Source organism: Streptomyces muensis (assembly GCF_021474425.1).
GTDB lineage: Bacteria > Actinomycetota > Actinomycetes > Streptomycetales > Streptomycetaceae > Streptomyces > Streptomyces muensis.
Map to the genome: position 1 here is coordinate 1 of NZ_JAKEIP010000006.1, position 57,671 is coordinate 57,671.

General features: G+C 67.6%; 49 protein-coding genes and 4 pseudogenes. 20 read left to right on the forward strand and 33 right to left on the reverse strand.

What is annotated here, in order from left to right; translation table 11 throughout:
• Positions 1–41: 41 nt before the first annotated feature.
• The 15 genes and pseudogenes from L0P92_RS02860 to L0P92_RS02925 all read right to left on the reverse strand — a co-directional run bounded on the left by L0P92_RS02860 (position 42) and on the right by L0P92_RS02925 (position 13,247).
• A complete protein-coding gene (locus L0P92_RS02860) occupies positions 42–395 on the reverse strand; it encodes an integrase core domain-containing protein (RefSeq protein ID WP_234760815.1) in 354 nt (117 codons plus the stop codon).
• The gene (locus L0P92_RS02865) at positions 377–1,003 is read right to left on the reverse strand and encodes an IS3 family transposase (RefSeq protein ID WP_234760816.1); all 627 of its coding nucleotides are present in this window, start codon (positions 1,001–1,003) and stop codon (positions 377–379) included. The genes L0P92_RS02860 and L0P92_RS02865 overlap by 19 nt, the downstream gene beginning before the upstream one ends.
• Before the next feature lie 66 nt (positions 1,004–1,069).
• Positions 1,070–1,171: pseudogene (locus tag L0P92_RS02870) on the reverse strand (IS481 family transposase); the annotation flags it as partial.
• The gene (locus L0P92_RS02875; protein ID WP_234760817.1) at positions 1,168–1,677 is read right to left on the reverse strand and encodes a hypothetical protein; all 510 of its coding nucleotides are present in this window, start codon (positions 1,675–1,677) and stop codon (positions 1,168–1,170) included. The gene L0P92_RS02875 and the pseudogene L0P92_RS02870, both read right to left, overlap by 4 nt.
• Positions 1,678–1,698: 21 nt before the next feature.
• Complete coding sequence (locus tag L0P92_RS02880; protein WP_372497193.1) at positions 1,699–2,769, reverse strand: DNA polymerase III subunit beta family protein; 1,071 nt, start codon at positions 2,767–2,769, stop codon at positions 1,699–1,701.
• 473 nt (positions 2,770–3,242) lie between these two features.
• Complete coding sequence (locus L0P92_RS02885; RefSeq protein WP_234760818.1) at positions 3,243–6,101, reverse strand: SpoIIE family protein phosphatase; 2,859 nt, start codon at positions 6,099–6,101, stop codon at positions 3,243–3,245.
• 234 nt (positions 6,102–6,335) lie between these two features.
• A pseudogene (locus tag L0P92_RS45855) lies at positions 6,336–6,949 on the reverse strand (transposase); the annotation flags it as partial.
• A gap of 27 nt (positions 6,950–6,976) precedes the next feature.
• Complete coding sequence (locus L0P92_RS02890) at positions 6,977–7,117, reverse strand: hypothetical protein (RefSeq protein WP_234760819.1); 141 nt, start codon at positions 7,115–7,117, stop codon at positions 6,977–6,979.
• A 155-nt stretch (positions 7,118–7,272) separates the two neighbouring features.
• Positions 7,273–7,485, reverse strand: coding sequence for a hypothetical protein (locus L0P92_RS02895; protein ID WP_234760820.1), 213 nt, complete (start codon positions 7,483–7,485; stop codon positions 7,273–7,275).
• Positions 7,486–7,550: 65 nt separating this feature from the next.
• Positions 7,551–8,300: an SDR family NAD(P)-dependent oxidoreductase gene (locus L0P92_RS02900; protein WP_234760821.1), complete on the reverse strand. Its 750-nt coding sequence runs from the start codon at positions 8,298–8,300 to the stop codon at positions 7,551–7,553.
• A 28-nt stretch (positions 8,301–8,328) separates the two neighbouring features.
• A complete protein-coding gene (locus L0P92_RS02905) occupies positions 8,329–8,631 on the reverse strand; it encodes a DUF1330 domain-containing protein (protein ID WP_234760822.1) in 303 nt (100 codons plus the stop codon).
• A 26-nt stretch (positions 8,632–8,657) separates the two neighbouring features.
• Positions 8,658–9,956: a cytochrome P450 gene (locus tag L0P92_RS02910; protein WP_234760824.1), complete on the reverse strand. Its 1,299-nt coding sequence runs from the start codon at positions 9,954–9,956 to the stop codon at positions 8,658–8,660.
• 55 nt (positions 9,957–10,011) lie between these two features.
• The gene (locus L0P92_RS02915; RefSeq protein WP_234760825.1) at positions 10,012–10,329 is read right to left on the reverse strand and encodes a 2Fe-2S iron-sulfur cluster-binding protein; all 318 of its coding nucleotides are present in this window, start codon (positions 10,327–10,329) and stop codon (positions 10,012–10,014) included.
• 14 nt (positions 10,330–10,343) lie between these two features.
• Positions 10,344–11,561 carry an NAD(P)/FAD-dependent oxidoreductase gene (locus tag L0P92_RS02920; protein WP_234760826.1) on the reverse strand — a complete coding sequence of 406 codons (1,218 nt, stop codon included), beginning with the start codon at positions 11,559–11,561 and terminating at the stop codon, positions 10,344–10,346.
• An 866-nt stretch (positions 11,562–12,427) separates the two neighbouring features.
• Positions 12,428–13,247: pseudogene (locus tag L0P92_RS02925) on the reverse strand (IS5 family transposase).
• Between L0P92_RS02925 and L0P92_RS45155 the strand changes: the two are divergent.
• Entirely contained in the window at positions 13,246–13,380 is a 135-nt protein-coding gene (locus L0P92_RS45155) for a hypothetical protein (protein WP_273633985.1), read from the forward strand. The pseudogene L0P92_RS02925 and the gene L0P92_RS45155 sit on opposite strands and share 2 nt — an antisense overlap.
• A 1-nt stretch (position 13,381) precedes the next feature.
• Here L0P92_RS45155 and L0P92_RS02930 read toward each other — a convergent pair whose 3' ends face one another.
• The 3 genes from L0P92_RS02930 to L0P92_RS02940 all read right to left on the reverse strand — a co-directional run bounded on the left by L0P92_RS02930 (position 13,382) and on the right by L0P92_RS02940 (position 16,450).
• Positions 13,382–14,008, reverse strand: a complete 627-nt coding sequence (locus L0P92_RS02930) for a TetR/AcrR family transcriptional regulator (protein ID WP_234760827.1) — start codon at positions 14,006–14,008, stop codon at positions 13,382–13,384.
• A 231-nt stretch (positions 14,009–14,239) separates the two neighbouring features.
• On the reverse strand, positions 14,240–14,566 hold the full coding sequence (locus tag L0P92_RS45000; protein WP_234760828.1) for a cupin domain-containing protein: 327 nt from the start codon (positions 14,564–14,566) through the stop codon (positions 14,240–14,242).
• Positions 14,567–14,821: 255 nt separating this feature from the next.
• Positions 14,822–16,450 carry an FAD-dependent oxidoreductase gene (locus L0P92_RS02940; protein ID WP_234760829.1) on the reverse strand — a complete coding sequence of 543 codons (1,629 nt, stop codon included), beginning with the start codon at positions 16,448–16,450 and terminating at the stop codon, positions 14,822–14,824.
• Between the two features lie 569 nt (positions 16,451–17,019).
• On the opposite strand from L0P92_RS02940, the gene L0P92_RS02945 reads away from it, so the two are divergent.
• Entirely contained in the window at positions 17,020–19,422 is a 2,403-nt protein-coding gene (locus tag L0P92_RS02945) for an ATP-binding SpoIIE family protein phosphatase (RefSeq protein ID WP_234760830.1), read from the forward strand.
• A gap of 173 nt (positions 19,423–19,595) precedes the next feature.
• Here the strand turns inward: L0P92_RS02945 and L0P92_RS02950 are convergent, their stop codons facing one another.
• Genes L0P92_RS02950 through L0P92_RS02970 form a run of 5 tightly spaced genes read right to left on the reverse strand, consistent with a single transcriptional unit; the run spans position 19,596 to position 25,185 of the window.
• Positions 19,596–20,282 (reverse strand): FadR/GntR family transcriptional regulator, encoded by a 687-nt coding sequence (locus L0P92_RS02950; protein WP_234760831.1) that lies wholly within the window; start codon positions 20,280–20,282, stop codon positions 19,596–19,598.
• A 47-nt stretch (positions 20,283–20,329) separates the two neighbouring features.
• Positions 20,330–21,076: an SDR family NAD(P)-dependent oxidoreductase gene (locus L0P92_RS02955; protein WP_234760832.1), complete on the reverse strand. Its 747-nt coding sequence runs from the start codon at positions 21,074–21,076 to the stop codon at positions 20,330–20,332.
• Positions 21,073–22,068, reverse strand: coding sequence for an ABC transporter substrate-binding protein (locus L0P92_RS02960; RefSeq protein ID WP_234760834.1), 996 nt, complete (start codon positions 22,066–22,068; stop codon positions 21,073–21,075). The genes L0P92_RS02955 and L0P92_RS02960 overlap by 4 nt, the downstream gene beginning before the upstream one ends.
• On the reverse strand, positions 22,065–23,672 hold the full coding sequence (locus tag L0P92_RS02965) for a phytoene desaturase family protein (protein ID WP_234760835.1): 1,608 nt from the start codon (positions 23,670–23,672) through the stop codon (positions 22,065–22,067). Before L0P92_RS02965 ends, L0P92_RS02960 begins: the two co-directional genes overlap by 4 nt.
• A gap of 34 nt (positions 23,673–23,706) precedes the next feature.
• A complete protein-coding gene (locus tag L0P92_RS02970) occupies positions 23,707–25,185 on the reverse strand; it encodes an aldehyde dehydrogenase family protein (RefSeq protein WP_234760837.1) in 1,479 nt (492 codons plus the stop codon).
• Positions 25,186–25,304: 119 nt separating this feature from the next.
• Between L0P92_RS02970 and L0P92_RS02975 the strand changes: the two genes are divergently transcribed.
• From L0P92_RS02975 to L0P92_RS03020, 10 genes are all read left to right on the forward strand, one after another.
• A complete protein-coding gene (locus L0P92_RS02975) occupies positions 25,305–26,126 on the forward strand; it encodes an enoyl-CoA hydratase/isomerase family protein (RefSeq protein ID WP_234760838.1) in 822 nt (273 codons plus the stop codon).
• The gene (locus L0P92_RS02980) at positions 26,123–27,298 is read left to right on the forward strand and encodes a thiolase family protein (protein ID WP_273633986.1); all 1,176 of its coding nucleotides are present in this window, start codon (positions 26,123–26,125) and stop codon (positions 27,296–27,298) included. The genes L0P92_RS02975 and L0P92_RS02980 overlap by 4 nt, the downstream gene beginning before the upstream one ends.
• Positions 27,295–28,941 (forward strand): class I adenylate-forming enzyme family protein, encoded by a 1,647-nt coding sequence (locus L0P92_RS02985; RefSeq protein ID WP_234760841.1) that lies wholly within the window; start codon positions 27,295–27,297, stop codon positions 28,939–28,941. Before L0P92_RS02980 ends, L0P92_RS02985 begins: the two co-directional genes overlap by 4 nt.
• A 38-nt stretch (positions 28,942–28,979) precedes the next feature.
• Positions 28,980–29,675, forward strand: coding sequence for an alpha/beta fold hydrolase (locus tag L0P92_RS02990; RefSeq protein WP_308289609.1), 696 nt, complete (start codon positions 28,980–28,982; stop codon positions 29,673–29,675).
• Entirely contained in the window at positions 29,672–30,415 is a 744-nt protein-coding gene (locus L0P92_RS02995; RefSeq protein WP_234760844.1) for an enoyl-CoA hydratase/isomerase family protein, read from the forward strand. The genes L0P92_RS02990 and L0P92_RS02995 overlap by 4 nt, the downstream gene beginning before the upstream one ends.
• Positions 30,412–30,831 (forward strand): acyl-CoA thioesterase, encoded by a 420-nt coding sequence (locus L0P92_RS03000; protein WP_234760845.1) that lies wholly within the window; start codon positions 30,412–30,414, stop codon positions 30,829–30,831. Before L0P92_RS02995 ends, L0P92_RS03000 begins: the two co-directional genes overlap by 4 nt.
• Positions 30,828–31,748, forward strand: coding sequence for a 3-hydroxyacyl-CoA dehydrogenase family protein (locus tag L0P92_RS03005; protein ID WP_234760846.1), 921 nt, complete (start codon positions 30,828–30,830; stop codon positions 31,746–31,748). The genes L0P92_RS03000 and L0P92_RS03005 overlap by 4 nt, the downstream gene beginning before the upstream one ends.
• A gap of 153 nt (positions 31,749–31,901) precedes the next feature.
• Positions 31,902–33,503, forward strand: coding sequence for a bifunctional 3-(3-hydroxy-phenyl)propionate/3-hydroxycinnamic acid hydroxylase (locus L0P92_RS03010; RefSeq protein WP_234760847.1), 1,602 nt, complete (start codon positions 31,902–31,904; stop codon positions 33,501–33,503).
• Positions 33,504–33,652: 149 nt separating this feature from the next.
• A complete protein-coding gene (locus tag L0P92_RS03015; RefSeq protein WP_234760848.1) occupies positions 33,653–34,852 on the forward strand; it encodes a thiolase family protein in 1,200 nt (399 codons plus the stop codon).
• A gap of 945 nt (positions 34,853–35,797) precedes the next feature.
• Complete coding sequence (locus tag L0P92_RS03020; protein WP_234760849.1) at positions 35,798–36,916, forward strand: Gfo/Idh/MocA family protein; 1,119 nt, start codon at positions 35,798–35,800, stop codon at positions 36,914–36,916.
• Positions 36,917–37,154: 238 nt separating this feature from the next.
• Here L0P92_RS03020 and L0P92_RS03025 read toward each other — a convergent pair whose 3' ends face one another.
• The 4 genes from L0P92_RS03025 to L0P92_RS03040 all read right to left on the reverse strand — a co-directional run bounded on the left by L0P92_RS03025 (position 37,155) and on the right by L0P92_RS03040 (position 40,567).
• Entirely contained in the window at positions 37,155–38,018 is an 864-nt protein-coding gene (locus L0P92_RS03025) for an aldo/keto reductase (protein ID WP_234760851.1), read from the reverse strand.
• Positions 38,019–38,057: 39 nt separating this feature from the next.
• Positions 38,058–38,648, reverse strand: coding sequence for a cupin domain-containing protein (locus L0P92_RS03030; RefSeq protein WP_234760852.1), 591 nt, complete (start codon positions 38,646–38,648; stop codon positions 38,058–38,060).
• A 369-nt stretch (positions 38,649–39,017) separates the two neighbouring features.
• Positions 39,018–39,743 carry an FCD domain-containing protein gene (locus L0P92_RS03035; protein WP_234760854.1) on the reverse strand — a complete coding sequence of 242 codons (726 nt, stop codon included), beginning with the start codon at positions 39,741–39,743 and terminating at the stop codon, positions 39,018–39,020.
• A 614-nt stretch (positions 39,744–40,357) separates the two neighbouring features.
• Positions 40,358–40,567: a hypothetical protein gene (locus L0P92_RS03040; RefSeq protein ID WP_234760855.1), complete on the reverse strand. Its 210-nt coding sequence runs from the start codon at positions 40,565–40,567 to the stop codon at positions 40,358–40,360.
• Positions 40,568–40,822: 255 nt separating this feature from the next.
• Here L0P92_RS03040 and L0P92_RS03045 point away from each other — a divergent pair, with 255 nt between their 5' ends.
• The 3 genes from L0P92_RS03045 to L0P92_RS03055 all read left to right on the forward strand — a co-directional run bounded on the left by L0P92_RS03045 (position 40,823) and on the right by L0P92_RS03055 (position 42,851).
• Positions 40,823–41,050 (forward strand): hypothetical protein, encoded by a 228-nt coding sequence (locus L0P92_RS03045; protein ID WP_234760856.1) that lies wholly within the window; start codon positions 40,823–40,825, stop codon positions 41,048–41,050.
• A gap of 157 nt (positions 41,051–41,207) precedes the next feature.
• The gene (locus tag L0P92_RS03050) at positions 41,208–41,966 is read left to right on the forward strand and encodes a DUF899 family protein (RefSeq protein WP_234760857.1); all 759 of its coding nucleotides are present in this window, start codon (positions 41,208–41,210) and stop codon (positions 41,964–41,966) included.
• 186 nt (positions 41,967–42,152) lie between these two features.
• The gene (locus L0P92_RS03055) at positions 42,153–42,851 is read left to right on the forward strand and encodes a transposase family protein (protein WP_234760858.1); all 699 of its coding nucleotides are present in this window, start codon (positions 42,153–42,155) and stop codon (positions 42,849–42,851) included.
• 1,085 nt (positions 42,852–43,936) lie between these two features.
• Here the strand turns inward: L0P92_RS03055 and istB are convergent.
• Both istB and istA read right to left on the reverse strand, forming a co-directional pair.
• Positions 43,937–44,725, reverse strand: coding sequence for an IS21-like element helper ATPase IstB (gene istB / locus L0P92_RS03060; protein ID WP_234760859.1), 789 nt, complete (start codon positions 44,723–44,725; stop codon positions 43,937–43,939).
• A gap of 5 nt (positions 44,726–44,730) precedes the next feature.
• A pseudogene (istA, locus tag L0P92_RS03065) lies at positions 44,731–45,962 on the reverse strand (IS21 family transposase).
• A 184-nt stretch (positions 45,963–46,146) separates the two neighbouring features.
• On the opposite strand from istA, the gene L0P92_RS03070 reads away from it, so the two are divergent.
• Positions 46,147–49,911 (forward strand): nSTAND1 domain-containing NTPase, encoded by a 3,765-nt coding sequence (locus tag L0P92_RS03070; protein WP_234760860.1) that lies wholly within the window; start codon positions 46,147–46,149, stop codon positions 49,909–49,911.
• A 442-nt stretch (positions 49,912–50,353) separates the two neighbouring features.
• Here L0P92_RS03070 and L0P92_RS03075 read toward each other — a convergent pair whose 3' ends face one another.
• From L0P92_RS03075 to L0P92_RS03085, 3 genes are all read right to left on the reverse strand, one after another.
• On the reverse strand, positions 50,354–51,355 hold the full coding sequence (locus L0P92_RS03075; RefSeq protein WP_234760861.1) for a LacI family DNA-binding transcriptional regulator: 1,002 nt from the start codon (positions 51,353–51,355) through the stop codon (positions 50,354–50,356).
• A 223-nt stretch (positions 51,356–51,578) separates the two neighbouring features.
• Positions 51,579–52,487, reverse strand: coding sequence for an SDR family oxidoreductase (locus L0P92_RS03080; RefSeq protein WP_234760862.1), 909 nt, complete (start codon positions 52,485–52,487; stop codon positions 51,579–51,581).
• A 141-nt stretch (positions 52,488–52,628) separates the two neighbouring features.
• Entirely contained in the window at positions 52,629–53,405 is a 777-nt protein-coding gene (locus L0P92_RS03085) for an SDR family oxidoreductase (RefSeq protein WP_234760863.1), read from the reverse strand.
• 78 nt (positions 53,406–53,483) lie between these two features.
• On the opposite strand from L0P92_RS03085, the gene L0P92_RS03090 reads away from it, so the two are divergent.
• From L0P92_RS03090 to L0P92_RS03105, 4 genes are read left to right on the forward strand one after another with little or no spacing between them, the layout of a single operon-like run.
• Positions 53,484–54,254 (forward strand): enoyl-CoA hydratase family protein, encoded by a 771-nt coding sequence (locus tag L0P92_RS03090; protein ID WP_234760864.1) that lies wholly within the window; start codon positions 53,484–53,486, stop codon positions 54,252–54,254.
• 14 nt (positions 54,255–54,268) lie between these two features.
• Positions 54,269–55,120, forward strand: coding sequence for a CoA transferase subunit A (locus L0P92_RS03095; RefSeq protein WP_234760920.1), 852 nt, complete (start codon positions 54,269–54,271; stop codon positions 55,118–55,120).
• Positions 55,117–55,878 (forward strand): CoA-transferase subunit beta, encoded by a 762-nt coding sequence (locus tag L0P92_RS03100; protein WP_234760865.1) that lies wholly within the window; start codon positions 55,117–55,119, stop codon positions 55,876–55,878. The genes L0P92_RS03095 and L0P92_RS03100 overlap by 4 nt, the downstream gene beginning before the upstream one ends.
• Positions 55,875–56,936, forward strand: a complete 1,062-nt coding sequence (locus L0P92_RS03105; RefSeq protein WP_234760866.1) for an NAD(P)H-dependent flavin oxidoreductase — start codon at positions 55,875–55,877, stop codon at positions 56,934–56,936. Before L0P92_RS03100 ends, L0P92_RS03105 begins: the two co-directional genes overlap by 4 nt.
• Before the next feature lie 167 nt (positions 56,937–57,103).
• Here the strand turns inward: L0P92_RS03105 and L0P92_RS03110 are convergent, their stop codons facing one another.
• Positions 57,104–57,601 carry a GbsR/MarR family transcriptional regulator gene (locus tag L0P92_RS03110; RefSeq protein ID WP_234760867.1) on the reverse strand — a complete coding sequence of 166 codons (498 nt, stop codon included), beginning with the start codon at positions 57,599–57,601 and terminating at the stop codon, positions 57,104–57,106.
• Positions 57,602–57,671 lie beyond the last annotated feature (70 nt).

A 57,671-nucleotide genomic window follows, 5' to 3' on the forward strand; every position in this document is an offset into this window, starting at 1 on the left:
CTGAGCTTGTTCCGCTTTGGCGGAGACCATCGGTGTGGTGGTCAGGCTGTGAGTGCGGTCTCGTATGCGGCGGGACTGCGATAGCCGAGGCTGCTGTGTAGACGGTGCAAGTTGTACCAGCCTTCGACGAAATCGAAGATCGCGGTGCGGACAGCGGCCCGGCTGGGCCAGGCGACAGTGCCGAGCAACTCGCGCTTGATGGTGGCGAAGAACGATTCGGCGAGCGCGTTGTCCCAGCACTGACCGGTCCGACCGACGGACAGACGGACCCCGAACTCCCTTGCCGGGGTGGCGAATTGCTGGCTGGTGTACTGACAGCCGCGATCGGAGTGGAAGATCACCGCAAGGGCGGGGCGACGCCGGCGGCAGGCGTCCGTCAGGGCGTCGGCGACCATTCGGTCCGCAAATGATCGGCCGTCGCCCAGCCGGCCACCCGGCGGGAGGCGATGTCGATGACCGTGGCCAGGCAGAGCCGGCCCTCCTCGGTCGGGATATGGGTGATGTCACCGCACCAGCGGGTGTTCAAGGCCGTGACATCAGGCTGGAAGTCCCGGTCAACGAGGTCGGGCCTGACGGCAGCGCGTGGATCAGGGATCGTTGTCGGGTGCCGCCGCCTGCGGTGTCGGCCCTGCAGGCCGGCGGTCCGCATCAGCCGGGCGACGCGGCGGCGGCCGCATCCGGAGCCCTCCCGTTTGAGTACCGCATGCATGCGCGGGGCGCCGTAGGTGCCACGGGAGCGTTCGTGCACGGCCGTGATCAGTTGGGTCAGCTCGGTGTCACGGACCGCCCGCGGACCGGGCGTTCCGGTGCGGCGGGCACAGAAGGCGGTCCGGGAGACCTGCAACAGTTCACACACGCGCTTCACGCTGTGACCTGCACGCTTCTCCGCCCCGATGAACGGGTGGACCGTCACCGGGTCTCCTTCGAGCTCGACGATCTCGGCCTTGAACTCCGGCGTGAACGAACGGCGAGGCCGAGGCTTCTTCTTCCCCATGCTCTCCATGATGGACATCCTCCCGGGGCTGAACCCCTGATCTCGGATGTCCGTCAAAGCGGATCAAGCCCAGCAGATCCCCATCTCGGCTGCGACATGGGCGATGGGCCTCGTGCGGCACCGCTCGACGAGACGACGCCGTCCCTCCACGGTGAGGGGTGCATTCTTGTGCGTCACATAGCGGAACCAGGCGCAGAGGCTCGCCGTGACCGGTCGCGCCCGGCGATGGCCTCGGCGACCTCTTGGATGGCGCCACGAAGAAGGTCACCGTAGGGATTCTGAGGAAGGCTGGGGGCGTGCGTTTTGGCCGCGTTGATGTGCTCGGTGGCGGCTTCGAAGGAGCCGAGTCGGCGGTAGTTGTCGGCGAGGTTGAGGTGCAGGGAGGGGTAGAAGCCGGCGATGTGGAGGCCGGCGTGGTGCTCCTGGACGCGCTGCGCGGTCACGGCGTCGGCGGCGTCCAGGGCCCGGATGTCCCAGGCGAGGGCCTGGGCGGGATCTTGGTAGAGATCTGCCAGGTAGTGAGCGAGGGAGCAGCGGTACAGCGGGTCGCCGGTGACACCGATCGCGGACCACAGGCCCATCAGTTTCTGGCGGGCCGAGGCGCTGTCACCGGCTCGTCCCTCGGCGACGGCATGGCCGATGGCTTCCATGGTCGGGTCGGGGCTGACGGGTGCGGTGGTCATGGGCTGTTCCTCGTCGTTTTCTCAGGCGGAGTGGTGGGGCTTGATGGGCATGGCCAGGGTGGTGAGATCGCCGCGGTCGGCGGAGCGGATCGTGACGGGCTGGTCGTGTCCCCGTAGGTCGAGCATTACGTCGGGGCCGATCGCGGTGCTCACTGCGGGATAGAGCGTGGTCACCTCGAACCAGATCTGGAGGGCCTGGCCCGTCGCGGTGGCCGAGAGTGAGACGTTGGGGTGTTCGTCGTCCGCTGACACGACGTTCACTCCGTTCTCGGCAACGTGCAGCGCGATGCGCTCGCCGGGGTGTTCTTCCAGGGCTCGCAGGAGCAGATCCTTCGAGACCGTCGCGCGGGTGGTGACCTCGCCCAGCGACGCGAGCATCAGCCGGTAGTCGGGGAACTCCTCGGGCAGCAGCCGGCAGTGCCGGTCCTCCCGGTCGGCCACGCGGAACCAGATCCCGTTCGATACCGCTTCCAGCCGCACCAGCGGACTGCGGCGGCTGACGGCGACCGCGGCCCGCAGCTCGTCGCCGTTGACCGTGCCAGCCCACGTCTGCCTCGGTGGTTCAGCTGGCACCAGGGTTCGAGTGGCAAGCCGGTATCGGTCGGTCGCGGTCAGGGTGACTGCTTCCTGACGTGCCTCGATGCGGAGGCCGGCGAGTGCCGGCATCCCGGGGTCATGTGCGGTCGCGGTCAGGACCTGCTCGACCGCATCCGCCAGCACGGGACCCTTCATCACTGCGATGGGAAGGCCTGGCTCGTTGCCGAGCGCAGACTTGATGACTGCAGCCGTCTGCTGCACGGCCGCCGCATCCCCAACCACCTTTGCAACATGCTCATCGAGTAGCCGGGATGCCTCGTCAGGCCCGGAACCGAGTACCGCCTCGACAGCAGCGAGGGGCATAGTGAGCTCGCGGAGCTGACGCAGCACGGTCGCCTGCGCCACCTGGTCGGCGCTGTAGTAGCGGTAGCCCGAGACCGGGTCGACTTCGGCAGGGAGCAGCAGCCCGGAGTCGGCATAGAACCGCAACGCGCTGGAGGTCAGACCACTGCGTTGGGCGAAGGCCCCGATCGGCATCAGCTCATCATTCGGCACCACGTCATCATCGAGCTTCAACCAACTCGAAGGTCAACACCGACGAGCAGCGACACCAACCTCATGGCCGGCAACAATTGGATCCTTCACGACCTCGGCGACGGCCTTGCCGGTCTCGGTCACGATTCGTGCGGCCACCCTCGCGGAACTCGGCATCGAGCTTCGTCGCTTCCCTGCCATGGTTCCCGACTTCCTCTGCCGTCACCGTCTCTGCGCTACGAGGGAAGGGACCCATGGTGCAGGCATGAGTCCTGCCGGAAGTCCGCTCTCGCAGTACGTAGGTCTCGGCTCCGAATCCCGGAGGCGAGACCTACGTATCCGACCTTCGGCGCACCGCTGAAGGTGAGCGGCGCGTGTCCTGTTCATTCGACGGATGAGGACGGCGCTCGAGGACTGGACCAAGACACGGGAACGAGCGAGCTCGGTCCTGAAGCGCAACAGAACCGCTGACGGGATCAGCGCCGCGTCTGCGGCTAGCGCGCCAGGCTGTGCGCATCAGGTGACGGGGGCACGGCAGGCAGCGCCTGCTCGGTCCAGATACTTTTCCCCGTCGCTGTGTAGCGGGTGCCCCAACGCTGGGAGAGCGCGGCGACCAGCTGCAGCCCACGCCCACCCTCGTCGGTCTCCGAGGCCCGGCGGATCCGCGGGGTGGTCAGGCTGCCGTCGGAGACCTCGCAGATCAGGTTGGCGCTCCGCAGCAGGCGGAGCTGTATGGGGCCCTTGGCGTGCCGTACGACGTTGCCGACGAGCTCGCTCGCGAGCAGCTCGGTGCTCATTGCCAGATCGTCCAGCTTCCACGCAGACAGCTGCTCGCGCACATGCGCTCGGGCTTCGCCCGCCGCCCGCGGGTCCTCGGGGAGAGCCCAGGAGACGATCTGGTCGGCAGACAGGGTGCGGACGCGGGTGACGAGCAGAGTGGCGTCGTCGTCGATGCCCTGCTGGTCGGCGGGTAGCAGGCCGGCGATGAGGGTGTCGCAGATCCTGTCGACGCCGCCGCTGTGGGCGGTGCTCAAGAGCTCGGTGAGGAGAGTCAGGCCGTCGTCGATGTCACGCTGGGAGGACTCGATGAGGCCGTCGGTGTACAGCACGAAAAGGCTGCCCTCGGGCAGCTGCAGCTGCGACGTCTCGAATGGGGGCTCGGCCACGCCAAGCGGGGGATCGGGGACCGTCTCGGGGAGATACACGCTCCCGTCCGGGTGAACCACGGCCGGCGGCGGGTGCCCGGCGCGGGCGAAGGTGCAGATCCGGGTGGTGGGGTCATAGATCGCGTACAGGCAGGTGGCGTAGGAGTCTTCTCCCAGGTCACTGACGATTTCGTTGAGACGGCTCAGGATTTCGTCGGGGGGTAGTTCGAGGTCTGCGAGGGTATGCACGGCCGTGCGTAGCCGTCCCATGGTGGCCGCCTCGGACAGTCCGTGCCCCATCACGTCTCCGACGACCAGCGCGACCTGGTCGGCGGACAGCGGAATGACGTCGTACCAGTCGCCGCCGACCTCCATGCCGTGCCCGGCGGGCAGGTAGCGCGCGGCGGCCGTGCAGGCGGGCAGAGCGGGCAGAGCGCGGGGCAGCAGACCGCGCTGAAGTTCCTGGGCCCGTCTGTGCTCTGAGTCGTACAGTCGGGCCCGGTCGAAGGCCTGCGCGACCAGGCCGCTGATCGCGGTCAACAGGGTGCGTTCCTCGCCGGTCAATCGGCGCGGATGGTTGAAACTGATCACGCAGGTACCAAGCAGACGACCGGAGGCGGTCAGCGGCAGGAAGGCCCACGACTGCTTGCCGGCCTTGTGGGGCAGATCGCCCCCGCTCGGGTAGCGGGCCGCGTACTCCTCCGCCGAGGAGATGAACACCGGCGCGCCTGAGAGCAGCGAGTCCCAGACCGGTGTGGCCTCCTGGAAGCGGGAGCCCTCCAGCCGGTCCAGGAACTCCTGGGGGTATCCGACGGCTCCGACGTTGTACGCCCGGTCGCCCTCGATGGTCTGCATGACCAGGCCGACGGCGCCGAACGGCGGCAGCACCCACCGGGCGACCGCGTCCACCACGTCCCGTGAGCTCGTCGCCTTGGCGAGAGCTGTCGTCAGCTCCGCAATACGGTCGGACCGCTCGGCGGCAGCCTGTTCGGCGGCCTTGCGCTCGGCGTCGCGTTTCCGCTGCTCGGTGACATCGGTGAAATAGCAGATGGTGCCGTCCGGCACCGGGACCAGCCGCAGGTGGTAGGAGCGGCCGGTGCTGGGGATGCGAATATCGAAGCCGACCGGGACGGACGCGGCGGCGGCGTTCCGACAGCGTTCCTCCAGGCCGCGTACCTGCCGTACGCGAGGCAGCTCCCACAGAACTCGGCCAAGCAGCTCTTCCTCGGAGGAGCCGAGGGCGCGCTCCGCCTCCAGGTTGGCGAAGACGACCCGCCAGTCGTCGTCCACCGACAGGAAGCTGTCACTCATGTGCCGCAGAGCACGGGCGAGCGCGTTTCGGGCGAAAGACGGCTCGTCGACCCCCCAGGCGCCGCCGATCATCCGGAGAGGTTCACCCTCGTCGTCGAGGACCACCTTGGCGCGGGAGTGGACCCAGCGGAACGTGCCGTCCGGCAGGCGGATCCGGAACTCGGCGTCGTACAGCGTCCGATCGTTGATCGACTTCTCGGCTGCGGCCAGCGTGGATGCCACGTCATCGGGGTGGATGGCCATCAAGAAGGTCTCGATCCGGGGAACGAACTGGGACGGTTCCATTTCGTACAGAGCCAGAATGGCCTCGTCCCAGTGCATCTCGCCGGTCTGGATATTCCAGTCCCACGAGCCGATCTGGACCTCCTTCAGGGCCTCCCGGACCTTGGCGCTCCCCCAGTGCCCCTGGAGCGGTCGGGCGGCCGGCGGTGCCAGGCCCATCCGCTCCTCGACCCAAGCAACCACGGCCTGCAGGAAGCCCCACTGCTCGCCGGTCGGCTCGCCGCCGTGTCCTGTCAGGACGGTGAGAACTCCGACGGTCCGCTCCCCCGCGAAGACAGGCACGGCGGCCATGCCGGTATCGGGCCAGGCGTTCGCCGAGGACCCGTTCGCGGAAGACTGGAGGGGGGTGGTGGGTGCCCACGCAGGGCTTCCTTGGCGCACCGCGCGGGCCGGGGCGGCAGTCCCTTCCGGGCCGATGATCTCCCAAGCCTGCATGAGGATCGGGGGCAGCCCACTGGCCGACACCAGACGCAGTGCGGACATGGGGCCACTGAGGTGAACCATTCCGCCCAGGGCTCCGAGCTCCGACACCACGTGTAGGAGGGCGAGCCGGAAGACTTCGTTCTCGGCCGCTCCCTCATCCAGGGCGCTGAGCAGTTTGAGCCGTTCCTTCATACGCCCCACATTACGTAATTCATCACGAAAGGGACGCAGGTCTCCCTGGCGGGGCACGTTCCCCAAGGTGGGAGGCCGGGCAGGTGGTCGAGCAGTCCGACGGGGCGATCACCCCGAATGTCGTCCTCGTGTGCACGCGAACGTTTGAGACAGTCGATGGCGGGGCGGCCTCGGCCGAGACTGGAACGATGCCTGCAACGATCGCCCGGCCGATGCCGTCCCGAACGGTCTCGGTGAGTTCACGAGACGGGGTGACAGGGCCTGGACCGTAGTGAACCAGTGCGTCGCGGACCTCTCGGCTCCGTGGTCACCGGGCAGGTGCAGGAACAGCACGAACGGGTGGGGCGCGCTCGACCACGGTGCCGATGGCCGACTTCCCGTCCTTGCCCATGATGAGGTCGCCTTCCAGGGGCCAGGCACGGTCCGGGCTTCAACCTCGACGGGCCGGTCGCTGATCATGACCATGGGGGTGGAGAACCGCGGCCGACGCCGCTGTGCCCGGCTACGAGGTTTGCGCCGGGTGCGGCCGGTACGCAGGGGCTTGCGCGAGCTCTCTGCGCAGCTCTCCGCGTCCCGCATACAGAGGGGTCGACAGACCTTCTTGTGGACCATGTAGCGGAGCCTGGCAGATCCGCTCCGGACTCCACCGTAGGTGCAGACGGCCCTCGATGAAGTCCACAGCTCGGAGTTGCGGCCGATCCTTCCTGTCCTGGGACGGGGACGACGGGCATCGGCGCCGCCCTGGGCGGCGTGCGGCCGACACCGGCCGTTGCCCGAACGCCGGCCTTCTCCCGCAGCCGGTCGGCGTGGATCCCGCCGTCCTTGCACAGGTATCCGGACGAACCGGATTGTTCCCCCTTCGGTGGTGTAGCCGATCATCCGGCGGTCGTGTCGGTGGTGTTGGGTAGCCCGGGGGCGGTTTCGGGGCGCTCGGAGGGGCAGAGCTGATCCATGCTTCCCTTGGGCAGGTAGCGGCGCGTAAAGACGATCCATTCGTCGTGCAGTTCGAAGAGCACGTCGGTGATACCAGCCGCGGGAGTGCCGTCGTCGGGGAACTTGGACGGCGTCGGTGCGACGCCTGACCTCGCGGTTGATCCGCTCCAGCGGGTTCATGGACGAAGGCGGTCAGGTCGCCCTTCGCCTCCAGCGGCATGTCTTTGACCTTGGGTGACTACTTTCCGACCGTGTCGGCGACGGTGTCGAGCCGGGCGCAGACCGTATCCGCGTGGGCTGGGCGAAGATCGTGCGTCCCTTTTGACGGCCTGCCCAGATGACCGGCCGAGCCCAGCAGGTGGCCGGTCATCTGGTCGGCGCTGTCCACTGCGGGGAACACCACCGCATCGGCGATGTGCGAGCAGTCGATACGCCGTTTCTCGCCGGGCATGCCGCCCTGGGGCTGGACACTCGAATGCGCGTCGAGGGTACCGGCTGCTTCGGCCTGACGACCGGTCAGCCGGTCGTCATCCCTCCATCCACTGGAATTGCGGCGCCCGTCACGAAAGATGCCGCGTCGGACGCGAGGAAGGCGATCATGGCCGCGATCTCGGCCGGGTGGCCCAGCCTTCCGATGGGGTGCTGCGCGATCAGGAGCTGACGGATCGCGTCGTCCTGCGGCACAAGCGGCGTGTCCACCACACCAGGACAGACGGCATTCACGCGCACACCCTGTGGGGCGTAGTCAAGCGCGGCCGCCTTCGTCAACCCGATCACTCCGTGCTTCGCGGTGATGTAGGGCGATTGTCCCGCCCTCGCAATGAGCCCCAGAGCGGAGGCGGTGTTCACGACGGCGCCGCCGCCGTTCTCGGCGATCGCGGGAAGCTGTAGCTGCAGGCAGGTGTTGACGGCGTCGAGGTCGATCGACATGATGCGTCGCCACTCTTCGGGCGTCACCTTGTCGATCGGGTCGAGGCCGGTGCCGACGCCCGCGTTATTGACGGCGACGCGCAGGGGCGCCAGCCGACCTGCCTCAACGATGGCCCGCTCCACCGTGTCCCGGTCACGAACGTCTCCGACGACCGGAAGCACGGCTCCTCCCGCCTGGGACACCTCCTCAGCAACGGCCTTGGCGCCCGCTTCGTCGTAGTCGACGACGACAACGGCACACCCGGAACCTGCCAGGAGCAGCGCGACCTCGCGCCCGATCCCCGAAGCGGCGCCGGTCACGATGGCGGAACGGTCGGATACTCGGAACTCGTTCACTCTTTCACCCTTTCGCATGGCCTCGGCCTCAGACTGGCGCGTCGTGATCGATGACCACCAGGAACGGCGTGTCCGCACTCGCCTGCCGAATGGGGATCGCCTCCTTCTGGTACACGTCGTTCCTGTACCAGTTCAACGCCGTGTCACGATCGGGGAATTCGAGCAGGATGAACCGCCCCGGCGCATCCTCACCCTCGAGCACGCTGGGGTTGTTGCACAGCGCGAGGATCTTGACATCGAAGCCTTCGAATGTCGGAGCAGCCTTGGCGATGTACTGCTGGTAAACTTCGGGATCACGCATGCGGACCCCGGCCAACAGGTATGCGGGCATGAACTCTCTCCTTATTACTGGTTGGTTCAGTCCTTGGCGGTGAAGACCACGGGAAGGCTCTCGATACCCCGCGTGATGTATCCCGCGTCATAAGCCGGCTCGAAATCCTGGTCGGCGAGCCGAATTTCCTCAAAACGACTGAAAATGACCTCGAAGGCGATCCGCGCCTCCACTCTGGCCAGTGGTGCGCCCAGGCAGGCATGAATGCCCTTGCCCAGGGCCAGATGAGATCTCAGCTCCGGTCGAGTCGAGTCGAACTGATCGGGGTTGGTGAAGACCTCGTCATCTCGGTTCGCCGCCCCATAGACGAGCCACACATAGGCCCCGGCGGGAATCTTGACCCCGTGCAGCTCTGTGTCGGATGTGGCGATACGGAAGAGCCCTTGGATCGGCGACTCCAGGCGCAAGGCCTCTTCTATGGCGTCCGGCAGTAGGGCCTGATCAGCGCGGAGGAGTCTCATCAGCTCTGGGTCCCTCAGGAGCATGAGGGCGAACGAGCTGATCAGCTTGGTCGTCGTATCAGCCCCCGCTGCGACCAGCTGCGCACAGAATCCGACCATCTCGTTGAGGGTCAGCGGTTCTTCGCCTTCGTTGCGCGCCTGGACCACCGCCGTCAGCAGGTCGTCCCGAGGGCTCTCCTTGCGATCGGCCAGCGCCTGCTCGAAATACGCCCAGAATTCGACCTGGTCTTCCAGGGTGGCCATCAGCTCCGCACGCCTGACGTCGGCACCGACGTGCGAGTTGATGGCATGCGCCCACCTGGCGAAGTCACGGTGCATCTCAACCGGGACGCCGAGCATGGTGGACAGCACCTGGATCGGGAAGGGCGCGATGAACGCCGGCACGAGATCCGCCTCACCGTCCGCGATGAACGCGTCGACAAGGTCGTTGCACAGTCGCCGGATGACCGGCTCGAGTCGTGCCACGGAGGACGGCGTGATGGACTTGCCGAGCACACGCCTGTGCCGGCCATGGACAGGCGGATCCTGAGTGAAGAGGACGTCGCCATGGCTCATCGCGACGCGGACACGCTCGATGAAGTCCGGGCTCGCACCCTCAAGGGCTGACTGGACCACCCCGAACGCCTTCTCGACAGACGGGCCCATCGGGTTCCGGTTGGAGAACAGATCGGGCCGCTTCAGCACCGAGACGATGTCGTCGTGCCGCGTAACCACATAGACATCGTGCTCGGCATCGTGGGCGACAGGAGCAGTTCTCCGCTGCTCCGCGTAGTGCCCGAAGGGGCACTGGAGTGCCTGAGGATCCTGACCCAGGACAGCTGAGATGGGTCCAGGATCGTTTCCCAGCGAATTGACCGTTGCCATTTCCGAACCACCTTTCCTCTACAATGGGGAATGATCGGTGAACGCTGACCTGTCGTCAGCCCATGCCGGGAATGACAACACGTACCTCAGTGCACTCATCCGACAGGAAGAGCTGGCATGACAGCCTCGAGTTGGATTGCATCGCATCCGAGCACTGAAGCAGGTCGGATTCCTCGGGGAGTGGCGCGTCGAAGAGGCCTCGACAGGATTCATCCACATAGACATGGCAGGTCCCGCAGGAGGCGCTGCCACCACAATCCGCGTCGATGCCGGGTACGTTGTTGCCCACCGCTCCTTCCATGACGCTCGAACCGTTGGCGACTTCCAGGATGCGAGTGCTTCCATCCCGAAGCACATAGGTCACGATCGGCATTGCCCATTTCCTTCTCACTTGGGTTCCGCGGGGTGCAGCGGCACATCAGGGTTGGCTAGTTGCGCTGGATCGACGGGGAGACGAGTCGCGATCAGCTTTCTTGCCGCCGCGAATTCCGCTGGAGCGTTGACGGACTCGACGGCAGTCAAGGACGTCCCATCGTGATGCAGGACCGAGAAGCTCTCCTGCGATGCGTGCCTTCTGACAATGGGGGTGCCCGCAGGGTCGACCAGCCCTGCGATCTTGAGCTTCAACTCGTGCTGGTCCGACCAGAACCACGGCACCTCCGGCACGGGAGGTTCGTTGCCGAGGATCACCGCACAGGCCTGCCGCGCCTGTTCGATCGCACTCGGAATGCTTTCGAGTCGGCGCGTTCCGCTCACCGTGGGTAGTGGTCGTCGCGTGACGTCGCCGATGGCCAGGATCGACGGATCACTGGTTTGCGCGGAGTCGTCGACCACGATCCCGTCTTCACAGTGGAGACCCGCCTCCACGGCGATCTCGTCCCTCGGCACGGCCCCGACTCCGGCAAGTACGAGATCGCATGCGACGACTCGCCCGTCGTTGAGCTGCACACCCGTGGCGCGACCGTCGCGCTCCGTGATGGCGGCGACGCCGGCCCGCGTGATGAGCGTCGTGCCCAGCCGCTCGTGGTATGAAGCGAGGCCCGCCGCGAGGGGCTCGCTCGCGACCCTGGCGAGCAACCTCTCCTCGCGTTCGATGACGGTCACCTGCGCACCGCCCGCCCGCACCGCGGCAGCGGCCTCCAGACCGATGAAGCCACCTCCTACGATCGCCAGGCTCCCCGACTCACGCAACTGCCGCTGAAGGTTCTGGGCCTCGGACAGGGTCCTGAGTCGGTGTACGCCGTCGAGGTCTCCGCCGGGAATCGTGAGCCGACGGGCTCGCGCGCCGGTGGCAAGCACCAGGATGTCGTAGTCGATCTCCCTCAGCCCGGACATCCGGACGACCCTGCGTACGCGGTCGATTGAGAGCACGTCCTGACCGGTGTGCAGCGAGATGTCCTGCTCGTCGAAGAATTGAGCGGGCCGCAGGGGCAACTCGAAGTCCGGCTGGGTCAGCTTCTTCGACAGCGGAGGTCGCTGATAGGGAAGCCCACGCTCACGGCTGATCAGTACGATCTCTCCGCTGTGCCGCCATTGCCGAAGCAGCCCGGCAAGCGTCGTTCCGGCGTGGCCGGCGCCCACGATGACAACCTTCGGCGCGGTCATGACCAGGCCTGCCAACGTTCTGCCGCAGAGGCACGGTAGGCAATTTTCATGACATGTCTCCTGTCGACTTGTCGATCCGTGCTGTCTGAGCAACAAGAATTTTACGACTGTGTAAGGATTTACGTCACCGTAAAGGTCTCGTCGAGCGCTGTCAATACCACGGACGCAAGGTTTGACCTCACTCGAAGTCCTGGACGGAATGAGTCCCTTCACCCTGAAATCGACCATCCAGGGCGACCGGGGATCTGCTGTTGTCCCGCCCGCGCAGGACGGGACGAGTTCGCCCGTAGGGAACGGCGCCGGTTCGTCCGAGCGCGCAGGCCAGGAACGGAGGCAGGAGGCTGTGAACTCCGGCCGTCGGACAAGTCGCGGGCCAGGCGACGCCGCTGGTGGCGCTCCGGGAGAAGGGCGTGGATGCGAGAAGGGACTGCCCGAAATGAGCTGGGAGACCCCCGATACCGATCACCGTCCCCTTCGTGCCCGACACGAGACCTGATGCCCCTGTCGTAATGGGAGTGCCCCGGGCGGGATCGGGCTCATGTCTGCAAGGACCTGAAATCCGCCGGGGCACCAAGGTCACCGTCACCGAAGTCAGCGCCTTCTACAGCCACCGTCTCCGTATTCACCCGGTTGATCCGCGTCCGCCTCAAGAAGACCGAGTCGCGGTCGCGAAGGCTGCCCCCGTCCGTCGAATCGCGGTCATCATGCCGGCCTGCCTCCGCCGCGACCGGCGGTCTTGCGGCATGGCTGACGGCGACAGCATGTCCGCAAGCACAGCGCACCGCCAGGTCTGAGTGGCGACCGGTCCGCTGACCGCCCACGCCGGAGGTCTCGACCGAGAGTGACGACCGGGTCTACTTGGAGATCTAACAAAGGCGTTGGTGGTGGGGGTAGGCGATCAGGCAGGTGGCGAGGCCGAGGAAGGCCTCATGGATGTCGTCGGTCGTTCCCAGCGGATGCACAGGCGACGGAAGCCGTGCAGCAAGGCGATCGTCTTCTCCACGACGTACCGGAAAACGCCCAGGCCGCAGAGCCGTGAGGCTGGTCCCGTTCGGCGATGACGGGGCGGATCCCGCGCTCCCGCAGCAGCCGCCGGTACTTGTCGGGGTCGTAGCCGCGGTCCGCGAACACCTTGGCCGGCCGTCGCCTTGGCCGGCCGACCACGCCAGCCGCGGCGGGGACCTTGTCCAGCAGCGGCAGCAACTGGGGGACGTCGTTGCGGCTGCCGCCGGTCAGCGACACGGCGAGGAGAACGCCCTGGGCGTCGGTGAGGACGTGGTGCTTACTGCCCGGCCGTGCGCGGTCGACCAGGCTGGGGCCGCTTTTGGGCCCCGGCCGAGCCGCCCGCACATGCGAGGAATCGATCACCGCCCGCGACCAGTCCAGCTTCCTCGCCGACCGCAGCTTCGTCAGCAGCACCAGGTGCAGTTGCTCCCACACGCCGGCCTCGTTCCACGCGGCCAGTCGACGCCAGCACGTCATCCCCGAACCGAAGCCCAGATCCTGCGCCAGGTACTCCCACTGGATGCCCGTATGCAGCACGGACAGGATCCCGCACGGCGCCTGCCGGTCCGGCACCCGGTGCCGTCCCTCCACCGGCTTCGGCTCCGGCTCGGGCAGCAACGGCTCGATCAGCGACCACAGTTCATCCGACACGATCCACGGCCGCGACTGACGTTCCCCCATGACCAGTCACATGATCGACAAATTCTGTCAGGACCCGCAGCCGGCCGATCCGGGGCTGCGCGGCCCGCCCCGACGGTCCTCCGGGATCACCACCGCCCGCCACAACGGCGCCATCCGAACCGCGACGGCGTGAGTCACGAGGAAGACGGAGGCCGGCGAAGGCTGCCGAGCGCCATCTCTGCGGCGATCTCGGTCAGCTCATCCTTGCTCAGCCTGCCCTCGGGCGAGTACCAGCGCAATGCGGAGTTGAGAAGACCGATCGCGAGCAGCGCGAGAATGCGCGGAGGGCCCTGGCGGATGCTCTGGTCGGCCTGGCCGGCGGCCACGGTCTCGGTCAGGAGCGCGAGATACTCGTCTTCTCCGGCGCCGCCGGAGGGAACCGCCGTACTGGCACGGTCGCGTTCCGCGAAATAGACGCGGAAGGCGTCAGAGTTGTCGAACAGAAGGTTCGCGTGAATGCGAAGGGCGGCTCCCAGGCGCGCCATTGGCGGTGCACCCGAGTTTAAGATCGGCCGATTGCGCTCGAGCATCGCGTCGCCGAGGTGACCGATCAGCGCCTGGAGGAGCTCTTCCTTCGAACCGAAGTAGTAATAGAAGAGCGGGCGCGTGATCCCGAGACTGGTCGCGAGGTCTTGAAGGCTGGTTTCTTGATAGCCTTCTTTGCTGAATTTCGTCAGGGCCAGCTCCAGCAGCTGAGCCTTGCGAGCTTGGCCGGCACGGTTCCGCTTTCGCTCGACGTGGTCCGCCTCTGACGCGGTCAACTGCAACTCCTTCTCCGGCCGTCGGGGGACCTCTCTGCGCCTCGCATGCCGAAGCAGCTGACGCCTCCCGTAGGCCGGCGCCCCCTGTGGCAGGCAATCCTAACCGCGAGTGCGAGCACGCTTCCTCGCGCCCGCTGCTTCACGAGGGTGCAGGGAGTGGGGTCATGCCCCGCACCCAAGGATCGACGTGCCCCGCAGGATCGCGGGTCTGCGGCGGCACTGGCAGGCATGTCAGGCACCTGCGTCGCGTTCCGCACCGAAGACGGCGAAGCCGACGACACAGGGCTCGGCAGAACGGTTACGCCAGGCGTGCACCGTACCCATCTGCACGACCACGTCCCCTGGCCGCAGCACCTCCTCGTCGCCGCCATCGAGGGCGAGGCACACTTCCCCGCTGATGACGAAACAGATGTCCGCGGTGTCCGTCGCGTGCATGCCGGGGTCGACGTCCATCATTTCGCCGGGCTCACCCGTGACCAGTCGCTCGCGCGCTGCGGTGGTGCGACCGTCCTCCTGCTGGTCGACGCCCATGCCTGGCGGGAACTCCGCGACGTTCACACGAACGCCCCCAGTCGCGGGGAAAACGCTCGTCGGGTTGTACTGCGCCGATGAGGAGCAGGGGAGAGTCGGTGCCGCGTCCCATCCCCAGATGTTGTACAGAAGCGCGCCTGCTTGCATCGGCTCGACGTGCTGCCTCGTCGCGAAGCGGCCGGTACCGTCCTCCGCCTGCCCTGTCACGATGCGCCTGATAGTTGCCATAACACGTACTCCCTACGGTTGCTGTCCGGCCGTTGTCATTTGGATCAGTGGGGATCAGGACGTGGTGCGCGATGCCGCCCTCGCCGCCGAACCGCCCGCGACGAAACCCATGGTGACCGCCGGACCCAACGTTCCGCCGCCGCCCGGGTAGGAGTTGGCGAAGATCGACGAGACGGCGTTGCCCGCGCCATAGAGGCCACCGATGGGAGCGCCGTCCATGGAGACGATCTGGGCGTTCGCGTCGATGACCGGCCCGCCGAGCGTCCCGAACACACCTGCGCGAACGCGGTAACCGACGAACGGCGGCTGACTGATCGGGGCCAGCGGCACAGGTGCCGTTTGAGTCATGTAGCGGTCCCAGGACATCGTCTGTCGCCCGAAGGCCGCATCGACGCCGCGCTCCACGCCGTCGTTCCACTCCGAGACCTGTGCTTGGAGGCCCGCAGGGTCGATGCCCAGTTTCCCGGCCAGCTCAGCGAGGGTGTCCGCGACGACGATCAGGTCGCCGTCATCATGGATGTCATCGATCCGAGCGGTGTCCACTGCCCGAAGCGCATCAAGGCGTCGTGCATCGGTGATGGCGAAGCACGGGTGGTTCGGACGCTCGTACGTCGTCGGGTCGAACTGCATCATCGGGCCGTGGATGTCGTGGTAATTGAGGCCCTCGTTGACGAAACGCCGCCCCGTACGGTTCACCAGGATCTCGCCAGCCGCCGAACCGAAGTAGCCGATCCGCATGAGCCGCTCGCCCTCGTACTGCTCCCCGAGGTATCGCTCGGGGACGCCCCACACCTTGTCGAGTCGGGCGAGCCGCGCGCCGGCACGGGCGGACATCCTGAGGGCATCGCCCTCGTTGAACGGAGGGCTCGACGGGCCTTCCCACGGTTCACCGACGAGCGCGTCCCACAGCGCCCGGTCCCATTCGAAGCCGCCGGACGCCAGAACGACACCCCGGTCGGCGTCGAATCGCACACGTTCCCCGTGGAGAACGCCGAAGACGCCGACCGCGCGGCCCGCCTCGAAGCAGAGGTCGACGACGCGGACCTCGGTCAGCACGCGCACGCCGCGATCGAGGCAGCCCTCAAGCAGGCCACCGATCAGCGCCGCGCCGCGCCCCACGATCCCCTTCTCCAGACGTTCCTGGACGGCCCTGATCCAGCTCGACGGGTCGTCAGACGTCAGCGACTCCGCGACCTCGGTCGCATTGACCGGTGGCACTCCCCCAGGCCACAGTGGGCGTCGCAGCACCGAAGCCATGCACCCGAGCCGGTTGGCGTCGTACACATCCGGGAACACGGTGCGGCTGGACTCCACCCCACCCTCGAACTCCGCGTGGTAGTCAGGTCTTCCCACTTCGCAACTGAAGGTCAACGGTGTTGCGGCCGCGAAACGTGAGGGTATCGATCCTGCTTCCTCGATGAACCGGTCGAGGACCGTCTCATCGATCAGGCCTTCGGTCAGGCGGGCCAGATACGTACGTGCGCGTGACGCATCGTCTTCCAGCTGTGGGTCGAGGTTGTGACCGGGAAGCCACATCCCGCCCCCGGAGACGGCGGTGGTACCGCCGATCTTGGAGCTGCGCTCGAGAACAGTCACTGACGCGCCCTCCAGAGCCGCCGCCAGAGCCGCCGAAAGCGCTGCCCCTCCAGATCCCACGACAACGACGTCGCTTGTCCGGCCCACTTCATGCTCCTTCCGGATCAGCCGACCTGCCCGGTGTATCGCCATGTGGCCGTGTCACACCTCTCACACCATGGCGGGCCACGGTGCGGCGTCGACTCCGATATCCGCGTTGCGTCATTTACGCTACTGTAAAATTCTAGGAGGTATTTTACGAAGGTGTCAACGACTGTTCGCGAGGATGCGCCGCCTTCCGGTGGAGACACTCGTAACCACGGACGACCCCACGCCGTGGAGCCGCAGGACGGCGTCTACGCATCCCGCACCGAATGGGCGGACCTCGCGCTCTCGGAGCGATCTCGGGAACCGGGCACGGCAACGCGACAGCGAGCCTGCGGAGGGCCGGCCGGGCCGATGCCACCGACGCCGGGCGACGTCGTCGCGCCAGTCATCGGCCGGTCGGAGACGGTACGCCACACCCCACCCGAAACCCCGGGACCCCATTGGAAGATCATTTCGGTGGTTTCATCGCCCGCGCCCACTGCCTCGCCTTATCGAGAGCGACCTAAGTTACACATATCTTGCGATAATGGACGCGTTCTTGAACGCTCCATCACAGTCGAGGAGCAGCGATGAATGCCTCCGGCGACCCCGACGAGAGCTTTTCGCTCGGCGCCATGGCGACCGCGCTGATCGACAGCGACGGCATCGTGCTGCGATGGTCCCGCGGGGCCAAGGAACTACTGGGCCACACTTCCGCCGAGATCTGCGGTCAACCGGTCGGACGGCTCCTCGCCGTCGAACAGGACCGGCACGTGACGCGCTGCGAGTCAGGTGTCCCTGAGCGGGGCCGGGTGGTCCTGCGGCACCGCTCGGGCGGGACCGTCGAGGTCAGTTTCCACACACTGCCGCTGGAGGACTGCACCGATGTGTTGCTCGTGGCAGCGCCCGCCCGGGATGTGACCCACTGGGAACAGGGCGCGTCCTTTCTGCACTCGCTGCTCGCCCAGGACCAGATAAGCGTCCGAATACACGACACGGATCTCTCGGTCGTACGGACCAACCTCGCCTCGGACAACCCGGGGGGTCCTTTTCGGACCGCGGGTGGCCGACCGCACGAGGACCTCGCCGCCGAGTACGCCCGAGACGCTGAGGAAGCACTGCGCCAGGTCCTGCGGACGGGTGAACCGGTACTGAACCGAGAGCAGTTGCTCCGCCCGCCCTACATATCCGGACGCACATCGTCCGTGCCGCTGACTGCCTTTCGGCTTGAGGACGCGCTGGGCCACCCGACAGGTGTCGCCGTCGTCTTCACAAACGCGACGGAGCCCCAGCGGGCCCGAGCGCGCCTGGACCTCAGACAGGCGGCAGCCCTCCGGATCGGCGGCTCCCTGGATGTCACACGTACCGCGCAAGACCTGGTGGACGTACTCGTGCCCGGCCTCGGCGACATGGCGTGGGTCGATATCGCTGAGGCCGTACTCGAGGGAGAGGAGGCAACAAAGCTCCTCGGCGGTGGACAGATGCACATGCGCCGGGCGGCCGTGGCCTCCGCTGTCGGGCCCTGGCCCGACAGCATGCTCCAGCCGGGTGAGGCGATGCCCCCGTGGGAGGACTCACCCGAACTGCGGCAATTCCAGAAAGGCCAGACCTTTCTCGCCGCCGACCGGGCGACCGTGCTCACCGCGGACAAGAGGTTTGGCCACCCTCTGGCCTACCCGGAGGGGCTGCATTCGGTCGTGGCGGCTCCGCTGATCGCCCGCAGAGCACTGCTCGGCCTGGTCGGGGTCTGGCGCACCGAGCAGCCCGATCCCTTCGAGCCCGAGGACGCGGATCTTCTGGCTGAGATCGCCTCCCGGGCGGCGCTGAGCCTGGACAACGCCCGGCGCTACACTCGCGAGCACCGCGCGGCCGTCGCTCTCCAGCAGCGTCTTCTGCCCAGGGCCACCTCGGACACCGCGACCGCGGAGACAGCGGGCTTCTACCGGCCCGCCGGTGGCGGCGCGGAGATCAGCGGCGACTGGTACGACGTGCTTCCTCTGCCCTCGCTACGGGTCGCCTTGGTGGTGGGCGACGTGTTCGGCCACGGCCTGGCCGCGACCGCCACCATGGGCCGTCTGCGCACCGCCGTCCACACGCTCGCGGATCTGGAACTCGACCCCACCGAACTGGTCACCCACCTTGACGACCTCATGCAGCAGCTGGCCGACGAGGTACCTCCCGCGCAACGGGACGCCGTGGGCGCCACCTGTCTCTACACCGTCTACGACCCGGTCACTCGCCGCTGCTCCCTGGCCAGCGCCGGCCACTGTCCACCGGTGGTGGTGCAGCCCCACGGCCCCGCCCGAGCGATCGGCATCTCTCCCGGCCCACCTCTCGGCGTCGGCGGCATGCCGTTCGAAACCACCACGATCGATCTTCCTCCCGGCAGTGTGCTGGCTCTCTACACGGACGGTTTGATCACACGCGACGACCAGGATCTTGAAGCAACCACTCATCACCTCGCGTACCGCCTCTCCGAGCTCTGCCGGAACCACGGCGATCTGATCGACATCGGCCGCGCACTTATGGCCGACCTCGGCGAGGCTCCACCTTCCGACGACGTGGCCCTGCTACTCGTCCGTACCCGTGCGATCCCGCCGGAGCACACCGCGACCTGGGAATTCGCCGCGGATCCGGCCGTGGTCAGCAACGCCCGCAAGGCCGCCACCCGACAGTTGACCGTCTGGGGACTGGAGCAACTCGCCTTCACCACCGAACTGATCGTCAGCGAACTCGTCACCAATGCGATCCGCCATGCCGGAGGCCCCGTCGGGCTGAGGCTCATCCGCGACCATGTACTCGTGTGCGAGGTCACCGATCCGAGCAACACCCAACCGCGTCTGCGCCGGGCTCGGACCACCGACGAAGGGGGACGGGGCCTGTTTCTCATCGCCCAGCTCAGTGCCCGCTGGGGCAGCCGCTACGGACTGAGCGGCAAGACAATCTGGACAGAACAGTCCCTGACCGCGCCAACCACCTCACCGGACACCTGAGACCGTGCTGGACGGACGGCCGCGGCCTCGGTGAGCCACACCGCCCAGTGGGCTCCAGGCTTCGCGCACCATTCGGTCCTCGGGCGGCACATCGAGGCCACTCCGCGCCGTCGGCGGCGGGCCCGAGCCGACATGGACCCGCCGCCCGAATCCGGGTTTGACGGACCACCGGCCTACGGCCCGGTGGTGTCGCCGTGTTTCGTGCGGAGTACGCGAGCAGCATGCAGGTGGTCGCTCCACAGCCTTCGCGCGTGTTCCGGCTCCCTGGCCTCGATCAGGTCGACGACAAGCCGGTGGTGCTCCAGGGCGTCGGCGGCGGCGATCCCCACGGGTTCCCGACCGCCGATGGCGAGGAGGACATCGCTGATGACCTCGGACATGAGGCTGAGGGTTTGGTTGCCACTCAGCTGAATCAAGGTCGTATGGAAGCTCACCCGGTCGGCGAGTTCCTGCTCGGACCCGAGCGTGGATGCCTCCTCATCCAGTGCCTGGCGCAACTTGCGGACGATCTCCTGCGACGAGGACTCGGCCAGCAGGGCCACACACGCCGGTTCGATGATCGCCTGCGCCGCGTAGAGATCATCGAGGCCGGTTCCGCGTGACTCCAGAAACAGCGCGGCGTAGCGGGATACGATCTCGCTCCTCATGCCGTGCACGACGGCACCCCCGCGTGCTCCCCGGCGCACAGTGATGAGCCGCTCCTGTTCGAGGACCCGGATTGCCTCGCGCAACGTCGGCCGGGACACGTTGAACCGCTGCATCAACTGCGCTTCCGAAGGCAGCACGTCTCCGTCGGCGAAGGATCCGTCGATGATGTTCTTGCGGAGGGCATCGGCGACGAGTTCGGCCGCCTTGGGCACACGCACCTCGGTGAGCGAGCGTATGGCCCGGTTGGTGCCGTCGCGATTCAGTGGAATACCAACCCTCCGTCTACCACCAGCGTCTGCCCGGTCATGAAGTCGCTGTCCGGGCTGAGTGTGAACTGCAAGGCGCCGACCAGGTCGCCCGGCAATTGTATCCGGCGCAGTGCCGTGGCATTGGCCATGGCTGCCCGGTCGCCCGCGCTGATCGTCGCCCGTTCGACCTCGGTCTCGGTCGACCCGGGCGCGATGGCGTTGACCGTGATTCCATCGGGGCCCAGCTCGCCGGCGAGCGCTCGCGTCATGCCCACGAGCGCGGCCTTGCTGGTGACGTAGTGGAGATACCCGGGCCTGCCGGCGAACACGGTCGCCGAGGTGATGTTCACGACCTTGCCGTAGCCGTTCGCACGCATGTCCGGCACGAAGGCACGTGTCATGAGGAAGGCGCCGGCGACGTTGACACGCATCACGCGTTCCCATGTGTCCAGACCGATGTCCTCGAACGGCCCCATGGTGAGGGTCGAGAACAACGCGGCGTTGTTGACCAGTCCCGTGACCGCGCCCAGCCGCTCCCTGACCGCCTCGTACGCGGAAGCGACGCTGGGCTCCGAGGCCACGTCGACCTCGACGCCGACGGCCACTCCGCCCGCGTCGACGATCTCGGCGGCGACACGGTCCGCGTTCGCGTGGTCTATGTCCGCGACGGCGACCTGCCACCCGGTTTCGGCCAGCGCGAGCGCGAACGCGCGCCCGAGCCCCTGCCCGCCGCCGCTCACCACGACTGTGCGTGTCATATCCGCGACACCTCCAGGGTCTGTGGGGCGAAGAGCTGTTCGGGGGCCAGGGGTGCCGGAATGAGGGCCTGCTCGTGCGAGTAGCGCAGGAAGGTCTCCAGCACCGACCGGTTGGCTTCGAGCCCGTAGGCGAACGGATCGGGACCGAGGATGGCCCTGGACTCCTCCACCGCGTCGGCCAGCCAGGGAAGCATGTACTTCAGCGCGGTCGTCTCGGAGAGCGGTGCCAGGGCGGTCTGCTTCGCCTGCTCGAACGCCTTGACCATCGATTGCGCGACCCACGGGTGCGCTTCGAGGACGTCCTGCCTGATGACGATGACGTGCATGATCGGGAAGATCCCCGTCCTGCGGAAGTAGTCGATCTCCGCCGACTTGTGGTCCTCCCACAGACGGCGCACACGGCCGGAGCCATCGGCGAAGGACGACGGAGCGTGGGCGGTGTAGAGGGCGTCGATCTCGCCGGTGCGCAGCGCCTCCGACAGGGTGGTGTCCGCACGCACCGGCTCGACGCGGATCGATGCGGGCAGAGTCATGGGCGACTCGGTCCGGCCGGGCTGTTCAAGCCCTCCGGTCACATAGGTCACGCTGTCGACCGGCACCTTGTGGTGCTCCGCCATGATGCCCTTGAGCCACACAGCCGCGGTCATCTGGTACTCGGGGCAGCCGACTCGCTTGCCTGCGAGGTCCTCGGGCGACTCGATGCCGCTGTCGGCGTTCACGTAGACCGAGGAGTGCCGGAACATGCGAGAGGGGAACACCGGGATCGCGACGAACGGTCGTTCCGTGAGGTGGACCGTCCGCGCGTACCACGACAGGGACATCTCCGCGATCTCGAACTCGCCGTGGTGCAGCATGCGGAACGCGGGTTCCGGCATCATCAACGGCAGGTAGGTCAGGTCGATGCCCTCGGGCCGCACGGTGCCGTCCTGAAGGGCGCGCATCCGGTCGTAGTCCCAGCAGGCCAGCGTGAGCGGCAGACGGTTCATCGTCATCGCCCCGCCAGCTTCTCGAGGGAGGCCCGCGCGTCGACAGGCGTCCACCACAGCGGAACGTCGTAGTCCTCGGCGATGATCCGGCTGGCGATGTAACCGCCTCCGCCCGAGATCGCACCGCCGGGATGCGTGGGTGACCCAGCCATGTACAGGCCTTCGATCGGCGTGCGGTAGCCGAAGTGGTTCCACATGGTCTGGTCGCCGGAGAACGAGCCCACGAAGATGTCGCCCTCGACCATGTTGACGAGTTCCTTGGTGTAGTCGTTGGCGGTGTAGATATGACGCGCGAGGATGTTGTCCGAGGTCAGGTTGGGGGCCCACTCGCGCCAGGTCTCGATCATCCGGTCGGCGAACTCCTCCTTCACCGCCTCGATGCTCTCCGGATCCCCGTCGGGGGCGTAGGGCATCGCGTGCCAGGCGTACGCGGTCGCCTTTCCGTCGGGTGCCTGCGACGGGTCGAACTGTGTGACCGATCCGGTTCCGAAGCTGATACGCGAGGGGATCTTCCCCTCCGCGACCTCGTCATGAAGGTCGAACAACTGTTCCATCGACTCGCAGCCGACATTGACCTTGAGCGCCTCATTGACGTGCGGGTCGAAGTCGGTGCCGATGTGGCGGGGGGCTTCCTCCAGGGCGAGGTGCAGGCCGAACAGCGTCCAGGCGGTCTGCTTGAAGGCACGCACCTTGTCAGCGTACGGCGCCGGCAGCTGGTCCTCGCCGACCATCTTGAGGAAGGTCTGCGGCACGTCGACGGTGCTGGCGACGAAGCGCGAGTTGATGACCGTGCCGTCGGCGAGCTGGACGCCGGTGGCGCGCCCCTGGTCGACGACGATGCGCTCCACGTGCGCGCCGGACCGGAACTCCCCGCCGGCCTGCACGTAGCGTTCCATGAGACTCCGGGCGAGCGCGACGCTGCCTCCCTGCGCGACCTGGTAGTTCGCCACGAGGTCGAATCCGCGCACCAGGGCACCCATCGGGCTGCGCGTGGTCACCTGGTCGTAGAGCACGGTGCCGAAGAGCGACATCTTGAAGAGGAGGAGCAGGCGCACCCGCTCTTCTTCGAACAGCTCGTTCACCGCGGTGAGCGGCTGCCGGTTGATGATCTCCAGGAAGTCCCGGCCCGCACTGCTCCGTGACAGAAGCTCATCACGCTCCGCCTCGGCGAGCGGCTCGGAGTAGCGCTCCGGCCAGAAGATGTGATCGCTGATCAGGTCGGCCTTGGCGTTCCACTCGCGGTACGTCTGCGCGTCCTTCTTGCTGAACCTGGCGATCGACTCGCACGTCTCGTCGATGTAGCGCGAGAAGACCAGAGCCGTGCCGTCCCGGTGCGGCTGTGCGAAGTCGTACCGCGGCGTCACATAGCGGACCCGGTTCGCGAGTTCGAGGTCCTTGTACCAGGGCGTCTGCGTGATGTTGAAGTGGTTCACCGAGTGCATCTGGTGGTAGAAGCCGGGCTTCGTCACCTCGGTGGTGCTCAGACCGCCACCGAAGATCAGCCGGCGTTCGAGCAGCAGGATCTTCAGTCCCGCCTTGGCGAGATACGTTCCGAGGATCAGGCCGTGCTGGCCGGATCCGATGATGACGCCGTCGTACTGTTCGGGCATGAGGTCTCTCTCTTCTTGTCGCGGCACATGCTGGTCAGAAGCGGACGTAGACGTTCTTGGGCTGGGTGAAGCTCTCCAGTTCTCCGAGACCCTCCTCGCGGCCGACGCCTGAGTTCTTGACGCCGCCGAACGGAGCACCCGGGATGTGGCCCGAGCTCCAGTTGATCCACAGGTAACCGGCTTCGATGTCACGGGCGGCGCTCATCGCGGTTCGCAGGCTTCGGGTCCAGACGCTGGCGGTGAGTCCGAGCGGGAGCCGGTTGGCTCTGGCGACCACGTCGTCGTAGTCGGCGAACGAACTCGCCACGAGCACCGGCCCGAAGATCTCCTCCGTGTACAGGCGCCCGGGCTCCTCGTCTCTCCCACTGAAGAGCGTCGGCCGGATGAAGTACCCGTCGCCGCACTCGGGCGCCACCCCGCCGGTCACGAGCTCCAGGCCGGGCGTCGAACGTCCTTCGTCGATGAATCCCGACACCTTGTCGAACTGGGCCCGTGACACGACAGGGCCGATCTCGGTCGCCGGGTCCGTCGGTTCACCCAGTCTCATGCTCGCCATGCGGGCACTGAGACGCTCGATGAACTCGGCGTACACCGTCTCCTGTACGTACAGACGGGATGTGGAGCCGCAGGACTGCCCCTGCCAGGTGAAGTTCATACCGCGCAGCGCGCCCTCGACGGCGGCGTCGAGGTCCGCGTCGTCGAAGACGATGATCGGGTTCTTGCCTCCGAGTTCGAGCGTGACGACCTTGACCCCACCGTCGGCGGCTCGTCGTTGGATGCCGCGGCCGACGGCCTCGCTTCCCGTGAAGGCGATGCGCGGTACGTCCGGATGGGCGACGATCCGGTCGCCCACCGTGCCGCCGGGGCCGGTCACGATGTTCAGCACACCCGGCGGCAGAAGGTCGCGGGCCAGCTCGCCGAGGCGCAACGCGCTCAGCGAGGTGACCTCCGCCGGCTTCAGCACCACTGTGTTGCCGGCCACCAGGGGTGCCGCGATGCGTGAGGCGGCGAACATGAACGGGTGGTTGAAGGGCACGATGCGCCCGACCACGCCGAACGGCGCCCGCAGGGTGAAGTCGAGGGCGTCATGGTCGTCGACCGGGATGCTCTCGCCCTTCAGCTGCAGGGCCAGTCCGGCGAAGTACCGCAGATGCTCGACCGCCAGAAGGTAGTCGTTGCGCATCACCGCGATGGGGCTTCCGTTGTCCACCGTGTCCAGGAGAGAGATCTCCTCACCTGCCGCCTCGATGGCGTCCGCGAGAGCGCTGACGGCCGCCGCGCGTTTCCGGATGGGTGTGTCCGCCCAGACAGGGGCGGCCGCGGTCGCGGCACTGACGGCGTCGTCCACGTCGGCCTCGGCACCCTGCGGGTAGCGGGCGAAGGAACGACCCGTGGCCGGGTTGATCGTCTCCGTGGTCGAGCCGTGTCGCGCCGCAACGAGTTCACCCCCGATCAGCATGCGCCAGGAGCGATCCGCGGCGCTCTCCGCCGCCTGCCGTGAGCTATCGGACATCCAGGTCTTCCTTCCAACGGTCTTCGGGCTGCTTGCGCTCCAATAGTCTAGATAGTATTAATCATCTAACGGATTGCGCAAGGAGCTCAATCGCAGTGAAGGGAACAGGGAGGGGTGCCGTGACCGATGTCGCAGCCCGACAAGAGCCGTTGGCCGTACTCGAAGGTGAGGGCTTCCAGACCTGGACGATGAACAACGCGCCGGTCAACGCGTTGTCGCCACAACTGCTGGACCGCTTCGAGTCGGCGATCGGCGACATCGTCGATCGCGACGACATCGCCTGCGTCGTGCTCGCGAGCGACCTCCGTGTCTTCTCCGCCGGCGCCGACGCGGCCTGGATGGCGGGAACCCTGCGCGAGGCGGGCATGGATGGCCTGATCGACCGGTTCAACGAGTCGATGGACCGCTTCCGCGAGATCTGCGAGCGGCTCCGGGGACTTCCGGTGCTCGTCATCGCGGCCATCGACGGCCACGCGCTGGCCGGTGGTCTCGAACTGGCGGTCGCATGCGACCTGCGCATCGCGGGCGATGCGGAGAAGGTGCAGATCGGCGTTCCGGAGATGGACCTCTTCGGTGCCATGCCGTCGGGGGGAGGCGGTGTGCAGTTCCTGTCCCGGCTCATGGGGCCGGCGGCGGCACTGCGGTTCGTCCTGGACGGAAAGCCGGTCACACCGGTGCGAGCAGCCGAGCTCCGGATCGTCGAACAGGTCGTTCCGGCGGGCACCGCGAGGGCGGAGGCGGAGAGGTTCGCGGCCGAAGTCGCCCGGAAGGCGGGCCGGATCGGTGTCCACGCCGCGAAGAGGGCCGTGTTCGCGGGTGCGACGCTGCCTCTCGGGGAGGCGCTGGCCTACGACCGGGAGATCCACTGGGACGCGATGCGGCGGGGGAACTTCCGTCGCGGGGCCCAGACGTTCGTGGAGCAGTTCGGCGGCCGGGGATGAAGGACGACATCCTGGTCGCGGGGGTCGGAATCACACGATTCGGCCGAATGATCGACCAGACACTCGAACAGATCGCGGAACCCGCGGTGCGTCAGGCGCTCGCCGATGCCGGGCTCGACCGTTCCGACATAGACATCGCCTTCGTGGCGAACGCCGTCTCGGCCGTCACGACCGGACAGGTGAGCGTGGTCGGTCAGTCAGTGCTTCGGCCCCTGGGCTTCTCGGGCCTCCCTGTCTTCAACATCGAGAACGCGTGCGCCGGATCGTCGAGCGCGGTGAACCTCGCGATCAGCGCGCTGCGCTCGGGCGCCGCTTCCGCCGCGCTGGTGCTCGGTGTCGAGAAGATGTACTCGGAGGACCGCAGAGCCACCTACACGGCGCTCAACGGCGCCGTCGACCGCCCGCTCCTCGATGCCGCCGGCGTGGATCCCGGCGAGGGGAGCGTGTTCGTCTCGACGGTCTACCCACGTCGCGTCCATGACTACGGCCGACGCTGGGGACTGGACGGGCGAGACCTGGCGAGGATCGCGGTGAAGAACCGCGAGCACGCTTCGCTGAATCCTGAGGCCCAGTACACCAAGGCCATGACGATCGAGGACGTGCTGGCGTCCCGCACCGTCGCCGAGCCGATCACCGCTTTCATGTGCGCGCCGGTCAGCGACGGCGCCGCCGCACTCGTCCTCACCACGGGAGATCATCGGCGCCGGGCGCGCGAGGCGTTCATCCGGGGGAGCGCCATCGGCATGGGAGCGCCACCGGCCGAGGGCCGGTCCTCGGTCGCCCGGGTGGCACGGCGGGCCTATGACGAAGCGGGCATCGGCCCCTCGGTGATCAGCGTCGCAGAGGTGCACGACTCGATCGCCTTCAACGAACTGCTGGCCTACGAGGAGCTCGGCTTCTGCGACCCGGGTGCCGGAGCGAGCCTGGTGCGCTCGGGCACGACCCGTCTGGGCGGCCGGCTGCCCGTCAACCCCAGCGGTGGTCTGGAGTCGCGGGGCCACCCCATGGCCGCCACCGGCGCCGCACAGATCGGGGAGCTGGCCCGGCAGCTTCGCGGAGAGGCCGGCGCCCGGCAGGTACCCGCCGCGAGGTGGGCGGTCGCGGAGAACGCGGGCGGCTATGTCATCGACGACACCGCGGCCATCGCGGTGACCGTGCTGGAGGCGGCATGAAGCGAGGCGATCGATACCCGGTCCATCCCACGCTGCCTCCCGAGTGGCTCGTGCCGCCGGAGGACCAGCCGGATTACCTGACCGTCCCCGGCGTCGAACTCGACGACGCCGTGAACCTGGGCGCCGCGCTGAGTGACGAGCAGGTCGGGCGGGGACACGGTGACGTGCCGGCGATCATCGAATTCGGCGGACGGACACTACGGTACGCGGACCTCGCCGCGGAGTCGGAAGACGTCGCGAACCGGTTGGCAGCGGCGGGAGTTCGCGCCGGGCACCGTGTCGCGATCCGTTCCCCCAACGTCGCCGCGGGCATCGTCGCGGTGATCGCCACGTGGAAGCTCGGCGCTGTCGTGGTTCCCGTCCCGTACATCGCGCGTGCCGCCGAACTCGACGTGTACTTCGACGACACCGCACCGCACTGTGTGGTCCTCTCCGCGAACGACGTCGAACACGCCGTCGTGGTCGACCGGGCGACGGCGGCGGAAGTGGCCGTGATCCTGGAGTTCTCCCGGGACGACGACGGGCGCAACACCTGGTCGTTGCCGCCGGCTCCGGCTCGTACGCCGGCGGCCGTCCCGTTGGACTCCGTCGCGATCGTATGGCACACCGGCGGAACGACAGGGCGTCCGAAAGGCTGTTACCACACGCAGCGCCGCTTCCTGCTGGCCGGTCATTCGATCGGACGCGCCCTGGAGGTCGAACCCGCCCAGCGGTACGCGGCAGCCACACCCATCGGGCACGCGCTGGGGATGATCTACCACACGATCTTCACCCTGCTGCACGGGGCGACCGTCGTGATGATCGAGCAGTTCGCCCGCCCGGAAGCCGTCGTCGCCGCACTCGACGAACACGACGTGCACACGTTCACAGCGATCACCGCGAGTTGGGCGGCGATGCTGTCCGTGCTGGACTCGGGAGCGCCCGCGCCGACCGCCCTGCGACGAGGGTTCGCCATGTGGCAGTCCTCCTCGGCGGGCGAGGTCACTCAACGTTGGCGTGAACGGGGCATCGTCCTGCTGAACAACTTCGGGTCGACGGCGTTCGCCACCTGGGTCGTGGTGCCGCAGCATCAGGTTCCGCAAGGTGCGCTCGGGTCCCCCGCACCCGGTTACGAGGCACGGGTGATCGATCCCGATTCCGGCGCCGAGGTCGCTCCGGGCGGCATCGGGAGGCTCGCGATCCGGGGACCGAGCGGTCTCACCTACTGGCGGCTTCCGGAGCGGCAGCGCGCCGACGTCCGGGACGGCTGGGTCTGGGTCGACGACCTCGTACGCGACATCGGCGAAGGAGATCTCGAGTACCTCGGGCGCTCCGACTTCATGATCAGCACCTCGGGGAACAAGGTCGCCCCGAGCGAGGTGGAGTCCGTGCTCGCCGAACATCCCGCCGTCCGCGAGGTCGTCGTGGTCGGGCTGCCCGATCCGCTCCGTCAGGAGGCGGTGGCCGCGTTCGTCGTGACGAACGACCCGAAGGACGCGACCGACGGGCTTCGCAAGGAGCTGCAGGACCTCGTCAAGCGCCAGCTCTCGCCGTACAAGTACCCGCGCATCCTCGAGTACCTGGATGAGCTGCCGCGGGATCACGTGGGCAAAGTGCAACCCAAGATCGTTCGCGAACGAGCGTTGAAGGAAGGCATCAAGTGACGCAACTCCGATACCACCGCCGCGGGAGCGGGCGCCCGGTGGTCCTTCTGCACGGATGGTGCCTCGACCGGACTGTCTGGATGTACCAGGAACTCGCGCTCGTCTCGTCGGGGCACGAGGTGATCGTGCCGGACCTGGCGGGATTCGGCGCGTCGCGGGACCTGACCGCGCACGGTGAACTCAGTGGTCATGGGCAGGACGTGGCCGACCTCGTCGAGGAACTCGGGCTGTCCGACGTGATCATCGTCGGCTTCGCCTTCGGCGCCGCAGTCGCGCTGGCGATGCCGGACCATGGACGCGTCGCCGGCATCGTGGCCATCGGCACGCCCAGTGCCGCCGGCGCGCCGTATGACCGTATGCGCTCGTCAATGCTCCGTGACTGGCCCAGGTTCGCCGGGCGTTCTGCGACGGCGATCTGCGCACAGCCGCAGAGCGAGGAGAGCCTGGCGTGGCTGGCGAGGATCTTCGCCACGACGCCCCTGCACTCGGCTGTCAGCGGCGTCGACATCCTCGCCCGGTACGAACCGCTCGACCGGCCTTCCGGGCTCCCGGTTCCTTCGCTCTTCGTGCACGGCGCGGACGACCCGATCGTGTCACCGGATGTCAGCCGCGCCTGCGCCGAACGATTCGGCGGGAAGGTCGAAATCGTCCCGGACTCTGGCCACTTCGTCCCCTGGGACCAGGCGGCGGCGGTTACCGAGGCGATCGAGGCGTTCGAACGGAGCCTGGCGTGAGCGTCGTTCGTCTGGAGCGGCGAGGCGCGGTGGCGCTCGTCGGGCTCGACCGTCCCGAAAAGCGCAACGCGCTGGACCTGCGGATGGTCGAAGAGCTCCACCGGGTGATCGACACTCTCGGAGATCCGTCGATCACGGTGTTCCACTCCACGACCCCCGGCACCTTCGTCGCGGGAGCGGACATCACCGAACTGCGCGATCGAGGAGCCGATGACGCTCTCCGGCGTATCAACGGGGCTCTTTTCGACCGGATCGCGGCGATGCGCCTGCCGACGATCGCCGTAGTCGACGGCGCCGCGTACGGCGGGGGGTGCGAGTTCGCGACCGCGTGTGACTTCCGCTTCGCCACCCCGCGGGCACGGTTCGCGCAGCCGGAGCCGTCGCTGGGCATTCTCGCCGCCGCAGGCGCACATCAGCGGCTCGAACGGACAGCGGGCCTGTCTGTGGCCCGGAGGATGCTTCTCGGCGGGGAACGGCTGGACGCCGCTGAAGCGCTCCGCGCCGGTCTGGTCGACCGCGTCGCTTCACCGGAGACGGTGCTCGACGAAGCCGTCGAGTACGCAGGCCGCATGGCATCGGCATCGGCCCGAGCGCTTGAACTCACGAAACTCGCGCTCGGCCTGGGCGCACCGTCGACCGCCGCGTTCGACGCCGCCGCGCAGGCATTGCTGTTCGAGTCCGACGAGAAGCGGGCTCGCATGTCCGCGTTCCTGCAGCAGAGAGGAGAAGGCCGATCATGAGCGTGACCCTTCACCGGCGGGTGACGATGGTCGACGTCGACCTCGTCCAGGTCAACTTCGCGCGGTTCTTCTACTGGATGGACGCGGCCTACGCAGAGTTGCTGGTAGATCTCGGGCATCCTCTTTCGCAAGTGATCGCGGAACAGAAGGCAACACCCGCGGTTCGATCGCGATGCGACTATCGCAGGCCGGTCGGCCTTGACGACGAGTTCCGGATCCGTGCCGCCATCACCCGGGTGGGCACGTCGAGTTACACGGTGTCGTTCCGCTTCGAGGACGCCGAAGGCCTGTTCGCGCTCGGTGCGGTCGACTACGTCTGGGTCAACACCCTGCCGCGCCAGCACTCGGCTCCCGCTCCGCCGTGGATCGCGGCCGCGTGTGACCCGGGTTTCCTGGAAGGGACGGAGCGACGATGACCGTACGTGACCTGCCGAACGGTGTCGCCGTTGTGGGCGCCGGCCGGATGGGAGTGGGTATCGCGCACGCGTTCCTGGTTCGCGGGTGCGCGGTGGAGGTTCGCGACACTTCCCCCGCCGCCCTCCAGCGTGGGATCGATGCGACACGGAAGTCGGTGAGGCGAACGGCGCAGAAGTACGCCCACTTCGATGAAGAACAGGCGCTCGCACGTCTGTCGGCCGGCCTCGGGATGGAGGCGCTGCCGGCCGTGGACCTCGTGGTCGAGGCGGTTCCCGAGCTTCCCGAGCTGAAGAAGGAGGTGCTGGCGGCGGTATCGGCCGCGGTACCGGCGACGACGGTCGTCGCGACCAACACCAGCAGCATCTCGATCAGCGAGCTGGCCGCCGCCGTGTCCGAGCCTCGGCGGTTCCTCGGTATGCACTTCTTCAATCCCGTTCCGGTGAGCAGGCTCGTCGAAGTGATCCGGGGTGACCTGACCTCGGACGAGACGGTCGCGACGGTGGGGCGTTGGATCGCCGGGATCCGCAAGTCGTCGATCACTGTGGACGACAGGCCAGGATTCGCGACCAGCCGTCTCGGCGTGGCGACCGGATTGGAGGCCATCCGCATGCTCGAAGAGGGCGTCGCATCGGCGTCCGACATCGACGCCGGAATGGAACTCGGCTATGGATATCCGATCGGACCGCTTCGACTGACCGACTTGGTCGGGCTCGATGTGCGTCTCGAAATCGCCGAATACTGCAGCGCGTACTACGGGGCGAGGTTCGAGCCGCCGCGACTCATGCGCGAGCTGGTAGCCGCCGGAGAGCTGGGCCGGAAATCCGGAGTTGGCTTCTACGACTGGTCGGATCCTGATCATCCCGTCGCGCGCCCCCTCCCGGAACGGGGGATCGTCACCGCCATCGAGAGGGCGTAGAGGTTCCCGCAAGCATGCTGGCCCGCGGTCTGCCGCGGATTCATCCAACCACCGCTGAGCTGTAGCCGCGGCAGTGGAGGTGTCCGCGTGCGCGCCGCCGGCCTGCGAGGGCGAGCCCGCCGAGTTCCAGAAGTTTGACGCTTCCGTAAAACAATGAGTAGCCTGAGCCAGGTCGACTCAATGGACGTTATGAGAGAGGGCAGTTCGATGACAGAGCGCGTAGGCGCCGACGTTGCGATCGTTGGGGCAGGTCCGGTGGGGTTGGTCCTGGCCGGCCTGTTGGGCAGGCGTGGCGTCGATGTCACGGTCGTGGACCGGGCGCTCGATGTGTTTCCGCTGCCGAGGGCCGCCCACCTCGACCACACCGTCCTTCGCGTCCTGCAAGAACTGGGCTGCGTGGAAAGTCTGCTGCCGACGATGACACCCAATACCGCGCTGGTACTCGCCGACCAGGCCCTCAGCCCGCTCGTAAGGATTCCCGCGGGCGGCGTCGGCCGGTCCGGTTTCCCGGCAAGCATGTACTTCTATCAGCCGGAATTCGATCGTGCGCTTGAATCGGTCGCGGCCGGTCTTCCGAGTGTCACGATCCTTCGCGGGCACGACGCCATCTCCTACGACATGAGTGATCACACCGCAACAATTCACTGCCGTCGTATCGCCGATGACAGTGCCGTCGACGTGGCGGCGAAATGGGTGATCGCATGTGATGGCGCCTCAAGCCAGCTCCGGGAGTCATGGGGTGAAGACCTGGAATCACTCGACTTCGACGAACAATGGCTGGTGCTGGATCTGCGAATCGAAGACGATTCCCCGCGGCTGCCGGACCATGCTCTGCAAGTGTGCGACCCTCGTCGAGCCTGGGTGTCGAACCCTGTCCCAGGCGGTCGATACCGCGTGGAAATGCGCCTCCGGGACGACGATGACCCCGGACACGTGATGAGCCTCGAACACGTGAGCGAGTTCCTTCGCCCACTTCTCGGCGAATCGAGATTCGAGGTCGAGCGTGATGCGATCTACACGTTCCACGGCCTCGTCGCGCCCAGCTGGCGCAAGGGGCGCATGCTGCTCGCCGGCGACGCCGCCCACCAGATGCCGCCATTCCTTGGGCAGGGAATGGTCTCCGGTGTTCGCGACGCCCACAATCTCGCCTGGAAGTTGGCCGGCGTCGTGCAAGGACACTTTTCCGAGGAAATTCTCGATTCCTATGAGCAGGAACGCAAACCTCATGTCGAGAGTGTTGTTCGATCGGCAATCGGAGTCGGTCGCTTTGTGAGCCAGACTGATCCCGTCGCCGTCGAGGCGCGAAATCGCGCGCTACGAAACGGCGACGTCACCGATGTTCCGACGTTTCGCATTCCTGATCTGGCGCCGGGGATCCTCGTGGGAACCGGAGGCGGGTCCACTCTCCCCCAGCCCGTGCGAGGCGACACACTGCCGACGCTCGACGGTCTCCTCGGCGATGGGTTCAGCGTCATCAGCATTTCCCCGATACCAAGCGCTGATCGTCTGTGGTGGCCGACGGACGTACCTGTGCGCTTCTTTGAGACACGTGAACTCGGTGACACCGGTGATCAGCTGGCCGAGTGGCTCGAACAGAAGAAGGCACAGGTCGTCCTGGTGCGTCCTGACCGATACATCCTCTCCACTGGTCTGTCGCTGGAAGCGATCCGCCAGGACATCGAATACACGGCATTGGCGTTGTTCACTCGGGACCTTCCCTCCATGACCGCGGCGGCAGCGAACGAAGTCTCATGAATCAGTCCGGGGACCGCAGGCCTCGCCTCCGGTTTCGCGGCGTGAGGGAGCTGAATGACGATCCAGCGGATTCGATGTGATGTCGAGGTGACCACAACGATGGTATGCGTGCAGAGAATGTGTCTGGCTGGCGAACACTGGGAGGCGCGGTGACGCGCGGCGACAGATCGGCGTATGTGTACACAGCGGCACGGACTCCATTCGGGCGGTTCAACGGAGCGCTCGCTTCGGTCCGGCCCGACGACCTCTCAGCGATCACCCTCAGCGGCCTGCTCGCCAAGACTCCGGAGCTCGACCGCGAAGCCGTTGATGAAGTGGTCTGGGGAAACGCGAACGGAGCGGGTGAGGACAACCGCAACGTGGGTCGCATGGCGGTTCTCCTCGCCGGCCTGCCTGTCACCACACCGGCGACCACGGTCAACCGCCTCTGCGGTTCCAGCCTGGACGCCGCGATGATGGGCTCCCGCTCCATCGCGACAGGCGACGCCGACATCGTCGTGATCGGAGGGGTCGAGTCGATGACCCGGGCGCCGTGGGTCCTTCCGAAGCCTCCCCGGCCCTACCCGGTCGGCGATGTCACCGCGGTGTCGACCACGCTCGGCTGGCGGTTCATCAACCCGCGGATGCCCCAGGAATGGACGGTATCCCTGGGCGAGGCCAACGAGCAGCTGCAGGAGAAGTACGACATCTCGCGCGACCGGCAGGATGCCATGGCGGTGCGTTCCCACCTGTTGGCCGCACAGGCCTGGGAAGAGGGCTTCTACGATGATCTCGTCGTTCCGGTCGAGGGCGTCGATCTGGCGCGGGACGAAGGCATCCGCCCCAACACGACAGCTGAAACGCTTGCCGGCCTCAAGCCGTCATTCCGACGCGACGGCACCATCACCGCAGGCAACGCGTCGCCTCTCAGCGACGGCGGGGCGGCCGTTCTGCTGGGTACCGCCGCGGCCGCGGAACGGATCGGCGTGACGCCACAGGCCCGCATCGCCGGGCGTGGTTCCTCCGCGCTCCAACCACAGCTCTTCGGTTACGCCCCGGTCCAGGCAGCTGAGATCGCGCTGCGTCGCGCCGGCATCACTTGGGCGCAGGTCGGCGCCGTCGAGCTCAACGAGGCCTTCGCCGTCCAGTCTCTCGCTTGTATCGATGCTTGGGACGTCGATCCGGCCATCGTCAACACACGTGGCGGCGCGATCGCCATGGGCCACCCGCTCGGCGCCTCCGGTGCGCGAATCCTCGGCACCCTTGCCAAGGTGCTACTCGAACGTGGCGAGCGATGGGGTCTCGCCGCCATCTGTATCGGCGTCGGCCAAGGTCTCGCCGTGGTTCTGGAGAATGTCCATGCTGTGTGAGGTGTCAATCCCCTGGTTACGTGACGAGGTTGGTCATACGGCCCCGGCCTTCCCGATCGGTACGGGCTCGCGCTTCCTGGATGATCCATTCGAACTCGACTGGCGGTTACCCGTCTGCCGAGCGGTGGCGTCGCTTCGTGCTATAGGAAGTCCGCGATCCACGTGGCGATCTCCAGCCTCGATCCCCCGGTCCGGCGACCTGCGTGATCAGCTTGCCGATCTCGGCCACGATCCGCACAGCCCCGCACGGGACTCCGCGTCGAACTTCCGCCGCTCGCCCGCCATGACTCCCGACGCCTCCTGCGGTCACGGTCACTACGCAACCAGCCGGGGCCCGACCAAGCGCCGTGTGATCGAGCGGAGGTGAAGGAACTCCGCCGCTTGTCTGTCGTGACGACGGGTGGACCTGACGACAGCCCGACCTGGACGAACGCCGGGGTGAGCGGAACTCACTCGTGACGAATTCGGGTTGGCTCAGTGATTACACCGGGCGTGGTTGAGTGATCGAACGCACGATGCCGTGACTGTCTCATCACATTCGGCTCAGGAGCTCCCGTTCGAGCGAAGGCCCGCAACCGCCAGTCCTCTCTCGGACTGGCCGCCGCCATCTGCTGCCTCAACGCTGGGTCCGCCTCACCACGCCGGACACGACAGAAGCGGAAGGAATATCCGGTTACCGCTCAACGTTCGACACCGATGCTCTCAAGCTGGCGCGCCCCCTGGCCGCGATTTGCATAAGCGGAGACAACCTCCGTATCTTCTTTTGAAGCGGAGGTTCACTCCGGTTACGCCTTCGGGTACCCGAGAGGCAGTGGCGTGTCAGCGCTCGTTCGAGTTGAACGCGGGCACTGCGGAAGGCTCTCGGCGAGCCGGGGTGACCGGGGACTCCCGGCGGAAGTCGGGTCCTGCTGAGCCCGTCTGGTGGATGAAAGTGAGGAGCGAGGAATGAAGGCAGCGCAAGGGTCGGACAAGATCCGCGTCGGGATCGTCGGGGCGAACCCGGACCGTAGCTATGCCGCGCTGACGCATCTGCCGGCGCTGGCTGCCCTCCCCGGGTACGAGCTCACCGCGGTGAGCACCACCCGGCGTGAGAGCGCGGAAAAGGCAGCAGAGAAGTTCGGCGCGCAGCACGCGTTCGATCACTCGGACGCACTCATCGAGCATCCCGACGTCGACCTCGTCGTCGTCAGCGTGCGCACACAGTCGCATGCGGAGATCATCCGCGCGGCCTTCGCCGCGAAGAAGCACGTTCTGTCCGAGTGGCCCATCGGCGTCTCCCTGGCGGAGTCGGCGGAGCTTGCGCGCGGAGCGGAGCTCGCCGGCGTGCGGACCGTAGTCGGCCTGCAGCGGCGCTTCGCCCCGGGCGTGCGCTACTTCCACGACCTGATCGCCGACGGGTACGTGGGCCGAGTCCGGTCCGTCACGGTGCGTGTGGCGGTGCCCTACTGGGGTGGCCAATACCTGAAGGGCAACGCTGACGCGGCCGACGCGGCGAACGGATCGACGGCCCTGACGCTCGTCGCCGGCCACCACCTCGACCCCGTACTCGCATCCGTGCCCGAGATCGAGAGCCTGTCGGCCGTGGTCGCCCGCCAGTTCGACAAGGCCACGATCATCGAAACCGGTGAGACCATTCCCGTCAGCACACCCGACCAGGTACTGATCAGCGCGACCCTGTCCGGCGGCGCAGTGCTGTCAGCCCACGTGGAGGCCGGGAAGCGCAACGGCGCGGATATCTGGGCCACCGTCACCGGCACCGAAGGCGACCTGCACCTCTCAGGGGCCGACGGGATGGTGCCCGGAGGTCTCACGGTCTCCGGCGCACGCGGTCAGGGCCAAACACTCGCACCGCTGCCCGCGCCTGAGAAGTACCACACGATCCCGCAGGCGGACCTGACCGACGTCGCCCATCACACGGCGCTCCTCTACGACGCGGTCGCCAAGGACTGGGCGAACGGCACCGAGACCGTGCCCACGTTCCAGGAAGCCTGGCGGAAGTACCGGCTCCTCGACACGATCGAACGAGCCTCCACAACCGGCCGACGCCTGGACTACGAGGGATAAGCGGCCCTCGCTGCATGGATTGGCCGGCCGCGCCGCCGCGCCGCCGCGCCGAACAGTCGAAGGCGGCTTCCCCGGCTTGCCAGCGAGGCGGTTCCACGTTCACCACGCCACCGATCGCCCGGACCAGGAGAGTGCATACGCTCACGCCGGCGAAGTCGGAACGCCGGGAGGGAAGAGCAACGGTCGGCCGCCGGAACCCCAGGCGCCGGCAATCCGATCACCGCCCTTCCCACTGATGTCATCCCAACGCAGCCCGTTCTTCGTCGGACCAGGTGACAACGTCGAACTCGTCCGGATGAGGCCCCGTCCGGACTCCGGTTTCGAGGGTGGCGATCATCGCGATGTCGTCGGTGTCGAGCTCGAAGTCGTAGACGTCGAGGTTCTCCCGCATACGAGCAGGTGTCACGGATTTCGGAGCGACGAGGTTCCCTTGCTGGACGTGCCACCGCAACAGAACCTGAGCCGCGCTCTTGTCGTACTTGCGCGCAAGGTGCTTGAACACGGGAGCATCGAGCAGACCCCGCCCTTGCCCCAACGCGTTCCACGCCCAGGTCGTGATTCCGTGTTGGGCATGAAAGGCGCGCAGGTCCGATCGCGGGAGGACCGGGTTCAACTCGATCAGATTGACGGCCGGCACCACCGATGTCTCGTCAAGCAGCCGCCGCAGATGATTGGCCTCGAAGTTTGATACTCCGATGGCTTTGACGCGCCCATCGGCGAGAATTTTTTCGAACGCCCTCCAGGTGTCCACATAAGCATCCCGAGACGGGAGCGGCCAATGGATGACGTAGAGGTCCACATATTCCAGGCCCAGTTTGGAAAGCGATGCATCGAAGGCCCGAAGAGCGGAGTCGTACCCCTGCTCGCTGTTCCAGATTTTCGTGGTAACGAACAGTTCATCCCTGGGGATTCCTGATTCGGCCATCGCAGTTCCGACGGCGGTCTCGGTGCCATGTACGGCCGCGGTGTCAAAGCTGCGATACCCGGCTTCGAGCGCCGCCCGAAGTACGGTGGGCGTCTGCATATCCATGGACCATATACCGAAGCCGATCTGCGGGACGGCGAACCCATTATTGAGGGCTGCCATCGGAGTTTCATTCATGAGGCACTTCTCTCCATTTCTGGTCGGTCGACGGCTCGATTATGTGGCGACGTCGACCCCCTTGGGGCCGCTGCGCCTCCGATCGAGGGGTACTGCATCGATCACCGCCGCCGCGATCAGGGCTGGAGTGGTTCCACGGTTGACCCAGCCGTGATTGACGCCGCGTTGGATGACCACGTCGAACGGCTTCAGCACCACTTCACCCTCATCGACCAGCAATGTGACCTCGCCGGACAGCAGTACGACGAAGTCGACGGTGTCGGTCGCGTGCATCTGGAACGACTTCGACGTGTCAATCTCATACGCCTCCGGAAAAAGGCGTGCCACCGGGCTCGACGCGAGCGAGCGCTGTTCCTCCGGCATGGATTCCAACTCGGAGTCCGGCGGCAATTCCATGAACATGAGAGCAACGCCGCCACTCCCCGGGAGAGGGAATCCGGTGATCTGCCGCGGGAGATCTTCCTCCCGATTGCTCGCCGGCCCGGTTGGTGTGGTCCAGATGGCCGTGCTGCCGCGTCCCGGCCAGAACGGCAGTTCCGCGGCGGTGGCGTCTGCGGACTCGTCGGACAAGACGATCGATCGGCCCTCGGAGTCATGGCCGGTCACGACACGACGAATGGACTGAAGCATCGAGAGTCTCCTTCTTTTCAGGTGAAAGAGATCAGAGGAACGACTCTGGACTGAGGGTGACGGGTCACCCGAATTAGGGATCGAGTAAACACCCCGGATCAATTTGCGGGCACGGCCGCGCTCCTGGAGGATTCGATATGGTCCAGTTCCGGCCGACCTGTTCGCGCGCCTCGCTCTCGCCACGCTCGTGCCCTCGGCCGGATGCAGCTGGAGGCGTGAGGCAAGGTCGGCTTGAGGCCCCACGGTCCTGCTCCAGAACGGCACCGTCTTCCCCCTCCGGCCGTCGGGCACGGAGGTACGCCGGAGTGCGAGGACGCGAGCGCGATGGTCTTCACTGGTCCGACCAGAACGACGGTAACCCGGGCCATTCTATCCGTCTACTGTTTGAGTGAGGTTCCGCGAACTCTTCACCATTCGCCGACGACTCCCCAGCCAACCGAGCAGCCGCTCATGATGCTTTCGGATCACCTCGGCTGCAAGGTCCTGGTCGCCGTCGGCCACCGCCCGGGCAAGTGCCCGGTGCGCACGCCGGCACGCGTCGATCCTCGAGGAGTCGGAGAGGATCCGTTCCGCGTATCCACCCCGGGCGAGTTCGGAGAGCACCGTCGTGAACAGCGTCAGCGTCGGACTCCCGCTCAGAACACCGATATAGCGGCTGATCACGAGCGAGGCGTCGATGACGGAGCTACCGGTGGCACGGTCCGCCTGCTCCACCAGATCGCACAGCGTTCGACGAGCCTCCACGGAGGGGTTGGCCGCAGCGAGCCGCGCCGCCTCGGCGGCGACCAGCGCGTTGACGCGTGTCAGATCCTCGATGTCCGCGCCCTGAGACCGCAGGAACACCGAGGCCATGTGCGCCACGGACTCACTCGTCGGGAGCCGGGTGTACAGACCGCCTCGCTGGCCGCGCCGGACAGTGAGCAGGCCTTCCTGTGTGAGGATCGATACGGCCATCCTCAGCGTCTGCCGACTCACAGCGAGCCTGCTCATGAGAGCGTCCTCGGCGCCGATGAACGTCCCTGGCCCAGCCTGGAGGATCTCCTCCCGCAGTACTGACGCGGCCCGCGTCGCCCTCTTGTCCTGCCCAGTGGTCATGGAGCCAGACCCTATCGCCATTATGCGGCCTGAAAGGCCAGGTAGCCCGAGGCAAGGGCACCATTAACAGGCTACTGTTCAGAATTTCACACAGCAGTGTGTGCGGTGCCTTCTGGAGGGAACTAGCGCCCAAGCGCGTACGATCTGTCTGGGATTGCCACGCCGACGCCGAGGCGCACTGACCAGCCGCGCTCTAAACAGTCGACGGAAACAGGTGCGCAGGTTGGCGTGGCCCCTGGTGAGGCAGGTCGCCGGTGATCTGGACAGAACGAGGGCGACGACATCGGTCAATCCGGTCTACCGCACTTGCGGCAGCAGGGCGACGATCCCCATTGATACCGCCACCGGCGCCCGTGCCCTGTACCGGGGCTCGCTGGACGCGCGCCTGCCCCGCTGGTCCGTTCGAGCAGGAACAATGCTCACTTTCGGTTTCGGACCGCTACGTTCCACCTGGCTTCCACAGCAGCTGATCGAAGGTGCTGCTACAGCACGCTCAGCCTGGCGTGCCAGTGCGGGATGAGGTCGAGAGCAAGAGCAAGGCGTGAGGACAACGCCAAGATCGGACAGGATCCGCGTCGGGGCCGTCGGGGCGAACTTGGAGGTGCACCTCGTCGTCAGCGTACGTGGCGAACAAGCGCACCGCCGCGGACGGAGGCCACGAGTCCACCTGAATCCTCGATCAGCTCGTCCCGCACGGTGAGCAGTTCACGGTGGTCCGGCTCGGATGAGGCGGCCCTCGGTACGAAGACGGCGTCGTGCTGATCCGTCTGCCCGTCCCGGCATCCGCCGGCGGGCTCGCCGCCACCGCCCTCGTCGATGACCACGAGCCGAGGGGAATCGAACCCGCAATCAATCCCTCCGCACAGTCATGCCCTCGGGGTCGCGGATTGTCTTCCCTGATCAGAGGGGGGTGAGATTCAACCTTCCGTATTGCGAACCTCGATGTGTCAGGCCGGATCCCGGCACTCTGAGCATTGGAGATACACGCATGTCCCTCTCATACGTCGCGGCGGTCCCTGAACAGGGAACGCCCCAACCGCGGACGCGACGCCGGACACCGAAGCACGGTACTCCTCGTCATGCAGTTGTTGCTCGTGGCGATCATCACCGCAGCCGCGCTCGTGTCGAGCACCGGTTCGGCCAGCGCGGCCGACGAGCCTGGTGCGGCGCTGTCTCAGGGGACGCTGCCCGGCGTCCTGTACCGCGGAGACTCCCGGTACCCGAACGACATCTTCGCGAACGGCTTCGTCTCGCGTGGCACGAACTACGACCTCGTGGCCCACCAGGGCTCGTGCGTTCTCGGGTGATGAGACGCTCTGAACTGTCCTCGGTGGGCGCTAAGCGAGCTTTCAGAAGTTCTGCGCGTCACGCGTGGCGGTGTTCGTGCGGCCGAGGTCGTGGTCAGTCTGCGCCCGGTTCGGGCTCCACCGATGAGTTCTTGCGAGCTGCCGGGTCAGTACAGCCATGACTGCTGAGAACAAGCCGCCGGTCGTCTCCCGCGGGGAGTGGCTGACCGCGATCGACACCCTGCGCGTGAGGGAGAAGGCGCACACCCGCGAGGGCGATGCGATCGCCGCCGCCCGGCGACGGCTGCCCATGACCGAGGTGGACCCGTCGGCCCCGCTCGTCGAAGGTAAGAGGCACGTCCCCCTGATCGACGTCTTCGAGGGCCGCACCCAGCTGTTCGTGTCTTATCACATGTGGCACGACGGCCACACCGCCGCCGACCAGTGCGAGGGCTGCACCTTCTTCACCGGCCAGGTCCGCGAACTGTCCTATCTGCACCAGCGTGACGTCACCTTCGCCGTCTTCTGCCAGGGCCCCTACGAGGAGTCCGACCGCTACCACCGCTTCATGGGCTGGGACATGCCCTGGTACTCCGTGCCCGCCGAGTCTCACGAACGGCTCCTCGCCGGCCGCCACTTCGGGATGAAAGCGATCTACCTCCGCGATGGGGACCGCGTCTACGAGACGTACTGGACCACCGGACGCGGTGTCGAACCCATGGCGCCGTCCTACGGCATCCTCGACATGACCGTCTACGGACGGCAGGAGACCTGGGAGGACTCCCCGCTCGGCTGGCCGCAGCCGTACGAGACGCGCGGCCAGCAGTTCCGCAAGGACGGACGGCCGACCGCGCAATGGTCACGGATCGCCGCCGGCCACGGCGACGACCTCCACGGCGGACAGCCCAGCACAGGCGGCTCAGGCTGTTGCTCGTGAACCCGCGTCCGACGGCCGTCGCGGCGGCGTGGTCGGGGCCCTGCGTGTCCTGCGAACCGGCCACACCAGTGACGCGCGGAACCTCTGGGGTCGCGCTTGGTTGAGGTCAGGGGCGGTGATCAAGGTGAGGAGGCGGTCCGTGATGATCGAGGTGTCTGACGCCTCATCAACACGAACCGCTTCCGCATGTCATCATCGCTGATCACTCTCCTGGCCCGCCACCGCGACCATGATGCGGGCACCACTCTCGATGTCGGCCGGGTCGTGGACCTGGCCGACATCCTGGATGTGCTGCCGGATCCCCGCCGCCGTCAGGGCCGCCGCTACCGGCTCGGGTCCCTGCTCGCCCTGTGCACGATCGCCGTGCTCGCCGGCGCCACCACACTGGTCGCCATCGCGCGGCATGCCACCTACCTGCCCAAGGAGATCCGTGACAGGCTCGGCCTGCGGGCCGCCCCGCGGGCGACCACCCTCGGCCGGGTCCTAGGGGGTGTTTTGAAAGTCCCGCACTGCACCAGCCCCGGCGAGAGTGACGACCTGTGCGCCGTCGCAGTCGACGGCGAGACCCTGCGCGGCTCGCGCACCGTCACCAGGCGGGCCGCGAACTTCATCCTGCACGTTCCCGAGCAGCTCCGGGGGAACCGGGACCCGCACGATCACTACGCGAGCCAGGACGAGTGGGCCTTCTTCCGCAGGATTCCGCCTCAGGCGATCACCGGCGTCCACATTTACGAGATGACGGGTCGGGCAGCCGGCACGACCCTCATGCCCCAGAGCATCCGCTTCCGTCACGACCGCTGGGTGGCGAACCCCAACTACCACCCGCAGTTCCGCTACAACCCGACCAGCGACCCGGGCGCTCACTTCTCCTTCGATACCCCCTGAACATTCCCCCCATCGCTGCGAACGCCAGCGGCGACCGAGGCTGCAGCGCCGCCCACCAGTGCCGGGACGGCAACGGCTGAGCCTGCCGTCGCATCCAGCGCCACGCGTCCTTGCAGTTCGAGGCGGCACTAACGGTAAGCCCGGTGGTGCCGCCCACCACTGCTACCACCGCATCCACCAGACCAGGCCACTCATGTGATCGCTGCTGGCGGCAAGCCGTGGGGATCGAGCCGGTCAGTCGTGTGCGGCCAGCCTTCCCGCGCCGACAGCGGGTTTCGGATCTTCGCGAACTGCCCCACTCAGGCGGCGAAGGTTCCGGCGCCTGGATGACGGTACGCCGTACGGCCAGGCCAGGACGCCGCGACAGCGCGGCCCGCGAGCCGGCCGGGCAGCCCGTCCGTGACCCAGTGCACCGGTGAACCCGGCGTACCGCCAGTCCCGGGATCAGCGCTCGGCGTCTTCTCCGCTTGGAGCATGGTGGAGTCGGCATTGCGCACCGGGGCGTGGCCTCCTGGCTCAGCCAGGAGGTGAACCGTGGCCGGTCCCTACCCCGGCTGGAGTCTCGTGCAGGACTTCCCTGGGCACTTCGGCCCACTCCGTCACCAGCGGCGCCTTCGCCGGAAGAGTCCAGCGCTCTCTTCCCTCAGAACCGCCACCGCAGTACCGCTGACCAGGCTCTCTCGACAAGCTCACGGGCCCCAGCGGCCCCTTCTGCCACGCACATCACAAGCACGACGGAGGGGCAGGGCTCCTGACGGGCAGACCGCCCAAGTTCGTATGCGCTGAACACCAGCGCGAACAGCTTGAAGACCCCGGCCACCGGCGTTCTCCGCATGGCCGCGGCCCTGTCTCAGGGCCTCCGCTTCCGGCCACCTGGCACGTAGACCGCCAGACGCAGCACATCGGCGGCACGCTCAGCCTGATGTGGTGGCGCCGACTCACTGAGGCCGTCGGCCTCCCAAGTCGCGCCGAAGCCTGAGGACAACGGCAGCGAGAACGACTTATCTGCCGCAATCCAATATGTCGGCGGTCTCTGAACCTGGACCCCTTTGGGGTCGGTGAGTTTTGACCCCGTATGCAGTTGTTCACCCGGTTGCCGCGCCCGGTGGGCGGCCGATGTCTCGGTCTTTGAGCCGGTAGGAGTCTCCCTTCAAGGAGAGCACATCGGCGTGATGGACGAGACGGTCGATCATGGCGGCGGCGACGGTGTCGTCGCCGAAGACCTCTCCCCAGCGTCCGAACGGCTTGTTGCTGGTCACGATCACGGACGCACGTTCGTAGCGGCCGGAGATCAGCTGGAAGAACAGGTTCGCTGCTTCCGGTTCGAACGGGATGTAGCCGACCTCATCGATCACCAAAACGGGGACGCGCGCGAGGCGGAGGAGCTCGTCCTGGAGTTTTCCGGTGGTGTGGGCGGCGGCCAGGCGGTCGACCCACTGGGAGGCGGTGGCGAACGCGACGCGGTGTCCGGCCTGACAGGCGCGGATGCCCAGGGCGATGGCCAGGTGGGTCTCGCCGGTGCCAGGCGGGCCGAGGAAGACCACGTTCTCCTTGCCGGTGATGAAGTCCAGGGTGCCCAGGTGGGCCACCGCCTCCCGCTTCAGCCCGCGCAGGTGATGGAAGGCGAACTCCTCCAGGGTCTTGCGGGCGGGGAAACGGGCCGCGCGGATGCGGCCTTCTCCGCCGTGGGACTCGCGGGCGGCGACCTCGCGCTGCAGGCAGGCGGCCAGATACTCCTGGTGTGTCCAGGACTCCGCGGTGGCGCGTTCTGCGAGCCGGTCGGCGGCGTCCAGCAGGGCCGGTGCTTTCAACGCACGGCTGAGGAAGGCCAGTTCGGCGGCGATGTCCCGGGACGTGCTGGTGCGGGTGGCCATGGCTTTTACTCCTGTCCTCCGCCGCCCTCGATCAGATGGAAGACGCGGTCGTATGCCGGCAGGTCCGGGGGTGCGACCTCCACCGCCGCGGCGATGGCCCCGCTTTGGCGGTACTGGTGCCGCATCGCCGTGGCGGCCTCGGCGTGGTCGGGGTCGGTCAGCGTCTGGTGGCGGGCCCAGCAGCGGGCATGCTCGGCGACCAGGCGGCCGTCCAGATGAGCCCGCACCGTTTCGGTGTCCGCCTCGATCCGCACGATCCGCCCGATCGCGGCCGGGTCGACGGAGTAGTCGCAGGTGTCCAGGCGGATGTAGTGGTCCCGGCCGATCCGCACCGAGGTCTGCCACCAGCGCGGTGGCGCGGTCGGCGGCAGCGGCAGCATCGCGGCCCGGTCGGCCTCCCACCGCTCGGCCGGACGGGCCTGCAGGGTGCGGTGCACCCGTCGGTTGGCGACCTCAAGCCATCCGGCCAGCTGCGTGTTGAAGTCGGCCGGGTGAACACCCTGCCGGGCAGGAACGACGTCTCCAGGTAGCCGTTGGCCCGCTCGACCAGCCCCTTGGCCTCCGGGTCGCGGGGCCGGCACAGGATCACCTTGCAGGCCAGCAGCCCGGCCAGGGCGGCGAACTCGTGACCGAGCACGGCCCGCCCCTCCCGGCGGCGGCCGATGGCCGCTTCGTTGTCCCAGACCAGTGCCCGGGGCACCGCCTTCCAGCCGGACAGCAGGTCCCAGTGCCCGCTCACGAGGTCGGCGGCCTGCCTCGACGGCAGCATCCGCGCGGTGATGACCCGGGAATAGCCGGCCACCATCACCAGCACCGGCGGGCGCCCGGTCTGCCCGAAGCCCAGCGGGATGTCCACCGGCGGGAACCACAGATCGCACTGCGCCAGCTCGCCGGGCTGATACGCCGTCCGCGAGATGGGGTCCGGCGGCAGATAGACCGGCCGCAGTTCCCGCACCCGCCGCTTCAGCACCGACAACGACCGTTCCCACCCGATCCGCTCCGCGATCACCGTGGCGGGCATCCGCGGGTACTTCGCCAGCAGTTCGCGGATCGCCGGCTCCATCGCGTCCACGATCGAGCCCTTCGGCGCCCGCCGGTACTTCGGCGGATCATTACTGGCCACGGCCCGACGCACGGTGTTCCGGGCGATCCCCAGATGCCGCGCGATCCCCTTGATCGACATGCCCTCCGCACGGTGGAGCCGCCGGATCTCAGCCCAGTCCTCCACACCGATCACCTCTTCCACCCGACTCCCATGGAGCCAGACTGATCACTTGCTCACGGAAGGGGTCACTTTTCATCGACCGATAGGGGGTCACGGTTCACGGAACGGCGACACAATATGTCATCACAGAGCAGGGCAGTACGCGGAGGCGCATGTCACAACCAGATGGGGTTCTTCAGGCCATATCGCAAAACGTATGTTTGCCGCCCCGGGACTGTTCATCAGATCTGGAGGAGAAGAGTCGGTGGGGCGTCCAGAAAGACCCGTGGACCCGGAGGCCGGTCCTGTACAGAGGCTCGCCCACGACCTGCGCAGGTTGCGGCAATCGGCAGGCAATCCACCGTACCGGACCATGGCCCGGACAGCGGGATTCACCGCCAGCAGCCTCTCCACGGCAGCAGGAGGCGAGCGGCTGCCCTCCCTGGCGGTTCTCCTTGGGTTCGTGCGGGCGTGCGGAGGCGATCCGGCCGAGTGGGAGTCTCGGTGGAAGGCGCTGCAGGCCGAAGCGGAGCAGGCTCGCGTGGATGACGAAGGCGACGCCTTGGGGCCTTACCGGGGGCTTATGCGGTTCGAACCCGATCACGCCCAGCTGTTTTTCGGCCGGGAACGGCTGATCGAGGAAGTTCGTGAGCTGGTGTGCGCGCATCGGTTCGCCGCGCTCTTCGGAGCGTCGGGCAGCGGTAAGTCCTCGCTGCTTCGAGCCGGGCTGATTCCTTGCCTGCGCGAGGAGGTCGCACGCCGCGGCGGCCCGGCGGTGGTGCGGATTCTCACCCCTGGTCCCAGGCCCGCGGTGACGTATGGGCATCTCATGACCCCCGCGGAGGACGAGCCGGAGAGCTGGGTGGTGGTGGACCAGTTCGAGGAGATCTTCACCCTGTGCCGGGACCGTGCCGAGCGAGCGCGGTTCATCGACATGCTGCTGGCGGCCCGGGAACCGGACAGCCGGCTGAGAGTGCTGATCGCTGTGCGCGCCGACTTCTACGCCCAATGCACCCAACACCGCGCTCTGGCCGATGTCCTGGGCCGTTCGGGACTACCGGTCGGGCCGATGAACGCTGACGAATTACGCGAGGCCGTCGTCAAGCCCGCGCAGGCAGTCGGGCTCCTGGTTGAGCGGGAACTGACCGCGCGGATCGTCAACGAGGTCCTCGACCAGCCCGGTGCGTTGCCGATGCTCTCCCACTCCTTGCTGGAGACCTGGCGGCGCCGCAAAGGGCGGATACTGACCCTCACGGCCTACGAGGCAGCGGGCGGGGTACACGGCGCGATCGCCTCGACTGCGGAGGAAACCTACGGACAGCTGACCGCGGCGCAGTCGCGCACAGCCCGGCAACTGCTGCTGCGGCTCATTGAACCCGGCCAGGGAAACGCCGACACGCGACGCCCGCTCACCCGGCCGGAGCTGGACGAATGGGCGGACCCCGAGGTACCGCCGGTACTGGATCGACTGGCCCGGGCCCGGCTGCTGACCCTGGACGAGGAGGGCGTCCAGCTCGCCCACGAGGCGCTGATCAGCTGCTGGCCCCGGTTGCGGGGCTGGATCGACGAGGACCGGGAACGCCTGCGGCACCACCGACGCCTGACCGAGGCCGCCCGCACCTGGCTGGAGCATGACCACGACCCTGGCACCCTGTACCGGGGCACGCGCCTGGCCCGCGCGGAGGAGCTGTTCGCGGGGGACGATTCGCTCACCGTCTCGGAGCGGTCGTTCCTACTGACCGCGCTAAGGACGCGAGAAGCGGAGGAGCAGGCCGCCGCCCGCACCGTCCGCCGCTCCCGCCTGCTGCTCAGCACGTTGTCCGCCGTGCTGGTGGTGGCCCTGATCACGGGACTCGCCGCCTGGCAGCAGCACCGCGACAGCGAACGGCAGCGCATCGACACTGCGGCCCGCCGCGTAGCCTCCGTCTCCGACTCGTTGCGCAGCACCGACCCCCGGACCGCGATGCTCCTCGGCCTGGCCGCCTGGCGCATCGCCCAGCTGCCCGAGACGCGACGCGCCCTGCTCGGCTCTCTCAACGCGCCCGAGGGGAGTTCCTTCACCGACCCCGCGCCTGGTGCGAGTCCTGCTCGTTTCCTCGCTGATTCAGGCCGCACACTACTCAGTGTCGATGGCCTCGCCTGGCGTTCCTGGGATGTGTCCACCGGCCGCCGTACCGGCACTGGCCGGGTGCCGGACGGCGAGGTGGTCGCCGCTGGTCCGGATGCTCGTGTACTCGCCGTCGCCAGGGACGACGGCGTACGGCTGTGGGACACGCGCGCCGGGCGCTGGACCGGGATCCCGGAGCAGGCGTCCGCGCTTGTGGACTTCGGGGCCAGCGGCCACGACTATGTCGTGACCGACCTCGACGCCAGCCGCATACAACTGCGCTCCGTCGCGGACGGCAGGGTGCTCTTCACGACTCGGTTCACCGGTCCGACGGACGTGGTCCCCAGTGCCGACGACCAGCTTGTGGCCGTCTGCGCCAACGGCAAGCCGCTACAGGTTCAACGGACCGACGACCACCGCATCCTGCCCGGCGGCTGGGAGGGAGACCGGAGCGGCTGTGGTGCCGATCACACGGCTCTCGTGCTCGGCCGGGGCAGACTTGCGAATCTCTCCGAAGGCGGGGTGCGCGTCTGGGACACCAGCTCGGGACGCAGACTCGCCGACCTCAATGCGCCCGGTGTGCGGTACGCGGCCTTCAGCGAGGACGGAGGCTTCCTCGCGACCGCCGACGGCCGGGAGATCAGGGTGTGGCGCCTGACGGACCCTGACGCCCCGGTGTTCCGGCATTCTTTGAATGACCCACAGCAAGACAGCGAACTCACCTGGGACAGCACCCTGCCGGTCCTACGGTACCGGGAAGGCGGCACCGTCCACTCCATCGATGTCGCAGGGGCCGTCACCTCCGCCTGGCGCGACCAGCCCCTCGCCGCGACCTCGCTCAGTACGGACGGCCGTACGCTCGCCACCGCCGTACGCGACGGATCCCACTACCGCTTCCAGCTCCGCGACACACGGGACGGCCGCGTCCTGCGGACACTTCCGTCCCCATCTCTGCCCGTCTCACGCGACGATACGAAACCCGTCGTCCTGCAGAACACCATGCCTCTGCTCGCGTTCAGTCCGGACAGCACCGCACTCGCGTACGGGGTCTCCGCCCCGAACATGGAAACGGCATCGCAGCAGCTCACAGTGTGGGACATGCCCCACAGCCGCACCCGTGCACGCCTGGACCTGTCGACTCCGACCTCGGCCGCGGCTGTGATCGCCATCGCCCTGGCACCGGGAGGCCATACCCTCTATGCCGCCCGCACACCGAGCGGGCTCGAGGAACTCAGCAACGAGACATGGGCCGTCGACCGCCACCGCAGAACCGGGGTGCTCCCCGGCCGAGCCGGACAGTACCTGGCCGTCCGCCCCGACGGCCGCCTCCTCGCCGGCGAGGAGCGAGCCGTCAGCGCCGGCAGAGCCATCGCCCATGGTCTGGTCCAGGACCACGTGATCGGCGCGCTCGCCTTCGCCCCCGATGGCACCCGTTTGGCAGCCGGCGACCTGACGGGCCGTGTGGCTCTGTGGGACGGGAGTATTCGCCATCGCGCGGGCATCCTGCCGAGCGTTTTTCCCACGCCTGTCGGTGATGTCCCTGAAACGGTCAGTGCGCTGGCCTTCAGCCCCGACGGCCGCACTCTGGCTGTGGGCGGCAGCGCGGGAACCCTCCAGCTCTGGGACGCAGCGACCCAGCAACCCCTCGGCGGGCCCCTGGCCACACCAGGCGAACGCGTCGTCACTCTCGCGTTCAGCGCGGACAGCGACACGTTGTACGCGGGAAGCGCACACGTCCCGCTCCAGCGATACACCGTCGGCACGACGCAGGCCGCTGCCCAGATCTGCGCGCGAGTTGACGGGGCGGATCTCACCCGGGTCCAGTGGCACACATACATACCCGATGTGCCGCGCCGCTCGCTCTGCGGTGAGTGACGAGCCGCCTCCCGAACGCCCTTCCATCCCGCTGGCCGGCCGGACCGCGAGAATGTCGGCGCACGCCGCGGTTGGCGCGACTCATGCCAGGTGGGACAGCGCGGTGACCGGGGGATCCGTCGTGGGAGGTCGGGACGCCTCGGCGCACAGTCACGGATCGGAGGTGGAACGATGCCGTGCGGGATGACGGACAGGGGCGTTGAACAACCGCGCTCGCGCCTCGGCCCGGAATTCGATCCAGGGCGAAGTCGATGGTCCGTCGAGCCGCACAGGACCGGTGGCCGCCCGTCCAGCGGCCACCGCCGTGGCGGAATGGAGGCAACGTTTCCATGACCGGGGCGACTTCGAGGGCTCGCGATTGCGAACGGTCGGTACGGATTCGGGTTGCTCCGGCTCATGGCCCGGCACAGCTCGCCAGGGCGGCCTCAGGGGACTACGGTCATCACGTGCCGCGGACGATCACCTCAGGCGTGAGGACGGTCTCCTGCACGGGCTGTGGAGCAGCGATGCGGGCGTACAGCATCTGGGTGGCCAAGCGGCCGCTCTCCTCCAAGGGCTGGCGCACGCTGGTCATGTCGAGGGCCTCCGCCAGCGGACCGTCGTCGTAGCCGACGACACCGACGGTGGCGAGGGTATCGATGGCCCGGGAGCGAAGCTCCGCGAGGATTCCGGCCGCGAGCTCGTCGGAGTGTCCGAAGAACGCGGTGGGCTGTCGGTCTGCCGCCCACAACGCCGCTACGGCGGCGCGCCCGGCCGACACGTCCGTTCCGGATGAGACGATCCGTTCCATGTGCGACAAGGGAAGCCCGGCCTCGACGAGTGCCCGCTCGATGCCGGCGAATCGCCGCTGTCCCTGAGACACGTATTGGTCCGACACCTGCACCTCGCCGACCACGGTGATGTGGCGGTGCCCCTGACCGAGCAGGTGACGGGCGGCCAGGTAGCCGCCCATCGTGTCGTCGACGGACACCGAACTCAGGCGCGGGTGACTGGTGTCGACGAGCACGGTCGGCAGGCCGGTGGTGACGAGCCGGTCCACGATGGCGTTGTCCAGTGGCAGGCCCATGATGAGCAGGCCGTCCAAGCGCCGCTTGACGGGCAGGGCGGACAGCAACGGGGAGGTCGTCGCTGCCGCCGACGCCTCGTCCCACACGACGACCTCGCTGCCCTGCTCGGAAGCCTCCCTGAGGACGCCGACCAGCCGACGCCGGAACGACTCGTACGTGGTGAACGGCGCGATCACGCCGATGCGCCCGACGCCCTTGCGGGCCCGGCTGATGGCAGCCTCCCGGGGAACGAAGCCCAGTTCGTCGATGATCGCCAGCACCTTCGCGCGCGTGCCCGCGTTCACTCGCTGCGGCTTGTTCAGCACGTTGGACACCGTGCTGATGCTCACCCCGGCCCGCGCGGCCACGTCGTAGATGGTGATGTCGTTGTCGCTCATCAGTTCTTGCCGTCTCCGCCCGACATGTCAAATCTGTTGGCTACTCCGCAGCTGCCCCCACGCAGCGCGATCCCTCGTCACGTCGTAGGCGCTCCATAGGATGCCCCCTCCCGCATGGTGTCAGACTCGAGATGGCGGCCAGCCAGCACCTGGACCACGTGGACCCGCTTGAGGCGAGCGCTCCGAACGTGCTGGGGGCCGTGAATGGCACTCTCGGGGGCCTTCACGAACCGTAGACAGGCTGCGGTGATTCGGCCTCGGCGAGCAGTTTGAGGACGGTCTGCCCCGCCTCGGCAGGCGTCCACCGCGCGCCTTTGTCGGCAGTCGGGCCCGCGCGCCAGGACTCCATCACCGTGATCCGGCCCGCTTCCACCTCGAAGACACGGCCGGTCACGCCGCTGGGGGCGGCCGATCCCAGCCAGACCACGAGCGGGGAGACGTTCTCGGGAGCCATGGCATCAAAGGTCCCGCCCACGGGGACGGCCATGGCGTCGGCGAGGGTCTGCTCCGTCATGCGGGTACGGGCGGCCGGGGCGATGGCGTTGACCTGGACGCCGTAGCGGCCCAGTTCGGCGGCGGCGACCAGGGTGAGTGCTGCGATGCCGGCCTTGGCTGCGGAATAGTTCCCCTGACCGACACTGCCCAGGAGCCCCGCACCCGAGCTGGTGTTGATCACGCGGGCCTCTGGCCCACGGCCTGCCTTGGTCTCGGCACGCCAGTACGCCGCGGCGTACTTGAGCGGCAGGAAGTGACCCTTGAGGTGGACACGCAGAACGGCGTCCCAGTCGTCCTCGTCGAGGTTGACGAGCATGCGGTCGCGCAGGAACCCGGCGTTGTTGACGAGGGTGTCCAAGCGGCCGTACGCCTCCAGAGCGGTCCGGATCAGGGAGGATGCGCCCTCGGTCGTGGCGATGTCACCGGTGTGGGCGACGGCTTCGCCGCCGAGCGCGCTGATCTCGTCAACGGCTCGCTGAGCCGGTCCGGCGGTCGTGCCGGTGCCGTCGAGGCTGACTCCCAGGTCGTTGACGACTACTCGGGCGCCCTCGGCAGCGAAGGCGAGGGCGTGCGCACGGCCGAGCCCGCGCCCCGCTCCGGTGACGGCGACGACGCGTCCGGTGCACAGTCCGGTCATGGGTGCCCTGCCTTTCAAGGGTGGTTGCTCTGGTCATTCGTAAGATCGGAGGGCTCAGGGGTTCTGGGTATGGCTGGCATGGGAGAGTCCTTTCAGCGGTCGGACGAGGGTTGGTGACGTTCGAACGGGTTCCCGGGCCGGTCACTGGTTGGCGGTGGCCGCGTCGAGGAAGGCAGGCCGCTCCCCGCCGCCGTGGACCAGCAGGCTGGCACCGCTGATGTACGAGGCACGGTCGGAGGCCAGGAAGACGCAGGCGTCACCAACGTCTGCGGGGTCGGCCAGGCGGCCCAGCGGGACAGTGCGACCGACGGCCGCCATCGCCTCCTCGTCTCCGTAGTGCAGGTGGGAGAGTTCGGTTCGGGCCATACCGACGATCAGCGTGTTGACCCGTATCCTCGGCGCCCATTCCACGGCCATCGTGCGGGCGAGATGCTCCAGGCCCGCCTTCGCCGCTCCATACGCCGCGGACCCCGGTGACGGGCGGCTGCCGCTGACGCTGCCGATCATCACGATCGATCCGCCGGAGCGCCGGCCCCGCATCACCTCGTGCGCGGCGATGGAAGCCGTCAGCGGCGCCAGGAGGTTCAGTTCGACGACGCGAGCGTGCCGCCCGGGTCCCCCGTCGTCGAGCAGACGGTAGGGAGTTCCCCCGGCGTTGTTGACCAGGGTGTCCAAGCGGCCGTGCTCGCTGCCCACTCGGGCGAAGAAGCTGCCGACCGCCTCCGGGTCACGCAGATCGACAGGAAGGAAGCGGGCCGTGCGCCCCGCGGCCTCGACAGGCTTGTCCGGGGCTCTGCGGGCGCAGGTCACCACCTCGGCCCCGGCTTCGAGGAAGGCACGGGTGATGCCCGCTCCCACCCCCCGGGTACCACCCGTGACGACGGCGACCTGGCCGGACATATCGAGGTCCACTGCCATTTGACACCTCCCGCGGCCTCTGGTCCGCTGCTAGCGTGGCCCTAACAAATGTTTGGTTGAAAGGTAGCTGATGCGCCCATGACTGTCTCCACCTCTGCGCCGGAGGAAGGGGTCGCCGTTGTCATGGTGGACTTCCCTCCGGTCAACGCCCTTCCCGCACAGGGCTGGTACGACCTGGCCGCAGCCGTGCGAGCCGCCGGGACCGATCCGAAGGTGCGCTGTGTGGTCCTCACCGCGGTCGGCCGCGGTTTCAACGCCGGTGTCGACATCAAGGAAATGCAGCGCGCGGACGGCCCGGGTGCCCTGATCGCCGCCAATCGAGGCTGCTTCGAGGCGTTCGCCGCGGTCTACGACTGCCAAGTGCCGGTCGTCGCCGCGGTCCAGGGTTTCTGCCTCGGTGGTGGCGTCGGCCTGGTGGGCAACGCCGACGCCGTGGTCGCCAGCGAGGACGCCGTATTCGGTCTTCCCGAGTTGGACCGGGGCGCGCTCGGCGCGGCGACCCATCTGGCCCGGCTGGTCCCCCAGCACCTGATGCGCGTGCTGTACTACACCTCGCGCACCGTCACCGCCCAGGAGCTCCACCGGCACGGCTCGGTGTGGCAGGTCGTGCCCAGGGAGCAGCTCCAGGATGCCGCAAGGCAGTTGGCCGGGGAGATCGCTGCCAAGGACGGCGAGCTGATCCGTCTGGCCAAGGCCGCGATCAACGGCATCGACCCGGTCGACGTGCGCCGCAGTTACCGATTCGAGCAGGGCTTCACCTTCGAAGCCGACCTCAGCGGCATCGGCCGCCGCATCCGCGACACCTTCGGCACGAAAGAGGAACGGCGGTCAGCGGAGCGGCACTCGTGAGCGGCGACAAGAGCATGAGCGCCGAGGAGGTGGTGGGCCGGCTGGAGAGCGGCATGACCATCGGTATCGGCGGCTGGGGTTCGCGGCGCAAGCCGATGGCGCTGGTGCGTGCCTTGCTGCGCTCGGACGTCACGGACCTGACCCTCGTCTCGTACGGCGGACCTGACGTCGGCCTGCTCGCCGCCGCCGGGAAGATCCGCAGGCTCGTGACAGCCTTCGCGACGCTGGACTCCGTCCCTCTCGAACCGCACTTCACCGCCGCCCGGCAGCGCGGCGCGTTCGAGATGACGGAGCTGGACGAGGCCATGGTCATGTGGGGGCTGACGGCCGCAGCGCAACGGCTGCCGTTCATACCGGTCCGCGCCGGGCTCGGTTCGGACGTTCTGAGGGTCAACCCTTCTTTGCGTACGGTGACTTCACCGTACGAGGACGGCGAGGAACTCCTCGCGGTCCCGGCCCTGCGCCTGGACGCGGCGCTGGTCCACCTCAATCGGGCCGACGTGCGGGGCAACGGCCAGTACCTCGGTTCCGACCCGTACTTCGATGATCTGTTCTGCCAGGCCGCCGACGCCGCATACCTCTCTTGCGAACATATCGTGGACACCGGGGACCTGCTCAAGGACGCTGGACCACAGACCCTGCTCGTCAATCGCGCGTTCGTGACCGGCGTCGTCGCGACACCGAACGGCGCGCACTTCACCGCTTGTGCCCCGGACTACGAACGCGACGAGAACATCCAACGCGCCTACGCCCGGGCCGCCCGCGACCCCGAGGCCTGGCGGACCTTCACGGCTCGGTTCCTGTCCGGCGACGAGGCCGCGTACCAGAGCGCAGTCGCGGCGTTCCACGAGGAGGAACCGGCATGAGCACGGTCACGGCGACGCGGGCCGAGTACTGCGTGGTGGCCTGCGCCGAGGTCTGGCGCGGCGCGGGAGAGATCCTGGCCAGTCCCATGGGCACCGTCCCCACGATCGGGGCCAGACTGGCCAGACTCACCTTCGCACCCGAGCTGCTGCTGACCGACGGCGAGGCCCTGCTCGTCGGCGACGTTCCGGCCGTCGGCGAGCGGGCCAGGGTGGTGGAGGGCTGGCTGCCGTATCGGCAGCACCTGGCCCTGGTCGCCACCGGCCGACGGCACGTGATGATGGGCGCCGGCCAGCTCGACAGGCACGGCAACCAGAACATCTCCTGCATCGGCGACTGGGCGCGGCCCGCACGCCAACTGCTGGGCGTGCGCGGCGCACCGATCAACACGCTCAACAACCCGACCAGTTACTGGGTGCCGAAGCACTCGCGTCGGGTGTTCGTGGAGCGGGTCGACATGGTGAGTGGGGTCGGCTACGACCGGGCCGCAGAGGCCGGCCCGTCCGCCACCCGCTACCACCGCATCGCGGATGTCGTCACCAACCTGGGCGTCTTCGACTTCGACACGCCGGACCACACCATGCGGCTGCGGTCGTTGCACCCGGGCGGAACCGTCGATCAGGTGCGCGAGGCCACCGGTTTCTCGCTCGCCGTACCTGCCGCGGTCCCATACACCCGAGTGCCGACCGTCGAGGAGTTGCGGCTCATCCGGGACGTCATCGACCCCAAGAAGCTGCGTGAGCGCGAGGTCCCCGCATGAGCCACACCATCACCACAGCCCTGACGGAATTGGTCGGTGTGCGCCACCCCATCGTGCAGACCGGGATGGGATGGGTCGCGGGCCCTCGCCTGGTCTCGGCCACGGCCGACGCGGGGGCCCTGGGGATCCTCGCCTCGGCCACCATGACCGTGGAACAACTTCGCTCCGCCGTCCGCGAGGTCAAGTCCCGCACCGACGCGCCCTTCGGCGTCAACCTCCGGGCGGAGGCGGGCGACGCCGCCGAGCGTGTGCGGATCATCATCGCTGAAGGCGTCAGGGTCGCCTCGTTCGCGCTCGCGCCCTCTCCGCAGCTCATCGCGCGGCTCAAGGATGCCGGAGTGGTCGTCATCCCGTCGGTCGGTGCCAGGCGGCATGCCGAGAAGGTCGCCGCCTGGGGCGTAGACGCGGTAGTGGCGCAGGGCAGCGAGGGCGGCGGCCACACCGGCAGCGTCGCCACCGCCGTCCTGCTCCCCCAGGTCGTGGATGCCGTGGACATCCCGGTGATCGCGGCAGGCGGCTACCACGACGGGCGCGGACTGGTCGCCGCGCTGGCTTACGGCGCCGCCGGAATCGCCATGGGCACCCGTTTTCTGCTCACCTCCGACAGCACCGTGCCGGAGACCACCAAGAGCCGTTATCTGGCCGCGGGTGTCAACGACGTCACTGTCACCACCGAGGTGGACGGTCTCCCCCACCGCATGCTGCGTACCGAACTCGTCGATGCGTTGGAGCACTCCAGCCGGGCGGCCGCGCTGCTGCAGGCGGTCCGGCATGCCGCCGCGTTCCGGAAAGAGTCCGGCATCAGCTGGGCCCGCATGGTCCGAGACGGCCTGACGATGAAGCACGGCAAGGAGCTCTCGTGGGGCCAGGTGCTCCTGGCGGCCAACACTCCCATGCTGCTCAAGGCGGCAATGGTCGAGGGACGCACCGACCTCGGCATCATGCCCTCCGGTCAGGTCGCCGGGCTGATCGACGATCTCCCCACCTGCGCCGAACTCGTCGACCGTGTGATGGCCGAGGCCGACGCCATACTGCGCGGACTGCCCTCGCGCGGCTGACCGCGTGCGTGTGGGTGGCTGCCACTGGTTGGCGTCGAACGAGCGGCAGCTGCCCGAACCGCCCGAACCAGTCGAAGAGGTGGTAAAGAGCGATCAGTCGGCGAGGTCTCTGTCGCGCCGGACGCCGTTGTAGCGAGCACGGTGTTCACTGTGTCGCCGGTCCGCAGTCAGCCGCGCCCGAAAACCTCTTCGCGGTGCGTGTGCCAGCGTTCCATCATCTTGATGACCTCACCGTCGATGAACTCGAGAAACGCGAGAGTTTCGGCGAGCCGCCGACCAGCGGGGGTCCTGGCCCCAAGGCTGTCGATTCCCTCGCGCAGGGTGATCTCCCAGCCTCTGAGCGCTGCGCCTCGATTGGTCAGCAATTCATACCACTGGTCGCTGTATACGCGGTACTGATCGCGCCTTGAACCGGGTTCGCGCTCGCGTTTGAGCATGTGCTGTCGCGCGAGATAGTGCACCGCCCCGGAGACCGCGGCTGGGCTGACTCGGAGCTGTGCACCGACTTCGGCGGAGGTGAGAGCGCCGGAGTCCGAGGAGAGCAAGGCCGCAAAGACACGAGCGGGCATTCTCGGTATCCCGGCGTCGACGAGCTGTGCGGCGAAGTCCTCGACGAACGCCGAGACTGCCTCGGTGTCGCGCACTGCCTCGATCGGTTCGGTCACAGGCCTCCTGTCTGATGTCGGCGCGGTGAGAGGGGAAGGGAACGCACTTCGATCAGCGCGAGCAATCCGC

Excerpts from the sequence above, each read along its gene's own strand:
- L0P92_RS03100 (WP_234760865.1), top strand. The coding sequence starts at position 55,117 with ATGAGCACGGTCACGGCGACGCGGGCCGAGTACTGCGTGGTGGCCTGC.
- L0P92_RS45155 (WP_273633985.1), top strand. The coding sequence starts at position 13,246 with ATGACCAGTCACATGATCGACAAATTCTGTCAGGACCCGCAGCCGGCC.
- L0P92_RS03035 (WP_234760854.1), bottom strand. The coding sequence starts at position 39,743 with ATGACCACTGGGCAGGACAAGAGGGCGACGCGGGCCGCGTCAGTACTG.
- L0P92_RS03005 (WP_234760846.1), top strand. The coding sequence starts at position 30,828 with ATGACCGTACGTGACCTGCCGAACGGTGTCGCCGTTGTGGGCGCCGGC.
- istB (WP_234760859.1), bottom strand. The coding sequence starts at position 44,725 with ATGGCCACCCGCACCAGCACGTCCCGGGACATCGCCGCCGAACTGGCC.
- L0P92_RS02865 (WP_234760816.1), bottom strand. The coding sequence starts at position 1,003 with ATGGAGAGCATGGGGAAGAAGAAGCCTCGGCCTCGCCGTTCGTTCACG.
- L0P92_RS03070 (WP_234760860.1), top strand. The coding sequence starts at position 46,147 with ATGTTTGCCGCCCCGGGACTGTTCATCAGATCTGGAGGAGAAGAGTCG.
- L0P92_RS03075 (WP_234760861.1), bottom strand. The coding sequence starts at position 51,355 with ATGAGCGACAACGACATCACCATCTACGACGTGGCCGCGCGGGCCGGG.
- L0P92_RS02970 (WP_234760837.1), bottom strand. The coding sequence starts at position 25,185 with ATGTCCGATAGCTCACGGCAGGCGGCGGAGAGCGCCGCGGATCGCTCC.
- L0P92_RS02910 (WP_234760824.1), bottom strand. The coding sequence starts at position 9,956 with ATGGCAACGGTCAATTCGCTGGGAAACGATCCTGGACCCATCTCAGCT.
- L0P92_RS03020 (WP_234760849.1), top strand. The coding sequence starts at position 35,798 with ATGAAGGCAGCGCAAGGGTCGGACAAGATCCGCGTCGGGATCGTCGGG.
- L0P92_RS03090 (WP_234760864.1), top strand. The coding sequence starts at position 53,484 with ATGACTGTCTCCACCTCTGCGCCGGAGGAAGGGGTCGCCGTTGTCATG.
- L0P92_RS03085 (WP_234760863.1), bottom strand. The coding sequence starts at position 53,405 with ATGGCAGTGGACCTCGATATGTCCGGCCAGGTCGCCGTCGTCACGGGT.
- L0P92_RS02960 (WP_234760834.1), bottom strand. The coding sequence starts at position 22,068 with ATGACGATGAACCGTCTGCCGCTCACGCTGGCCTGCTGGGACTACGAC.
- L0P92_RS02885 (WP_234760818.1), bottom strand. The coding sequence starts at position 6,101 with ATGAAGGAACGGCTCAAACTGCTCAGCGCCCTGGATGAGGGAGCGGCC.
- L0P92_RS03030 (WP_234760852.1), bottom strand. The coding sequence starts at position 38,648 with ATGCTTCAGTCCATTCGTCGTGTCGTGACCGGCCATGACTCCGAGGGC.
- L0P92_RS03025 (WP_234760851.1), bottom strand. The coding sequence starts at position 38,018 with ATGAATGAAACTCCGATGGCAGCCCTCAATAATGGGTTCGCCGTCCCG.
- L0P92_RS02905 (WP_234760822.1), bottom strand. The coding sequence starts at position 8,631 with ATGCCCGCATACCTGTTGGCCGGGGTCCGCATGCGTGATCCCGAAGTT.
- L0P92_RS02980 (WP_273633986.1), top strand. The coding sequence starts at position 26,123 with ATGAAGGACGACATCCTGGTCGCGGGGGTCGGAATCACACGATTCGGC.
- L0P92_RS03055 (WP_234760858.1), top strand. The coding sequence starts at position 42,153 with ATGTCATCATCGCTGATCACTCTCCTGGCCCGCCACCGCGACCATGAT.
- L0P92_RS03045 (WP_234760856.1), top strand. The coding sequence starts at position 40,823 with ATGCAGTTGTTGCTCGTGGCGATCATCACCGCAGCCGCGCTCGTGTCG.
- L0P92_RS02920 (WP_234760826.1), bottom strand. The coding sequence starts at position 11,561 with ATGACCGCGCCGAAGGTTGTCATCGTGGGCGCCGGCCACGCCGGAACG.
- L0P92_RS03080 (WP_234760862.1), bottom strand. The coding sequence starts at position 52,487 with ATGACCGGACTGTGCACCGGACGCGTCGTCGCCGTCACCGGAGCGGGG.
- L0P92_RS02915 (WP_234760825.1), bottom strand. The coding sequence starts at position 10,329 with ATGCCGATCGTGACCTATGTGCTTCGGGATGGAAGCACTCGCATCCTG.
- L0P92_RS02955 (WP_234760832.1), bottom strand. The coding sequence starts at position 21,076 with ATGACACGCACAGTCGTGGTGAGCGGCGGCGGGCAGGGGCTCGGGCGC.
- L0P92_RS02860 (WP_234760815.1), bottom strand. The coding sequence starts at position 395 with ATGGTCGCCGACGCCCTGACGGACGCCTGCCGCCGGCGTCGCCCCGCC.
- L0P92_RS03000 (WP_234760845.1), top strand. The coding sequence starts at position 30,412 with ATGAGCGTGACCCTTCACCGGCGGGTGACGATGGTCGACGTCGACCTC.
- L0P92_RS03105 (WP_234760866.1), top strand. The coding sequence starts at position 55,875 with ATGAGCCACACCATCACCACAGCCCTGACGGAATTGGTCGGTGTGCGC.
- L0P92_RS02895 (WP_234760820.1), bottom strand. The coding sequence starts at position 7,485 with ATGCCCGGCGAGAAACGGCGTATCGACTGCTCGCACATCGCCGATGCG.
- L0P92_RS02945 (WP_234760830.1), top strand. The coding sequence starts at position 17,020 with ATGAATGCCTCCGGCGACCCCGACGAGAGCTTTTCGCTCGGCGCCATG.
- L0P92_RS03095 (WP_234760920.1), top strand. The coding sequence starts at position 54,269 with ATGAGCGCCGAGGAGGTGGTGGGCCGGCTGGAGAGCGGCATGACCATC.
- L0P92_RS03050 (WP_234760857.1), top strand. The coding sequence starts at position 41,208 with ATGACTGCTGAGAACAAGCCGCCGGTCGTCTCCCGCGGGGAGTGGCTG.
- L0P92_RS02875 (WP_234760817.1), bottom strand. The coding sequence starts at position 1,677 with ATGACCACCGCACCCGTCAGCCCCGACCCGACCATGGAAGCCATCGGC.
- L0P92_RS02985 (WP_234760841.1), top strand. The coding sequence starts at position 27,295 with ATGAAGCGAGGCGATCGATACCCGGTCCATCCCACGCTGCCTCCCGAG.
- L0P92_RS03010 (WP_234760847.1), top strand. The coding sequence starts at position 31,902 with ATGAGTAGCCTGAGCCAGGTCGACTCAATGGACGTTATGAGAGAGGGC.
- L0P92_RS02965 (WP_234760835.1), bottom strand. The coding sequence starts at position 23,672 with ATGCCCGAACAGTACGACGGCGTCATCATCGGATCCGGCCAGCACGGC.